Below are 55,069 nucleotides of genomic sequence, written 5' to 3' on the forward strand. Positions count from 1 at the left end.
CGGCGTACGACACGCCGTCCGATATGTTTCGCTTCATCCTCGGCCTGACCGTCGGTGGCTTCGTTGCCGTCCAGATCTTCCTCTATCCGAAGAACCCGGCCGAGATGCGCAAATGGGTTCCGATCGGCCTTGCCGTGCTGCCGCTCGCGCTGCTGTGCGCAGCCGTCATCTGGTAGGCGTTCCCCTTCGTCCGCTTCCCGTTTGCCTCCGCTCATTTGGCCTCGCTCACCCGAACGGTCGCATTGGAGGCGTCCGCCATCACGCAGTCGCGCCAGACCGGAGTCGTGCATTGTGCCGGCCAGCTGCCGCCGAGCGCCATGAACAGGCCGGCGGTGTCCGAGAGGCGCGTCGCTTGTGCCTGAACGCGGGCGACCGCGGCTGTCAGATAGACTTGCTGGGCATTGAGCACGACCACCTGATTGACCTGCCCGAGAACGAGCTGCTTCTGAATGATGTCGAGACTTGCCTTCGCGGCGAGTTCGGCCTTGACCGCAGCCTGCACGGCACGCGCATCGGCCTGTAGACTGCGCAAAGCGTCGGCGACGTTCTGCATCGCCGTGACGACGGCCTGGCGATAGAGTCCGTCCGCCTGGTCCACCGCGGCCTCTGCGGCCTTCTGCTTGTGGTAAAGCGTCAGTCCATCGAAAAGCGGCTGGGTCACACTCGCCGCGATGACATAGAAGCTGGTCCCTGGCGTGAACAACTCGGCCAGGCTGAAGCCGGTGGCTCCTGCATTTCCGGTAATCGTCACGTTGGGCAGCCGCGCCGCGATCGACACACCGACCAGGGCGTTCGTCGAGTGCAGCAGCGCCTCGGCAGCCCTGACGTCCGGACGTTGGCTTACCACCTTGCTCGGGAGGCTCACCGGCAGATTTGCGGGTAGCGTCAGCCCGTCGAGCGTAAACTTTTGCAGGATTTCGTCCGCGGAGAATTGCCCGGCAAGCGCGGTCAGGAGGTCGCGCTGAATGGCGAGCTGCTTTTCGAGCGGCGGCAGGAGCTGCTCGGACTGGGCCAGCGCGGCCTCCTGCGCCAGCACGTCGACCTGGGAGGCACTGCCCGCGTTGAACTGGTTCTTCACGATCTCCAGGATGCCGCGCTCAATCTTCACAACGCGCTGGATCGCGGCAATCTGGCCGCGAAGTGATGCTTCCTGGATCGCCGCGGTGACGACGTTGGCAGTCAGCGTGAGGTAGGCCGCCTCGAGCTGGAACAGTTGCTGCTCGGATATTGCATCGAGACTCTCGACGGCGCGAATATTCTGGCCCCAGATATCCGGCACGAAACTGACGTTCAATTGCGCGGTATGGAGCGAAAATACCGACGGGGACTGGCCACCTGGACCCGAACTCGAGGCGCCGGATATCTGCTGCTCGGAGGGCGTGTAATTTGCGCCGATCTGCGGGAAGTAAAGCCCGCGCTGGGCCAACGCGTTGTATTGCGCGATTCTGATTGATGCCTCGGCCGACTGCAGGGTGGGGTTGTGCTCGACTGAGAGCCGGATCAATTCGTTCAGGGGCTTGGATCGGAACGCCGCCCACCAACGGATCGGAATATCCGCTCCATCCACGAAACGCTGCCGCGGCACGCGCGGCCCGTCGGACTCGCTGCGCGGCGAAGCCGTCGGCTCCGGCGTGTAGCGGGTGACGTCGGGTGCCGGGGGCGGGGCGAAATTCGGGCCCACGGCGCAGCTCGCAAGCCAGAGGCTTGCGCCGCCGGTGGCGAGCCCTCGGGCGAGGCGGATCATGGCTGTTGCGCTGCGCATTCTCCTCGCCTTCCTAATGGGCCACTTCTGGCGGCGAGGGGGCCGCGTTGTCCTGTTCGGACGGCGCTCGCTCCCGCGACAGGAATATCTTGCGCAGGGCCGGCGCGACCACGAGGAGCAGCAGCGGGCCGATGAACATGCCGCCGACCACGACGGTGGCAAGCGGCCGCTGCACCTGGCTGCCGATGCCGTGCGACAGCGCCGCCGGGAACAGGCCGACGCCGGCCGACAGCGCGGTCATCAGCATCGGCCGCATGCGCTGCTCGGCGCCGTTGAACACGGCTTCGGCGATGCCGAGACCCGAGGCGCGCAACTCGCGGAAATAAGTGATGTTGAGGATACCATCCATCACCGCGACGCCGAACAGCGAGATGAAGCCGATCGCGGCCGAGATGCTGAAATCGAGATCGGCGAGATAAAGGGCGATCAGGCCGCCGCCGACCGCGAAGGGAATGCCGGCGAGCGCCAGCAGGCTGTCGCGCACCGAGTTGAACAGGCTGTAGAGCAGGACGAAGATCAGCAGCAAGGTCACCGGCAGCACGATCATGAGACGGGCCTTCGCCGCCTCGAGATTGTCGAACTCGCCGGACCAGATGATGCGGTAGCCGGTCGGAAGCTGCACCGCCTCGGCAACGCGCGCCTGCGCCTCTGCGACCGTGGAGCCGAGATCGCGGCCGCGCACGCTGAACTTGATCGGGATGTAGCGCTGGCTTTTCTCGCGGTAGATGAACAGTGCACCGGTATCGAGCGAGATGTCGGCAAGCTCGCTCAGGGGAATGTAGGCATTGGTGCCGGACGGCGTCTGGTAGGCAACCTTCAGGCTGCGGATCTCGTCGATGTTCTGGCGGAATTTGGGGTCGAGGCGCACTGCGACGCCAAAGGTGCGGTCGGCCTCCAGCACGTTGGTGGCGACGCTGCCGCCGAGCGCGGCCTGAACCACGGTGGTGACGTCGCCCGTGTTCAGCCCGTAGCGGGCCGTCTTCTCGCGATTGACCCTGATGTTGAGGTTGGGCTGGCCGACCAGATGGAAGATGCCGAGATCGGCGACGCCGTTGACGTTGCGCATCACGTCCATCACCTTGGCCGCGGTCTGTTCCAGCACGTCGAGATTGGGGCCGATGACCTTGACCGAATTGGCCCCCTTCACGCCGGACAGGGCTTCTTCGACATTGTCCTGGATGTACTGGGAGAAGTTGAAGGTGATCCCGGGCAGCTCCTCGTCGAACTCCTGCTGCAACTCCTCGGTCAGCTTCTCCTTGGTCAATCCGGGCGGCCATTCGTCGAACGGCTTGATCGGTGCGAACAGCTCGACATTGGAGAAGGGCGATGCGTCGCTGCCATTGTCGGGCCGGCCGTGCTGCGAGACGACGGTGACGATCTCGGGATGGCGCAGCAGGATCTCGCGCATCTTGCGCGTTGCCTCGGTGCCGGCGTCGAGCGAGATGGTCGGCGGCATCGCGGCGCGGATCCAGAAATTGCCTTCCTCGAGCGCGGGCAGGAACTCGCTGCCGAGCCGGCTTGCCGCAAGCCCCGAGAGGGCGAGGAAGATGACGCCCGCGGTCACCGCGAGCCTGACGCTGCCGAGCGCCCAGCGCAGTACCGGCGTGTAGACCTTGCGCAGGCCGCGCACGATGACGGTCTCGGTCTCCTCGATGTGCTCGGGCAGCAGCAGCGAGGCGAGCACGGGCGTTACCGTGAAGGTCGCGAGCAGCGCGCCTGCGAGCGCGTAGCCATAGGTGCGCGCCATCGGCCCGAAGATCTGGCCTTCGACACCCTGCATCGTGAATAGCGGCACGAAGGCCGTCACCGTAATCGCGGCGGTGAAGAACACGGCCTTGTCGACCTGCAGTGCGCTGACGAAGATCATCCTTAAGCGCTCGGTCCAGCGGACCGTGGTCGGCTGGCCGTGAGCCGGTGCGGTCGGATCGGGACCCCAAAAGCCTTCGGCCAGATTCTGGAGCACGCGGGCGCGACTCTCGGGGTTCGATTGGAAATTGCGGAAGATGTTCTCCATCATGATGACGGCGGAATCGACGATGATGCCGAAATCGACCGCGCCGAGCGACAGGAGATTGGCGTCCTCGCCCTGCAGCACCAGGATGATGATGGCGAAGAACAGCGCGAACGGAATGTTGGCGGCCACGATCATCGCGCTGCGCAGATTGCCGAGGAAAACCCACTGGATCACGAACACCAGGAGGCAGCCGAACACCAGGTTGTGCAGCACAGTGTGTGTCGTGACCCCAACCAGCGTGCTGCGGTCGTAATACGGCACGATCTTGACGCCCGGCGGCAGGGTGCCGTCGCTGTTGATCTTGGCAACCTCGTCCTGGACCTTCGGGATGATGTCGTTGGTGTGCTGGGTCCGTCCCATCACGACGATCGCGGCGGTGATGTCGTCTTCCTTGTCCTTGCCGGCGATGCCGAGCCGCGGCACGTAGCCGATCGAGACCTTGGCGACGTCCTTGATCTGGATCGGAAGCCCGTTCTGCTGGGTGAGGACGATGTTCTCGATGTCGCTGACCCGGTAGCCCTTGGTGACGTCGTCGGCGCCCCCGGAATCGATCAGGCCGATGCCGCGGATGTTGACCGACTGCTGCCCGATCGCGATCTCGCGGCCGCCGACATTGGCGTTGGAATTGCCAAGCGCGGAGACGAGCTGTGGCACAGTGATGTTGTAGGATTCCAGCTTTGCGAGGTCGGCGTCGACATTGAACTGCTTGGTGGTGCCGCCCCAGGAGTTGATTTGGACCACGCCGGGAATGGTCATCAGGCGCCGGGTGACGACGTAGTCCTGCAAGGTGCGCAAGTTGGTCAGGCCGAAATTCGGCGGGCCGACGAGCTGGTAGCGATAGATCTCACCGACCAGGCTCGACTGCTGGATGGTCGGCACCAGATTGCCGGGCAGGGTGATGTTCTGCTGGATGCTGTTGGCGGCCTGCGTCAGCGCGAAATAATAGTCGACGCCGTAGCGGAAGGTGACGCGGACGAAGGACAGGCCGTAGAACGAAGTCGAGCGGATGTTGACGACGCCGGGCGTCGGATAGAGGCCGACCTCCATCGGGATCGTGTAGTACTTCTCCATCTCCTCGGCCGACAGCCCCGGTGCCTGCGCGGTGATCTCCAGGATCACGGGCGCCGGATTGGGATAGGCCTCGATGTTCAGCTTGCTGAAGGCCGCAAGGCCTGCGGCACAGAACACGACGAGGCCGAGCACGATGATCGCGCTGCGGGTCAGGCCGAACTGGAGGATGCTCTTGATCAAGGCCGTTTACTTGTACTGAGTGGCGGGCGCGGTTGACGGATGCGAGGTTCAGCCTGTGACCGCGATCGCAAACTTGTTGCTGAGGAAGATTGCACCGGTTGAGGCCACCAGCTCTCCGGGGTTCAGTCCCTCAACGATCTGGCGCCATCCGTTCTGCTCCAGCCCGACCTTCACCGCGCGCCTCTGGAAGTGGCGGCGGTCGGTGGTGACCCACACTGTCATGGAACCGTCACCTTCGCGGACGATCGCGTCCGAGGGGACCGCGATCGACGTTTTCGGACCTTCGATCTCGATGGAAAAACTGGCGAGCATGCCGGCGCGGAGCTTGTGATCGGGATCTTCGATCACCGAGCGGACCAGTTGCCGATGCGTGCTCGGGTCGATGTTCAGCCCGAGTGTCGTCACAGAGCCCCGGAATACCTCTCCGGGGTAGGCGGGAACGCTGACCGCCACCGGTTGGCCAAGCTGATAGGCGGGGGCGTCGGTCTCGATGACATTGGCGACCATCCACATGGTGGAGAGGTCGGCAAGCGTATAGGGCGCCGGCGCATTCCCCGGCTGGACGTAGAGGCCGGGCGCGGCGGTGCGGGCCACGATCTTGCCCGAGATCGGACTTAGCACGCGCAGGATGGAGTCGACCTTGCGGTCCGCGAGGATGCGGTCGACCTCCTCGTCGGTCTTGCCGAAGATGCGCACGGCGTCGCGAGCGGCCTTGTAATTGCCTTCGGCGGTCTGCTGATCGGAGGTTGCCTGATCGACGTCCTTCTGTGCGCCACCGCCGGTCTTCAGAAGCTGCTTGACGCGATTGAGGGTCCGGGTCTGGAGCTCCAGCACGCCCGCGGCGGCCAGCAGGGTGGATTCGGCCTGGAGCAGATCGGGGCTGTCGATCGTGAACAGGGGCTGCCCTTTGCTCACGGTATCGCCGACGTTGAGGATGGTATCGACGATCTTGCCCGGGTTGGGAGTGAACGCCTGAACCAGCATGTTCTGGTTGAAGTCGATCGAGCCGACCGCGTTCTTCGTCACGCGAAAGGCGCGCGGCTCGGCCGCCAGAATCTTGAAGCCGTCGGCTTGCTTCTCGCTGACTCCGACTGTTTGCTGCGCGACATCGACGTTGCTCTTGGTGTCCGTGTCCGCGGCCTTCGCCGAGCGAATGTCCTGGGTGCGGCTGAGTAGCCAGGCGCCGGTCAAGAAGACCGCGACCGCCGCGACGGCTACTGCATAGCCCGCATGCTTGATGCGAGATGCCATCTTCGCTCCTGCCACCCCTGATTCCTTTGGATGCGTTTGCGCCTCACGTGTCAGGGTTGCTGAGCATTTGCAACCCAGCAACTCCAGCGCGCGGAACTGTGTTAGCAAGCTCGCCTTACGTCAATCTGACAGGCCCGAACCTATCGGTTCTCTCGTTGATTATGACGCTTTTCCGATGATTTGGGCGATGACCGAAACGATGGCGGCTGCGGCTGCGGCCGCTGCCTGCCGCGACTGTGTCCCAAGGTCTGCCGGGGCATGCGGCTCGCCATTCCATGCAAACAGGCCAAGGGACAGGGCAACCTCGAGCGCGAGTATCCCCGAGATACCGGCCGAAATGAATGCAATCCAGCGTGCGGCACTGCGGCTCAGAGGCGTGGATCGAAGAGACATGACATCATCTCTGGATCTGCAAAGGAGGCAAGTGCTTCGCCATCGAATTGGCTCACGATCGAATGGATTGCCGTAAAGACGGGCAGCGCGAATTTTGAAATTACTGGGTCGCGCGATGTGGGTTGGCGATTGACCGGCATGTCCGCCGATTGCATCGGCAGCGACCTAGAGTATGTTAGTAGGCCGATCTTACACCAACCTGACGGCTTCCATGTACTGCGAGTGCGTTCCTTCCGAACAATGGAAATCATTGGACTTCACCTGAGATGCGTCTTCTGATCGTCGAGGACAATGTCGAGCTGTCGCGGCTCGTTGCGAACGGCCTGACCGCGGCGGGGTATGAGAGCGACATCGTCAGCAGCGCGGCCGAAGCGCGCGAGGCGGTGCGCAACGTCAGCTATGCCGCGATGATCCTCGATCTCGGCCTGCCCGATGGCGACGGTCTTGCAGTGCTGCGCGAGCTGCGCCGCCACATGGACCCGTTGCCGGTGCTGGTGCTGACCGCGCGCGGCGGCCTGCAGGACCGGGTCAACGGCCTGCGCAGCGGCGCCGATGATTATCTCGCCAAGCCGTTCGCGCTCGAGGAGCTGGTGGCGCGGCTGGAGGCGATCCTGCGCCGCCCCGGCCAGTTGCTCGGCCGCTCGCTGCGCCTTGCCAACCTCGTCTACGACACCGAGAGCCGGCAGATATTCGTCGACGACCAGCCGCGGATCATCTCCGCGCGCGAGACCTCGGTGCTGGAGATCTTGCTGCGGCGGCAAGGGCGGGTTGTGCCTAAGAAGAACGTCGAGGATCACATCTTCGGGCTCGAGGGCGAGGTGGCGTCCAACGCCGTGGAAGTCTACGTCTCGCGGCTGCGCAAGCAGCTCGCCGAGCACGGCGCCAAAGTCGTGATCCATACCATCCGCGGCGTCGGCTATCTGATGGCCGAGGAGAAATAGCGTGCTGCGCCTGAGGCCACCGACGTTCAAATCGCTGATCTGGCGCATCGTCTTCCTGCACATCGTTGCGGTCGCGGTGGTCGCGATCTTCCTGCCGCTGGTGCTGTTCTGGCTGTTGAATTCCGAGATCGACCATTTGCATCGCGCGGCCATGCGGGCGCAGGCGGAGGTGCTCGCCGAACGCATCGCCGTGCAGCCGGACGGCAGCATCACGTTCAACCTGCCTGACAGCCTCCGCGGCCTCTATTCGGAGGCCTATGGCCGCTACCAATATGACATCAGCGATGCCGACGGCAGGGTGCTGTTCTCTTCGCACAAGAAGACCGGCGCGGCGGCTTCGGAGACCATTTCCGGTGCGGGCGTCACGCGCACCATCGACGACAAGACCGTGCGCATCCAGGTCGCCGAGGATCTCGCCCATCGCGACGTCATCATCGACGACATCGTCGCCAATTTCTTCCGCCGCGTCGGGTGGATCACGATTCCGATCCTTCTGGTCCTGCTCGCCACCGACATCATCATCTTCCGCCGCGCCATCTCGCCACTGCTGAAGGCCTCGGAGGAGGCGACCAATATCAGCCCTGCGCGCACCGATATCCGCCTGCCGACGGAGCAGATCCCGCGCGAGATCATGCCGCTGGTCACCGCCGTCAACCAGGCGCTCGACCGGCTCGAGGACGGCTTTCGCGTGCAACGGCAGTTCACCGCGGATGCCGCGCATCAGCTGCGCACGCCGCTCGCGATCCTGCGCACCCGGATCGAGACATTGGGCGACGGCGCGGCCAGGGAGGCGTTGCATGCCGACATCGAGGGCATGAGCCGGATCGTCGCGCAGCTGCTGGAGATCGCCGAGCTCGATACGCTGGTGCTCGATCCCGGCGAGACCGCGGACCTGCGTGCCGTCTGCGCCGAGGTGATCGGCTCGATCGCGCCGCTGGCGCTTGCCCAGAACAAGGACATCGCGCTGAAGGGCACCGATGCGCCGGTCCTGATCCACGGCAATTCCGAGATGCTGCAACGGGCGATCTTCAATCTTGCGGAAAACGCCATCAAGTTCACCGCGAGGGATACCGCCGTCGACGTCGAGGTCAGCGGCGATGGCGTGGTGCGGGTGCGCGACTGCGGTCCGGGCATCGCGGAAGCCGAGCGCGAGCTGATCTTCCAGCGCTTCTGGCGCGCCGACCGCCAGCGCAGCGATGGTGCGGGCCTCGGGCTGTCGATCGTGCGCGGCGTCGCGGAGGATCACGCGGCGAGCATCGCCGTCGAAAACCTCCCCGGCGGCGGCGCGCAGTTCACGCTGTGCTTCAAGCTGGCGGGTCAGAGCCCTGCACCGGTCCCTTCGTAGCACAGGGTGGGCTGAACTCTTTGTCGAGATGCCTTGACCGCGGCCGGCTTCAGGACGGGCGTTGCCGAAGAGTCGCGCACAGCGAGCTCACATTGAAAAAGGTCGGGCTTGCCGACCGGCGGCATCTTCCTCCGTCCGAGGAGGGAGAAGATCGCCGCGTCTGCGATTTGCGGCACTTAGGAGCTTACGGTAACCAGCTTCATTGTAATTGTTAGAAACTCGAGTGGCTTCCCACCGGTCTTTCCACCACCGGTGACCCGGCTCAACTCCTGCTCCGCCAACTCGATCTTGGCCTTACCGGTTGTCATGGTCGGTTGGTCCTGCAGTGAGGGTTTGGTCATGTCTCTCTCCTGAGTAGCCGATAGCCTGGCGGCGATACTCAACCGACGATCCAACCAAGTATGTGACTTTGATCACTAGCTCAGTGCTGGGACCTCCCGACGCTGTCCGGCCAGTCTGTCATGTCCCGCGCGGTCGCGTGAGCAGGGTGATATCCGTCACAGGCCCTGCGAAGCAGATGGAGCATGCTCATATCCTCATCAAGGAGTAGATCATGAGCAGCCTCAACACAGTTCAAAAGCTTTCGAAATGCGAATTGAACGACGAACTGCTAGCGAAAGCCACTGGTGGATCCCTTTCACTCAGCTACACGGAAGTAGAATTTAAGTACACCGAGCAGAAGCCGGATGGCACCGCCAAGGGTAACGTTGCCGCCAAATGGAGCCTCGCTCAAGGTGCCGTAGCGTGAGCTAAAAGATGTCAATCACCGGCATTATCGCTCTGAGATGAGCGCTGGTGTTGGCAAGCAAAGAAACAACATCATGACACGGCAGCCCAATGACAAGGACCTCGAAGCCCACGTTCCCATGGCAGAACTGAGCGAATGCGACCTTGAGAGAGCGGCCGGCGGTTCACAGTCTTCTGGAAGCGGTTCGGGCAAAATCCTGCACGGCGACCTGCAATGTCAAAAATATCTCGATAAGGCGTCCATCATTCTCTGAGGGAAGCACGGCTGTCGAGTTCTCGGCCGTGAGCATGGACGGCGGTGTTAGGCGGCCGCGGAGTGACCGGAGGCCCGCCAGTGCGTGCCCTTCTCCCACAAGGAGAGAGAGCAGTCGCGTTCGCGTCAGCTACTTCTGCGGCGGGCCGAGGTCGAGCGGGGGCAGATCGATCTGCGGCACCTCGATCTTCACCTTGTCGAGGTCGACATCGACCGGCTTGTCGAGCAGGCCCGTCACCACGGACGGGAAGACGATCACGAGCAGCACCATGATCATCTGCAATCCGATCCAGGGCACCGCACCCCAGTAGATGTCCGAGCTCTTCACCGAGCGCGGCGCGACGCCACGCAGGTAGAACAGCGCGAAGCCGAACGGCGGATGCAGGAACGAGGTCTGCATGTTCACGCAGAGCATGACGCCGAACCAGATCAGCGCGGCGTCGGGGCCGACCACCGGCGCCAGCATCTTCTGGGCGATCGGCGCGATCATCGGCAGGATGATGAAGGCGATCTCGAAGAAGTCGAGGAAGAACGCGACGAAGAAGATGAAGAGGTTGATGAAGATCAGGAAGCCCCAGACGCCGCCGGGCAGGGACGTGAGCAGGTGCTCGAGCCAGACGCCGCCGTTGCAGCCGAGGAACACGATCGAGAAGCAGGTCGAGCCGATCAGGATGAAGGTGACCATGCAGGTGATGCGCATGGTCGTCTCGTAGCCCTGCTTGATCAAATCGCGCAGGTCGGGGATGCGGGCCGCCTCGATGCAGATCCAGGCGACCGCGAGGTAGGTGATCGCATAGGCGATCTTGAAGACGATGTTCTCGCTGAACAGCATCGCGACGATCGTGCCGATGCCGGCGGTGATGACGCCGATGATCAGGATCTTGCGTCCCGTGGAGGAGAAGTCCTTGTGGTGGATGGCGGCGAGGACGATGGCGCCGACGGCGCCCATCGCGCCCGCTTCGGTCGGGGTCGCAAGGCCCAGCATCATGGTGCCGAGCACCACGAAGATCAGGACGGCGGATGGGATGATGCCGAGCAGGCACTTCTTCCACAGCGCCCATCCGGTCAGCGTGCGCGCCTCTTTCGGGACCGCCGGAACGTGGCTCGGCTTGAAGATGCCGAGCATGAAGGTGTAGCCGGCGAACAGGACGATCTGGAAGATCGAGGGACCCCAGGCGCCGAGATACATGTCACCGACGGACTTGCCGAGCTGGTCGGCGAGCACGATCAGCACCAGCGAGGGCGGCACGAGCTGCGTGATGGTGCCGGAAGCCGCCAGCACGCCGGTGATGTAGCGGATGTTGTAGCCGTAGCGGATCATCACCGGCATCGAGATCAGGGCCATGGCGATCACCTGCGCCGCCACCGTGCCGGTGATGGCGCCGAGGATGAAGCCGACGATGATGACCGAGTAGCCGAGGCCGCCGCGGATCGGGCCGAACAGCTGGCCCATGGAATCCAGCATGTCCTCGGCGAGCCCGCATCGCTCCAGCACAGCGCCCATGAAGGTGAAGAAGGGGATCGCGAGCAGCAGTTCGTTGGCGAGCACGCTGCCGAACACGCGGCCGGGAATCGCCTGAAGGAAGTTCAGGTCGAAGAAGCCGAGATGGATCGCGAGAAAGCCGAAGGAAAGGCCGAGCGCCGCCAGCGTGAACGCGACCGGGTAGCCGATCAGCATCGCCACCACCAGGCCGCCGAACATCATCGGCGGCATCATCTCCAGCGTAATGGTCATTGGGTCGGTCTCTCGTACTTGGCGTCGATCGTCACATAGCCCTGGAGAGCCGCGATACGCTTGATGACTTCAGACACACCCTGCAGCGCCAGCATGACGAAGCCTGCGGGGATCACGAACTTGATTGGCCAGCGGATCAGGCCGCCGGCATTGCCGGACATCTCGCCGACGTCATAGGCCTGCATGAAGAACGGCCAGGAGAGTTTTGCGAGCAGGAGGCAGGAGGGGATCAGGAAGAACAGCGTGCCGATCAGGTCGAGCCAGAGCTGGCCGCGCTCGGACAGCATCAGATAGAAGATCTCGACGCGGACATGCTCGTTGCGCTTGAAGGTATAGGACGCGCCGAACATCACGAGCACGGCGAACATGTACCATTGCAGTTCCAGCCAGCCGTTCGACGAGTAGCTGAAGGCGTAGCGGATCATGGCATTGGCGGCACTGACGAGGCACGCCAGCAGCACCAGCAGGTTACAGATATTGCCGATTTTTTCATTGAGGAGGTCGATGACGTTGCTCACCGCCAACAATGGTCGCATCTTACTTTTCTCCGCCGCGGCCTTCATTCATGGGGTGCATGTGCATGCATCGCACGGCCGGCGCGCTAAAGGCACGCGACCTTGACGGCTCGTCATCCGGAGCGATTGCAGCGACAGTCCTCCCCTCGTGCCTTGCCGTCTTGATCGCGCTCGCCTTCAAGGCAGCGCGCCGGCTTATGCTGCCGGACAGCCAAGGCGCAGGCACCATTTCAGCGGGCTCGCGCGCCGTCAATCGGAAAAATGGGCAAATTGACGCGTGCTCAGGGGGTTAGGTTAGAGGCGGCCCCGTAAATGTCCTAGCCGCCAGTAACGCTCATGTGCCGGCTGACGCTCGGGCGGTTGTGCCGGCGGTCGATGATGAAATCGTGCCCTTTGGGCTTGAGGCCGATCGCACGGTCGATCGCAGCCGCAAGCAGCGTATCCTCAGCGGACTCCCGCAGCGGCTTGCGCAAATCGGAGGCATCTTCATGGCCGAGGCAGGTGTGTAGCGTGCCCGTGCAGGTGATGCGCACTCGGTTGCAGGATTCGCAGAAGTTGTGGGTCATCGGCGTGATGAAGCCGAGCTTGCCGCCGGTCTCCGCGACGCTGACATAGCGCGCCGGACCGCCTGTCGTCTCGCTGAGGTCCGTCAGCGTGAATTGCTGGGCGAGCCGCGCGCGCACCAGCGACAGTGGCAGATACTGGTCGATGCGGCCCGAGCCGATCTCGCCCATCGGCATCACCTCGATCAGCGTCAGGCCCATGCCCTTGCCGTGCGCCCACCGCATCAGCGAGGGGAGCTCGTCCTCGTTGAGATTCTTCAGCGCCACGGCGTTGATCTTCACCGCGAGCCCGGCCGCGCGTGCCGCCTCGATGCCCTCTAGCACCTTGTCGATCTCGCCCCAGCGGGTGATCTCGCGAAACTTCCGCGGATCGAGCGTGTCGAGCGAGACGTTGATGCGGCGGACGCCGCAATCGGCGAGTTCCCGCGCATGCTTGGCCAGTTGCGTTCCGTTGGTGGTCAGCGTCAATTCGCGCAAGCTCCCGCTCGCGAGGTGACGTGACAGCGAGCGCACCAGCGACATCACGTTGCGGCGGACCAGGGGCTCGCCGCCGGTCAGCCGCAGCTTCTTCACGCCCTTGGCGATGAAGGCCGAGCACAGCCGGTCGAGCTCCTCCAACGTCAAGAGGTCTGCCTTGGGCAGGAAGGTCATGTCCTCAGACATGCAGTAGAAGCAGCGCAGGTCGCAGCGATCGGTGACGGAGACCCGCAAATAGGTGATGGTCCGGCCAAACGGGTCGGTCATCGGGCTCGACAGCGGGGACGGGGGACTCACAGCGGGTCCATTCATTCAACAGGCCTTGTCACGATCGCCATCACCGCGCTTTGCGCAGTGACAAATTCATTGGAAGCAATCTAAGCATCCCCGCCACTGCCGACAATCGTGCGCTGCACCGTATTAGCGCGTAGGGGCGGGGGCTGTCGGCGGCGGCGCGGCGGGAGGCGGCGCCGAGTTCGGATCGGGGAACGGAGAGTCTGCCGCGGCGGGCGCCGCTGCCGCTTTTGGCGCCTTCGGCTTCTTCGGCCGATGCGGCTTCTTCAGCGGTTTCGGCGGCACGGCCGGCTGCAGCTCGACGAATACCGGACTTGGGTCGGTTGTGACCGAGGCGGGTGTGGAGAAATCGCCGGGCGTCTTGATGACGTTCACCGGCACTGAGGCCGGCAGGTACTTGTCTAGCGTGTAGCTGACGGTGAAGGGAGCATCCGGGGCGGGAACCGACACCGAGCAGGGTGTCTTGCAGCCCGGACCGAGCGAGGTTGCGGCCTCAGCGCCTGGTGGGGTCGATTCGAGCCGGACCTGGATGGCCGGGGGCGCCGACTTGAACATGTCCCACGAAACGGAGGAGCAGCCGGCCAGGCTCGCCCCCGCAAACGCAATCGCGATCACACGACGCATGACCATCACATCCCACTGCGACGAACTGCCACCATCCCAAGCGCGACCTTAGGTTTGCCGGTCTACCCACGCAACGGGCCGGGCGTGCATGGTTAATGAATGGTTAATTCGACATTTTTCTTAGCAATATCAGGCAGTTGCCTTGACGCTCAAGCGCCCCATCAGGCTCGTCGCCGCTGCCGGCAGATCGCGCATGTGATGGATCAGGCGGTCAGGCTTGAGTTCCTCGATCGGCACATCGGTGTAGCCGAAGCTGACGCCGATCACGGGAACACCGGCGCGCCGGGCCACCCCAACGTCGGTTCCGGCATCCCCGACCATGATGCTGGCGGCGAGCTGTCCGCCGGCGCGGGCCACCGTCTCGCGCAGGATTGTCGGGTCGGGCTTCTGTACCCCGAAGGTGTCGGCGCCGCAGATGGCGGCAAATCGCGGGGAGAGGCCCAGCGCGTCCAGCAGCCGCCTGGAGAGCCATTCGAGCTTGTTGGTGCAGACCGCCAGGCGGTGGCCGCGCTCCGCGAGATGGTCGAGCGCGGCCTCCAGCCCCTCGAACGGGCGCGATTCATCGGCGATATGGTCGGCGTAATAAGCGATGAAATCCGCCGTCAACCGGTTGATGTCTTCGACACCGACGATCCGGCCTTCGGCCTCCAGGCCCCGCTCGATCAGCTTGCGCGCGCCGGCGCCGATCATGTTGCGGGCCGATTGCATCGGTACGGCCGGCAGGCCCTCGCGGTCCAGCACATGGTTCAAAGCGCTGATCAGGTCGGGCGCCGTATCCACAAGCGTGCCGTCGAGATCGAAGACGATGGTGTGAGCGGTCATGATAATGCGCTACCGGCAAGGTGGAGCTTCCGCAAGCGGAGCCGACATAAGATCAGCTTATAACCTCGCCCCGCAGGCCTGTTCTCCGGGCCAAAACGGGGCTAGATAGGCCGCCGAATGCGACTTATTTCGGCGGTCTCTCCAAATGAGACCTCGAGTGAGACTTTCAGGACACACACAAGGGCAGGCCCGAACGTGGACATGGACCAGTTGAAGCGACAGGCGGCTGCACGCGCCCTCGAGGAGGTGCGCGACGGCATGCAGCTTGGTCTCGGCACCGGTTCGACGGCCAAGCATTTCGTCGAGCTCCTCGGCGAGCGCGTGCGCGCCGGTCTCAAGGTGATCGGCGTGCCGACCTCGGAAGCCACGCGTGCCGACGCGGTCCGTTGCGGCGTGCCGCTGACCACGCTGGACGAGATCGATCATCTGGACATCACCGTCGACGGTGCTGACGAAATCGATCCCGAGCTCAACCTGATCAAGGGCGGCGGCGGTGCGCTGCTCCGCGAGAAGATCGTCGCGGCGGCCTCCGATCGGATGATCGTGATTGCCGACGACAGCAAATGGGTTGCAACGCTCGGCCGTTTCCCGCTGCCGGTAGAGGTCATTCCGTTCGGGCTTGGCGCGACACGGCGGGCGATCGAGAAGGCATTTGCGCAAACCGGCGTTTCCGGGCAAATGGCGCTCCGCAAGGCCAAGGACGGCCACGTTTTCGTCACCGATGGTGGCCACTGGATCCTCGATGCCCATCTAGGACGGATCGAGGATCCCGCTCGGCTCGCGGTCGCGTTGAGCGTGATCCCCGGCGTGGTGGAGCATGGACTGTTCATCGGCTTGGCCGGCTCTGCCGTTCTGGCGGGCGGCGAGGGAATCCGCGTGATTGAACGGCGAAAGCCGAAAGGAGACTAGGAATGAAGAGTGTTTTGAAGATGCTGCCCGTGGCCGGACTCGCCTTGGGACTGGCCGGCTTGGGATTGGCTTTTGGCGCCGTCCCGGCGGCGGCCCAGCAGGCGGCAGCGCCCAAGGCCTCGCCCGCGGCGATCGCGGCCGCCAAGGAGATCCTGACCATGAAGAACGCCAACGCGCTCTATGCCAATGCCGTTCCCGGCATGGTGGAGAAGGTCAAGGGCGCGCTGATCGGGCAGAACCTCAACTACCAGAAGGACCTCAACGAGCTGGCACCGGTGGTGGTGCAGCAGCTCACCGGCCGCGAGAAGGAGATCGGTGAAGGCATGGCACAGGCCTATGCCGCCCAGTTCACCGAGCAGGAACTCAAGGATCTCGTGACGTTCTACAAGTCTCCGCTCGGGCAGAAGCTGATTACCGCCGAGCCCCGCGCGATCGAACAGGGCATGGCCTTCACGAATTCGTGGGCGCAGAACTTCTCCGAGGTTGTCGCGAGCGCTTTCCGCGCCGAGATGAAGAAGCGCGGCAAGGACATGTGACGAGGACGAGAGACAGAGTGGTCGGAGTGGACAATGGCTGAATTCGACGTCGACCTCTTTGTCATCGGTGGTGGTTCGGGCGGCGTGCGCGCCGCTCGCATCGCGGCCGGTCATGGCGCGCGCGCGATGATCGCGGAAGAGTACCGCATGGGCGGGACTTGCGTGATCCGCGGCTGCGTGCCGAAAAAGCTGTTCGTGATCGGATCGCATGTCCGCCACGAGATCGAGGACGCCGCGGGCTTCGGCTGGACGATTCCATCAGCGAGCTTCGACTGGCCGACGCTGATCGCCAACAAGGACAAGGAGATCGCGCGGCTCGAGGCGGCCTACACCACCAATGTCGAGAAGTCGGGCGCGCGCATCGTAAAGAGCCGCGCAGTTATCGAGGATGCCCACAGCATCCGCCTGCTCGAGAACGACAAGACGATCACCGCAAGATACATCCTGATCGCCACCGGCGGCGCGCCCAACCATGGCGCGGCGATTCCCGGCATCGAGCACGTCATCTCTTCCAACGAAGCGTTTCATCTCAAGCAGTTGCCGAAGCGGATCGTGATCCAGGGCGGCGGCTATATCGCCCTGGAATTCGCCGGCATCTTTGCCGGCTACGGCTCCGACGTCACGGTGATCTATCGCGGCGACAACGTTTTGCGCGGTTTTGACGACGACGTCCGCGCCCACGTCCGCAGCGAGATGGAGAAGCAAGGGATCACCATCCTGACCGGCTGCACGGTGACCAAGGTCGATCGTCACGGTGACGAGTTCACCACCCATCTGTCGAACGGCTCGAGCGTGGCCTCCGACCAGGTGATGTTCGCGATCGGTCGCCATCCCGCTGTCGCCAATCTGGGCCTCGAGAAGGCCGGTGTCGCGATCAACCCGCAGAACGGCGGCATCGCGGTCGACGGTTTCTCGAAGAGCTCGGTGGACAGCATCTACGCCATTGGCGACGTCACCCATCGCTTCAACCTGACGCCGGTTGCGATCCGCGAGGGCCATGCCTTCGCCGACACCGTGTTCGGCAAGCGCGAGGTGCGGGTCGACCACGCCAACATCCCCACCGCCGTGTTCTCGCAGCCGGAGGTCGGCACCGTCGGCCTGACCGAGACCGAAGCGCGCGCGCAATTCAGCCACGTCGACATCTACAAGGCGACCTTCCGCCCGATCAAGGCGACGATGTCCGGCCGCGACACCCGCGTGCTGATGAAGCTCGTCGTCGACGGTACCTCCGACCGGGTGCTCGGCTGCCACATCGTCGGCGATGCCGCGGCCGAAATCATCCAGGCGGTCGCGATCGCCGTGAAGATGAAGGCGACCAAAGCCGATTTCGACGCGACCATCGCGCTGCATCCGACGGCGGCCGAAGAGCTCGTCACCATGCGCACGCCAACCGCGCGCCACGTGCGGCAGGCCGCGGAGTAGGGGCGTGCCACGCCCAGTTGGTAACTACCCGACATTCGTCCAGATTTGATCAATCAGACTGTGGCGGCACGCTCACGAGCCCGACGTCCAAGAACCTCCTGCGCTAAGCGCCGCATCAGATGGTTGCCAGGCGATGGGGATGGAACGTCAGGGCCAGATAAGCCGAGGGATGCACGAAAGGCGATGATCAACCAATTTTCGCCAACAGAGCTACCAGCTCAGGCTGGCGGCTGGTTCCAGACTTTGAAAAGATCGACTTCAAATGGTTGCGCACCGTCTCACGAGATACCCCCAGCTTCACAGATGCCTCATCCAAAGACACTCCTAGAGCCAATATTGCTGCCAGACGGCCTTCAGCCGGTGTTAGGCCGAACAGGCTTTGTAACGCGGTCGGGTCAATAGATCGATTGCCATTGACTTCCGACAGCGCCAGGATCGCTCTAGCGCCAAGGAAAGGACTTCGGGCAGCGCCATCCACTGGAAGCACGTTGACGACGATTGCTGAGCCGAGTCTCCGGCGGATCGCGATTGGACGTTGCTGGAGCGCGACAAAGTCCGATGTTAGTCGCATTTTCGCTATGAAGTCGCTGAGAGCCTCTCTGGTGGTTTCGTCTCGAGCGAAAAGCCTGCGATTTCTAATTCGAAATTCGTCATTGAATAAAGCCTCAGCGCGCGCGTTGATCTCGATCACATAGCCATAGCGGTCCAGCGCAATCGCCGGCTGGTTAATCAGTCCAAATGCATTTGTTATGCCGGTAAGCACCCGGCGGCCGACGGCCTTTGACAGAGTAGCCGTTTCCGTCAGTCGATCCGACAGCCTACCAAGCGCCGCAAGTTCTTCATTCTGGAACATGCCTTCTCGCGTTGTTCGCTGAAGGGTTAAACCCCAGAGCGCATTTCCAGCGCGGAAGCCAATCGCCGACCACCATCTAAAACCAAATCTGTTCAAGTCGGCATATAGCGGGTCGCGCAACATTTCTTGCTCTGAGGTGAAAAGATCTTGATCCGATACGATAGGGCTTCCGTTCAATAGTCTCGGCACGCCACGGAGCGCCCGAACGTCGTCGATGTGTAGATGATTATCGAAGTATGAGCGAAATATCTCACGAGTCGACTCGGTCGTCGGAATGTCGGCTGTCCTGACATCGCTCTGGAGTAGGCCGGCACCCATCGTGTGGGCAGCTCTGCAGATTTCCTGCATCAGAGACGGCCATAAGCCAGGATCTAGTGCCGCGTCGCCAAGTCGCTCGCTGATTTTAGTTAGTAGCTCGAAGTCAATACTTGGCAAGTGTCGTTCCGGATTCCAAATAAGTCATACGATGCCAGGAGAGACCAAGCTTATCGAGTGAGCAGCGCGAGACGCACTAACTCTGCGCTATGCATGGTAGCTAACTCTGAACATGCTGTTTCGCAATTGCGGGCGGGCGTCAATGCTCTTGCGGAGCCAACTCATCTCCGCCGCGGTTGGGCCGAAGAACGGAAACCTTGCCAGCACACTAGTGTCAGATGCCTTGAAATCGGCTGTCATCAACGCCAATGGCTTGGTTAGTTTAGGATACGGCCTCGGCGCCCCGACCAATGAGTAGGCCAGGATTCTCGTGTAGAAGGCGATATGCTCCTGCCGAACGGCAGCAAGAGCAATGTCGGCATCGAGCACGGTCGCAACAAGATAGGGAAGGCGCAATGTGAAATAGGGGAGTTCAGGCCATCGTGTCGAGGCGTCTCGGTCGACTACGAACCGATTTGGATCGACAACAAGAGCTCCATCGGCCAATAGTCTCGAAATGACTTCTGGAAACGCGTGCTGCGTTGGTGAAACGTCGTCGTTCGCGGTTAACACGTGGACTCGAATAGCGGATACCAATTGGCCGTCAACGGAAACGACAAAGTTGTACTTGTTGGAAATGTAGTCGAACTCGTCGATCAAGAGGCCATCGGCGCTTTCTCGAATTATGCCTTCACGCTTGTAGCAAGAATAACGAAGCCGTTGAACGGCACCCAGGGTCGACGCATCCTCCATTAATTGTACGGTGGCGAGTCGCGCAAACGAGATAAGTCTCTCAGCCAAGGTGCTTCCAGGAAGAATCATCGCCACTTCCACAGGCGCGGCCAGAACAGGCCGGTATCGTTGCGGTATGCGGCATATTCGGCGGCAAACCTTGATGCCTCAAATAGGCGCTCTTCTCTGAGTGCGGCAATCAAGTAGAAGGCGGCCAGGAACAGAACCGGGAGAAGGGCCCACCCAGTTGAAATGGCGAAAGCCCAGCCCATCCAAAACATCACGTAGGAAGCGTAGAATGGATGACGCACGTGCTTGTAAGGCCCAGTGATTATTATGCTGGCCGGCTGACACGGATCAAACGCGAGCCTAAGGTGTGCTTCTCGCGTGGTCTGAAGAGCCTCGAAGAACAAAATCGCTGCTCCAAGTTCGACGAGGATACCGAAGCCTTGCAGCCAAGCCGAATGCGGTAGCGTCCAGGTGAGACACAGGAACAACATGGCCGAAGCCAGTGACGCCGCTGACAGGAGTTTCATCCCGGAAGGCATCCGAGGTGAAGCGAAATGACCTTTTACCGCCCAGGAAAAGCTTCCAAGAATTAGGACACTCAGAGCGCTTAACAAAAGATTCAAGGTTAGGGGCATTCGACGTCAGGAGCTTTCGTTCGCGCGCCGGGAGGACTCGAAGGACTTCGATGTCTCTGGCAAGAGGTCTCAAACGAGAGTTTACGCCCACCGAATTTCCGCGGCATGACCCAAACGGGTCAGGAGAGCCGCTCTGCCCTCTCTACAGTCGTGAAATCGCGTGTGGTCGCGCGCCACGTGCGCCAGGCGGCGGAGCAGGCTCATAGCAACGCGCTCGTTTCCTCATCCTGAAGAGCGCGAAACGCGCGTCTCGAAGGATGGCCGCGGGGCTGACATCCGGGCCTTCATGGTTCGCCCGGCGATGCGTAGCATCGTCAGGAGACGCGCTTCGCGCTCCTCACCACGAGGGTCTAGTGACGTAGTATAGGCAGGGCGCCTTACACGCCGACCGTTCCGTGATCGGCGTTCTCCTGGCGCTCGCGATCGCCTAGTTCGCGCACCAACTCCCCGAGAAACGATTCCGTATAGGCGGGCAGGACCCGTTCGGCGCGGACGTAAACGCCAAGGTCCGACCACACCGGACTGCCGGCGTTGTCCAGCGGCAGGAATTTGAGCTGTCCGCTCTTCGCGAGGCGGCCGATGCCGATCTGGGTCTGGATCGCAACGCCGACGCCGCGCGCCGCCAATTCGCGCATCAGGTCGATCGAGTTGGCCTCTACGGCCGGCTCCGGCGTATTCGGAAGCTGCGCGATCAATGGCTGGAGCAAATGGTAGATCGACAGCTCCGGAAGCGCGTGGATGATCGGAAAGGCGAGACATTGCGCCAGCGTCACGTTCCGGCGCCGCGCCAGCGGATGATCGGCCGCAACGATTGCACCGAGCCGGAAGCGCTTCAGCGCGACCTGGCGCAGATCCTGGGGATGGCGCAGCGCCATCGCGATGCCGATGTCGGATTCGCCGCGGCTCAGCGCGTCCAGCACGTCGGCTGATCCCATCACCTGCGTGGCGAAGGTGACGCGGCGGGCGCGGCCGCGATGCGACGCGATCAGGTCGGGCAGCAGCGATTCCGCAAGCGACTCGATGCAGGCGATGCTCACCGAGCCGCGCCATGTGCCCGACAGCGACTGGACGTCGGAGCGGAAGCGGTCGTGGTCCTGGAGTACGGTCATGACGTGCCGGGCCAGCATCTCGCCGACCGTGGTCAGTGTCAGGCCGCGCGCTGTCCGCTCGAACAGTGGCGCGCCAATCTCCTCTTCCAGCTTGAGGACCTGCCGGCTGACCGCCGACGAGGCGACGTTGAGGGTCCGCGCAGCGGCCCGGATCGAGCCGGTCCGGCGCACGGCGTGGAAGTAATAGAGGGCGGGGGCATGAAATCGCATCGCTGGACTATAGCCGTTGCCGTTTCGGCAGCAAGACTTACGAAATTCTCTTCTTTTCGAGAGCAGTCCTTGGGCCTAGTTTCCGCCGCGGCCGCCAGGGGCGGGGGCCGAAAGGGGATAGGCGGTGGAAGGGAAGAGAGCGTGCGCGCTGGAGGCGGCGGAGCCGCACGGTTTGATCGATCGGCGCCGCGCGGCTGCCTATGTCGGCGTCGCCGCCGGCCGCTTCGAGCAACTGGTGCGCGACAATGTCGTGCCGCCGCCGGTCATGGTGGACAGAAGCCGCCGCTGGCCGATCGCGGCGCTCGATCTCGTCAAGCAATCGGTGGGCGCAGGGGCAACGGAGCCAGCGGGAGCGATCCCGGCGACAGCGCCTTGCGACGAGATGGTCGAGCCGTCGCGCGTGTTGCCCGATGAGGCCTGGCTGCAGCAGAAGGCGAGGCTGGTGCAGCGCGTTCGCAGGTCACTGCTGTCGGGTAACGAGATCCGCGCACACTGCGCGAGTTCAGGGCGCAGCGACAGCGCGAGATCAGCATGCACGGCTATTATGGAAGCTTCGAAGCGCTGATGGTGCGCGGTTACGTCCTCGAACTCGCACGCAAGCCGCCGTCGAGCCGACCGCTTGTGACCTACCGCTTGACTGAGCTCGGCGAACAGGTGCTCGCCGCGCTCAGGGACGAGTAGGGGAGCGCGCCATCGGCGTTTGGCGCGCGGGTTGGGCCGGCCTCAGAACGGATAATGCCGCGGCCCGGTCTGCACCGTGATCCAGCGCAACTCCGTGAACTCGTCGATAGCGGCCTTTCCGCCGAAGCGGCCATAGCCCGAGGCCTTGGTGCCACCGAACGGCATCTGTGGCTCGTCGTGCACGGTCGGTGCGTTGACGTGGCAGATGCCGGCCTCGATCCGCTTGGCAACGTCGAGCGCGCGTGCGATGTCGCGGCCGAACACCGCGGAGGACAACCCGTACTCCGTGTCGTTGGCGATGCGTACGGCCTCGTCGATGCCGTTGACCCGGACGACCGTGACGATGGGGCCGAAGCTTTCCTCGCCATAGATGCGCATCGCCGGCGTGACGTGATCCACGATCGTCGCGGGCATGATGGTGCCGTTGCCGCGGCCGCCAGCCGCGATCACCGCGCCTTTGGCGACAGCATCGTCGATCAGGCCGCCGACGCGGTCGCAAGCTGCGACGCTCACCAGTGAGCCCAGCACGACATTGCCCTTGCGCGGATCGCCGTAGGGCAGGCCCTTGGCCTTCGCTGCAAATTTGGCGACGAAGGCGTCGGCCACCTTGTCGTCGACGACGATGCGTTCGGTCGACATGCAGATCTGGCCCTGGTTCATGAATGCTCCGAACGCAGCTGCGTTTACCGCCGCATCAAGGTCGGCATCGTCGAGGATGACGAGCGGGGCCTTGCCCCCGAGCTCGAGCAGCGCGCGCTTCAGATGCTTGGCGCAGGCGAGCGCGATGAGACGACCGACCCGGGTCGAGCCGGTGAAGTTAACTCGCCGTACCGCCGGATGCGCGATCAGCGCTTCGACCACCGCCTGCGCGTCCTCCGGCGCATTGGTCACCACATTGACGACGCCGTCACCAAGGCCTGCCTCGGTGAGGCAGCTGCCGATCAGCCGATGCACGCCCGGGCTCATCTCCGAGGCCTTCAGCACCACCGTGTTGCCGCAGGCGAGCGGCATCGCGACGGAACGCACGCCCAGGATGACAGGTGCGTTCCACGGCGCGATCCCGAGCACGACACCGACCGGCTGACGGAACGCCATGGCGAGGTTGTCGGGTTTGTCGGTCGGGATGATCTCGCCCGAGATCTGCGTCGTCATCGCAGCCGCCTCGCGCAGCATGCCCTCGGCCAGATGTACGTTGAAGCCGGCCCAGCCGGCAGTGGCACCCGTCTCGGCGACCATCAGCTCCGTGAACTCGGTCGCGCGGCGCGCGAGGATGTCGGCCGCGACGCTGAGACGCTTGCGGCGTTCGGAGGGGCCGAGCTGCGACCAGGCCGGGAAGGCCGCCGCAGCGGCATCTGCGGCGCGCATTGCATCGTCGATCGAGGCCGCGGCTACGATGGTCGCGACCTCGTCGCTGATCGGATTACGCCGCTGGAAGGTGCGTTGGTTGGTCGCCTGTTGGTCCTTGCCGCCGATGAGAAGGTCGATTGCGTTCATGGGACGCTCCTTAGTTATTACGGGGATGGCTGTGACGCGGTGGTCGGCGCGCGCGCCTTGCCGAGATAGGCGCGCTGAATGTCGGGATTGTTCTTCATGTCGCTTGCCGAACCCGTGCCCGCGTTGCGGCCGGATTCGATCAGATAGACCCGGTCGGCGATGTCGAGACTGGCGCGCGCGTTCTGCTCCACGAGCAGCACGCTGACACCGCTGTCGCGGATCTGCGCCAGCGCGCGAAACACCTCGCGGCTGAGCAAGGGCGAGAGGCCGAGCGAGGGCTCGTCGAGCAGCAGCAGGACGGGGTTCGACATCAGTGCGCGGCCAATCGCGACCATTTGCTGCTCACCGCCGCTCATGGTCCGCACGGCCTGGGCCATACGTTCGGTCAGGCGCGGAAACAGCGCCAGCACTTTTGCAAGCCGCCCCACCTCACCGGCACGAGCGCGGGCCGGATAGGCGCCGAGTTGCAGATTCTCCGCAACCGTAAGCTCGCCGAAGACGCCTCGCCCCTCTGGCACCAGCGAGATGCCGAGCTCGACGATCTGATGGGGTGGCAGCCTTGCGAGATCTGCTTCCGCGAAGCGGATGCGCGCGCCGGACGTCGGCGTGACGAGGCCGGCGATGCTCTTCAGCAGCGTCGATTTTCCCGCGCCATTGGCGCCGAGGATGGCCACGATCTCGCCACTGGCGATGTCGAGCCTCACATCCGCCAAGGCCTGATGCTTGCCGTAGAAGTGCGAGAGGGCGGCGACCTCAAGCATCGGCGCCTCCCAGATAGGCGGTCACGACCGTGGGGTCGGACAGGACGTCGTCGGGAACGCCGCGCGCGATGACGCTGCCGGCGTTCATCACGATGCAATGGCTGCACAGCGCACGGATCGCGTCCATTACATGCTCGACCATGATGATGGTCATGCCGCGGTCGCGGAGCTTCGCGATCAGGGCTATGCCGGTCTCGAGCTCGCTCGGGTTGAGACCTGCGAGCCATTCGTCGAGCAGTACCAACTGCGGCGAGAGCGCGAGCGCGCGCGCGAGCTCAAGGCGCTTCTGGTCGATATAGGTCAGCTCGCCGGCCGGCGTGTCGTGCATCGGTGCAAGCCCGACGAGATCGAGCACCTCGCGGCTCGTCGCTTTTGCCGGCGCCGCGCTGAACAAGGCAGCCGCCGCGACGTTCTCGGCCACGGTCAAATCCGACATTACCCGCACCAGCTGGAAGGTGCGGGCAAGCCCGAGTCGGGCGATCCGGTACGGCTTCAGTCCGCCGATCATGGTGCCGCCGAACAGGATCGAGCCCGATGCCGGCACCAGCGCGCCGGACATGAGATTCAGCAGTGTCGTCTTGCCGGAGCCGTTGGGACCGATGACGCCGACGATCTGCCCGCGCGCGACCTCGAAGCTGACCTTGTCGACCGCGCGCAGGCCGCCGAACGACTTGCTGGCGTTGTCCACACGCAGCAGCGGTCCGCGCTCGTCGCGGACAGGGGCAGCGCCAGAGGCGCCGTTCTCCGGTATCGACCATGACCATGGAGCAACCAGCCCGATCACACCCTTTGGCAGCATCATGACGATGAGCACGAAGACCGCGCCGAGCACGATACTGAAATGGTTCGGCAGCGTCGCGGTGAGAACCTCGAATAGCAGCACCAGCGGGATCACGCCGAGCACAGGACCGAACAGCGAGCCGGCACCGCCGAGCAGTGCCATGATGACGACCTGGAAGGAGATCATCGGATTGAACGCAATCGACGGATCGATATAGGTCCAGCGCGGCGCCATAACCGCGCCGGTTACCGACATGAAGAGGGCGCTCAGGATGAACACCGCGAGCTTGATGCGGGTGGCGTCGATTCCGGAATGGCTGGCTGCCGTCTCATCCGCGCCGATTGCGCGCAGCGCCAGGCCATAACGCGAGCGGCCAAGCAGGAAGCCGGTCAGGAAAACGAGCGCGGTGAGGCCGAGCAGTTGCCAGTAGAGCACGTCCTGGGTCACGGCGCTGAAGAGATAGCGGCCGACGGATTTGTGGACGTTGACCTCGTACCAGATCACGAGCTGGCGGATCAGCTCGGCGAGCCCAAAGGAGAAGATCACGAAGTAGATGCCGGATAGACGTAGCGTGGACAGACCCGTGATCGCGGCGACCAGCGCACCGAGCACGGCCGCGGCCAACAGCACGACGGGCCAGGACCAGGTCTCGCCGAGGACAGCGGCCGTATAGGCGCCGATGCCGAAGAAGGCGACGGTCGCGAGCGAGATGTAGCGGGTCGGCCCAGAGAACATCGCCCAAGCCGTCGCCAGGATCGTGAAGTAGAGGACGCTGATGCCGAGCGCGAGATAATAGCCATTGGCATAGAGCGGCAATGCGGCGACGGCTGCGGCGAGCGCGAGCGCCGCACACCATCCAAGTGTCCTGGATCCAAGCGTCCTGGCGGCCTTCGCGCTCACGCGGCAGCCCTCCCGAACAGGCCTGTGGGCTTGATGAGCAGAACCGCCAGGAACAGTGCATAGGTGGCGGCGAGTGTCAGGCCGGGATCGACCAACCGCGCTACGGCGGTCTCGACGACGCCGAGCATCAGCCCGGCCACCAGCGCGCCCATCACATTGCCGACACCGCCCATGATCACGACCACCAGCGCCTTCATCGTGAAGACAACGCCCATCGAGGCGTTGAAGGTGAGGAACATGCTGACCAGCACACCGCCGATCGCGACCAGCCCGCCGCCGCAGGCAAAAGTGAAGCCCGACATGGACGGCACGTCGATGCCGACCAGCCGCGCCGCACCGGGATCGACCGCGATGGCGCGGACCGCCGTGCCGATCCGCGTGCGCGTCAGCGCCAGATAGACGGCGGTACTGATCACGGCCGCGAACAGCAGCGCGACGAGCCGGTTAACAGCGAGCGTGGTGCCGAGCACGACCACGGGGATGGAGAGATAGCTGTAGCTGTAATACTGGCCACCGAACGCGACCAGCATGATGCCCTGGATGACAAACAGCATGCCGAAGGTGGCGAGGATGCTGTCGATCTCCTGGGCGCCGCGATCCTTGCCGCGCCGCATGAGACGTTCGAGCAGGAACCGGTAAAGCAGCCAGTTCAGCGCCGCTGCGCAGGGAACGGCGAGCAGCAGCGCAACCAGCGGGCTCAATCCGAGACCGGTGTAGAGAGACAGCGCACCGAAGGCGGCCGCGATGAGCGACTCGCCATAGGAGAGGTTCATGACGCGTGCCACACCGTATTGCAGCGTCAGGCCGAGTGCGATGAGGGCATACATGCCCCCAAGCACGAGGCCCGGCAGGACGATATCGAACAACAGCATGAAGCGGTGTCCTACTGGCCGGCGGGGCGGGCTGGTCTCACGACGAGACCCGCCCGCCAGGTTGCCGTTACTGCCACTGCGGCTTTGGCACCACGGGCGTGCGTGCACCGGGCAGGGTGGTCGGCGCGAGCCCGTAGAACTCGCCGTTCTGCCACTGGCCGACGCTCCAGACCTCCTGAAGCAGGCCGTCCTTCAACTTGACCTTGCCGATGATGGTGTCGAACGTGCCCGAGCGAATTTCCGCCGCAACCGCGGCGCGATCCACCTTGCCGACCTTTTCGATCGCCTGCTGGAGCACCTGGAGGCTCGCATAGGTGATCGGGCTCGCCCAGCGATCCGGCTCCTTTCCGGTGGCCGCCTTGTGACGCGTGAGATAGTCCTTCAGTTGTGGCGAGTCCGCGTTCCAGCCGCCGATCCCCATCACGCCGTCGCTGCTTGCGGCAAACTTGCCCTTGTAAAGCGGAAAGGCGGTGCCGACGCCAACATAGAAGATCTTGGGGTTGAACTTCAGGAGCTGCGCTTGCTCGGTCAGCGCGATGGTATCGGGTGGATAGCTGAAGGCGATGAACGCATCGGGCTTGGCGGCAATCGCGTCATTCAGCAGCGGCTGGAGATCCTGCGACCCCAGCGGATAGGTCTTGTCGTAAGCGAGCGTGAAGCCGTGCTTCTTGAAGGCCTCCCGGCCGGCGGCGGCAAGCTCGATGCCGAACTGATCGGCGACGCTGACCATCGCGACATTCCCGCCGATCTTGCCTTCACTCTTCAACTTGCCCAGCAGTTCGGCAAGCGCCTCGGAGATCTGCGCGGACGTGCCGAGCCAGAAGGTCGCGTTCGACCAGCGCTTCGCGAGCTCCGGCGCCTTGTCGGTGACCGAGGTGACGGCCAGGTGAGGGTAACCGAGCCTGTTCAGGGTCGGGCCGACCGCGAGATTGAGGCCCGTTCCCCATGGCGGCAGAATGAAGTCGACCTTGTCCTGGTTGGCGAGGCGCTCGATCGCCTTCACCGCTTCCTCCGAGCTGGAGCGATCGTCGTATTCGACGACCTCGATGGGCAGTCGCTTGTCGCCAAGCTTGATGCCGCCGGCCGCGTTCACGTCCTTCACCCACAATTCGTAATTGGGCAGTGTGGTGATACTCGCGCCGCCGGCATAGGGGCCGGTCTTGGAAATTGCGTAGCCGATGCGGATCTTGTCTTGTGCCTCGGCGGCGGACGTCAAGGTCCAGAGTGCCGCGGCCATCGCGGTCAGGCTGGTGATGCGCAGCAGCGTTCGACGGTTCGTTGAGAACATGCCGAGTCTCCCTCCGTGTTTCTCCCATGCGATCGCTCGCAGGGATGAAAGTGCGTCGTTTCCTCTCCATCCCGGTCTTTCTGCTCGGCAGCTTCTTGGAGGTGCCGTGGCCGGGACTTGACCCAGCAAGCACCTTCGGCTTTTGTCCTTCAATGGACAGATCCGGCGAAAGATTGCACGTTTCTGGTCGCGCCGGCCAAGTGCGTCGAGCGGTCGCGGACGCCGAGCGTGCTCAAATTGTTGCCCCGCCCAGTGGGGCTGCTGCGATCGGCGCCGAGGTCATCGTGTCGCACTATGAGCCGCGACGCTGGGCGCTCGATTCCCGGGCGGCGCGGCCCTTTATTCATCTGCTCTGTCTGCACGGCAGTGGCGTCGCGGACATCCGTCGCGAGGGCGAGAGAATCGCATTGTCTGGCCCCGCTATCGTCTGGCTGCCGGCGGGATCGGCCAACTATCTCGACGTGGCGGCGGGCACGGCCGCGGAGTTGCTCCGTTTGAAATCGGGCGCGTGGCACCGCTACCTGCCGCCGTCGGCCGAGGCGGCCTATCTGGCTCTCGATCGCGCCGACGGGATCATGGCGCTTCCGGTCGATCCCGACCTCGTCACCACCGTGTCGCGCTCGATTGCCGCGATTGCGACCGAGATCGCGACACCGGCGCGCAGCGGCGCCGCGTCGATCATATCCGCGGAGCTGACGCTGATTGCATTGCGCTTCCGGCGTCTTTTTGCAGGCGACAGCGGTCCGGAAGAGGAAGGCAGCAGCGCGGAGATCCTGAGCCGCTTCCGCAGTCTGCTCGAAGAGCGATACCATCAGCAACTCCGGGTCGCCGACTACGCCAGCTTGCTCGGCATGACGCCGGACCGCCTGCATGCTCTGTGCAGCCGGGAGCTGAAGCGGTCACCGAGCGCCCTGATCCAGCAGCGTGTCGTCAGGGAAGCGGCGGCACGACTGGAGGCGAACACCGCGACCGTGAAACAGATAGCGTTTGCGCTCGGCTTCAAGGACACCGCCTATTTCAGCCGCTTCTTCAGCAAGCACGCCGGTGAAGCCCCCGGGGCCTGGCGGCGGCGCGCCGGCGCCCGTGGCGCGATGGGACGGTCGAAGCCGACGCTGAACTTCGCCGACTGGCCGTAATGGGGGCGGTGCGACGGTCAAGCACGCTCAAGGGTGAGATCGAGCCCGAGGCGCGCCAGCATGCGCCGGAAATCCGCAAGGTCGTAACCCTGTCGCTCCGAAACCAGCGTCCGGAAGGCACCAGAGCCGGTGGTGACGTAGGGAGCGACGGCCTCAACCACATCGTCGGCCGGATCGAGAAAGCGCAAGTTCGGCCCGGCTTTCTCGAAGTAGCGAGAAAGCCAAGGCAGATGCGTGGATGACAGCGTGGCCGTATCGGTGTCCGGATGCAACGCGTCGAGCTTGGCCTGCACCGCGGCCAGAGTTCTGTCAGCGTCGGTGAGGAACGCGCCATTCTCGACCAGCTCGACGAGATCCGAGGCGCTGACGAGGTCAACCTGGCCTAGTCCTGCGGACTCGCGCTCGACGTAAGCCCGTATTTCCGAGCTCGCGATCAATGAGGCGACGCCCAAGACGGCGATCCGCTTCGTGAGGGAGGCGCCGAGCGCACGCTGTACGGGCGGAAACACGCCGACGATAGGGCTCCGGCTCCAGGTCTTGAGATCGTCGAGGACCATGACCGATGGCGCATTGGAGGCGATCACGATCGCTGCCGGACCATGATCTTCCAGGCGTTCGATCGTGCTGCGCATGACGGAGAGCAGTTCGGCTCTGCCCTTGCCGCCGTAGGGGAAGTTGGCGCGGTCCGCGAAGTAGAGCACATCCTGACCGGGGAAACGGTCTGCGATCTTGCGCGCGATGGCGTAGCTGCCGATCCCGGCATCGAAGACCGCGATCGGTTGTTTCAGGATTGTTCTATTCACGATGCAGTACGCCGCTCCGTTGAAGGGCAGCTAGTCTGTGCAACAGCTAAGCCTTGATGTAAACCCACGCGCTGAGGCCGGAACGCAAAATGACTTCGACGCGCTTGTAGTCGGCGACCTCATACTGGTCCGCCGCTCGCAATTCATCGCCGGTGATTTCAAATACCGTGCCGTCTACTGCATCGTTCGGATCGTTTGTCGGAACGACGATAGGGTGAAATCGCTCACCACTCTTTGCGAGAACGTCCGGATCCGTTATTTCGATGAGGTCTTTTCTAAATCCCGGCATAGCATCGCGACGTCCGGCAAGCAGCCGACCAAAGGATGATAGCTGCACGCTCTCAAGCTGCAACGTGCCATAAGAAAACAAGAGTATCTTCTCGCTAGCGGCCATGCGTACCTCACATCGGTCAATATATGACATACGTCGCTCGGCGACCCGCTGCCAAGCACGTTGCTCTTCAGATCAACGATAATTTCGCTGAGTTCGGGGGCAGGCGGCTGGTCAGCGCTTACGGCAGGACACAGCGTGCGAAGTGAGCGCTGAGCTCGCCACAGTCCTTAAGAACGGCAAAGTACAGACGGTTCACTTTACGATTTCGCAAACCGTCAGGTGCTCTGCCTGGTTCGGATACGTATCTCGCGCCGATACACCGCGCCACCATGCATCAAGCGCGTGGCGGTCGTAGCGGAGCTTGACGCTCATGCCACCGGCGAACCTGATCCAGTCGGTAAAGTGGTCGTCGGAAACCGCGATCACCACGGGGATATCGGCATCGAGTGCCCGCTTGATCAGATGGGCCAGCCCCTTGCCGTCGCGCTCCCGTTTGCCGAAGCGGTTGATGACGACGAGGTCGGCGCCATGTTCCAACGCCTCGGCGATCCGCTCGGCGGCGTTCTGGAGTCGCGCGGGATCGAGCCGGCAAGCGCTCGCGGCGGGATCGAAGTCCTGCGCCAGCAAGAGTTTCTCGCCGTTGTGAAGCAGCACCGCCGAAAGGCTGGAGTCGGCGCACTGGCCTGCCTGCACCATGCCTACGACGCGGACGCCGCGGGCACTCAGATCGGCCGCGAAGCCGCGCAAGACGGTGTCGGGGTCCTGATGCGGCGCATAGACCAGGGCGGCAAGATCGCATTGTGCATCGAACATCGTCCGCCTCCGCTTGACTGAGAATGAGCCGGGGCCGCGGCGTTGCGCCGGGCCCCGGATTTTCGCGTCAGGCCGCAGGCGGCCCGTTGATGATCTGGAGCTGGGTGAATTCGGCAAGGCCCTCCTCGGCGAATTCGGTGCCGATGCCCGACTGCTTGGCGCCGCCGAACGGGATGTGCGGGGCCATGTCGAGGTGCTTGTTGATCCACACCGTACCGGACTCGAGCTGGCTTGCGACCTCGTGGGCACGCTTGATGTCGGATGACCACACCGAGGCGCCGAGCCCGTAGGTGGTGGCGTTGGCGCGGCGGATCACGTCATCCTTGTCGGAATATTTGATCAGCGGAAGCACGGGACCGAACTGCTCCTCGTCGACCAGCTTCGAGCCCTCCTGGATGTCGCGCACGATGGTCGGCTCGATGAAGTAGCCGGGGCGGTCCATCGCAGCTCCGCCTGCGACAACCTTGCCGTTCTTGTGTGCATCATCGAGGAACGCCTTGACCTTCTCGTACTGCATCTTGTTCTGCAGCGGACCGAGCTTGGTGCCCTGCTTGGAGCCGTCGTCCACGACAGTGTTTTTCGCGATCGCAACCAGCTCGTTGCAGAGCTCGTCATAGACGGATTCGTGCACGTAGAGCCGCTTGATTGCGAGGCAGACCTGGCCGGAGTTCTGGAAGGCGCCCTCGAAAATGCCCGGCGCGACCTTCTTCGGATCGACGTCGTCGAGCACGATGCCGGCATCGTTGCCGCCGAGCTCGAGAGTGATGCGCTTGAGGGTCTGGGCCGCACTCGCCATCACCTTCTGGCCGGTGGCAGAGGAGCCGGTGAACGAGATCTTGCGGATATCCGGATGCTTGGTCATTTCACCGCCGAGATCGTTGGCATCGGTGATGACGTTGAGCACGCCCCTCGGCAGTACGTCCTTGATCAGCTCGGCAAAGCGCAGCGTCGCCAGCGGTGTGGTCGGCGCGGGCTTGACGACCAGCGTGTTGCCGGCGAGCAGCGCCGACGGCAGCTTGAAGCTGAGGATCAGGAGCGGATAGTTCCAGGGGATGATCGCGCCGACGACGCCGAGCGGCCGGCGATACGCCTCGACCTTGCGGTCACCGGAATTCTCGATCACGCGCATCGGTAATTCGAGCGAGCCGAGATAGCGGAAGAACGCCGCCATGCCGAGGACTTCACCAGTGGCGTCGGTCAGCGGCTTACCCTGTTCGGAGGTCAGGATGCGCGCGAGCTCGCCGGAATTGGCCTCGATGACATCGGCCATCTTGATCACGAGCTTGCGCCGCTCCTCGATCGGCGTGGCGGCCCAGGCCGGGTAGGCGGCTTTCGCCGCGGCCACGGCCGCGTCGAGCTGGCCCTTCGAGGCGCGCGGACACTGCGCCAGCACCTCTTCGGTCGCGGGATTGAGCACGGGCATGGTCAGGTCGCCGGGCACCATCTTGCCGTCGATGAGAAGATTGTAGTCGCTCATTGGCTTTTTCGCTCCCTGTCAAAACGGGCCGTTCGGGCCTCGCTATATCCATACATATATCACGACTTCGGCCGGTGAGCCATGGCACGCGTTTCGAGCGGTTCCAAAAAAGGCGGCTGGACGCGGCGCCAGATATCGATATATCGTGAAGGATATAGCGAAGGGCCGGTGTCGGAGCGTGCAATGGAAATCAGCGTCAAGTCGCTCACGACCTGCGAGGTGGCGCCCGATGGCGGCGCGATCGCGTTGCGGTTCGAGGATGTCGCGGGCAGGCCTGCCGAGGTGCGCGTCTCGCTCAACCAGGTCGGCGCGCTTATCATGACGCTGCCCGGCCTGCTCGAAACCGCGCTGAAGGCGCGCTATGGCGACCAGAGCCTGCGCTATGCCTATCCGCTGGCGGCCTGGGTGGTCGAGCAATCGACGGATGCGACCCAGCGCATCGTCACGCTCGAGACGGAGGACGGCTTCAAGGTGCGCTTCTCGATCCCGAAAGCCGAGCAGAGCCTGCTCGGCGAGGCCCTGATCCAGCCGGCGCCTGAGATCGCGGTGCGGCCGAACTAGGGTGTATCCTCACGAAGATGCGCGCATCCCCAGGCGTTCGGCGAAGCGGATCAGGTAACCATCCGGATCCTGAACGAGAAATTCGCGCTGACCGCACTCTTGGTCACCGACCCGATACCAAGCTTCGTTCGGTTGCTCATAGAGTGGCCATTCAGCATCGCGTAGAGCGTTCAGGACAGGCTCGATACGATCGACGACGATCTGAAGATTGATGCCTCGTCCAAACGGGCGCCGCATCTCGGCCGTCTCCCAACGCCCGTTCAATTCGCAGAGCATAACTTGCAAACGTCCCCTAACGAGATATGCAAATCGAGCAGCTGGGCGGTCACAGGCGACTTCGAAACCAAGTAGCTCTCGCCAGAACGATAAGCTGTTTTGAATGTTCGAAACGCCGAGTTCGGGGACGAGATCGGCCCAGCCGTCTCGCGGCGCGCTGCCTGTGCTATCGCAGGTCGCGCGAGAGGCGGGGTCTGAAAGCAGCGGTTTGGGCATTTTGGCGTGGCCTATGTGTCATGATCCCTGCAGACAAGCTATCACGTCGGTATGCGGTGTGGCGTAGGCGCTGCCACAAGGCCGGCGTCCGCTTCAGCCGATCTCCGGATCGATCTACCACTAACAACCGACCTTATCCGCGCACCTACGACGCCCGGCAGTCGACCGCCGATCTCATCCCAATACATTGACAATTTGGTGCGGCCTCTCGGTGCTTTGATCCGAGCATGCCCCATCTCACCCGCCGCCGAGACCGAAACGCCCGACAGGAAGGCTGTCTGATCTACTGCGGCGATGTCGAGGTCGGCAGCATAAGCCTGCGTACAGGAAATCCGATCGAGAGTGATCCATGGCAACGGCGCTGCAGCTCGAGAGCTAGCTCGCGTTGAGTGGTACGTTGGTCAGCGACCAGAACTGCTTCACCACCTTCCACCGGCTACAACGGTTATTGGGTGACGGTGAAGGGCGGGCATTGTAGAATGTTTGCAAGACAGAAAGGCAACTATACCGATATTTCCGCATCATCTTGAAGCCGTCGAACACAGGAAGGCCCGTATCTGAAAGCTTGCGAGGGGCGTTATGCCCCGAGCTTGTGGTGAGTGAAGAGACAAGTAAGCCAAGGAGGGAAAGGAAATGCGGCAATCAATCGTACCATTTGCTGTTGCTTCTGGCCTTGCTGTCCTAGCAGCAGCACAAATCCTGCCGAAGGCGGCATTGCAGGCCGCCGAGATGCAAATGAAGCCTCCGGTCAATGTTGAAGACATCAAGTGGGGTCCCGCTCCTCCGACCATCCCGCCCGGTGCGCAACTCGCCGTCGTGGCTGGTGACCCAAGCAAGGAGGGGCCGTTCACGATGCGGTTAAAGATGCCAGCAAACTACAAAGTCCCGGCACATCACCATCCCACCGACGAATTCGTGACGGTGATCTCCGGTGACTTCCGTGTCGGTCTCGGCGACAAGCTCGATATGGACAAGGGCCAGTCCCTTAAGGCTGGAGCTTTTGCCGAAATGCCAGCAGGCATGAACCACTATGCCTGGACGACGGAAGATACCGTGGTACAGATCGCCGGGCCCGGGCCGTTCGCTATCACCTACGCCAATCCGGCCGATGACCCGAGCAAGCAAGCCGCAAAATAGCGGATGGCTCGAGAAGCAAAATGAAGCTCAGAGGTGGCCGGGTCGCCAAGTCCTATCTCGGCCTCCAAGAGTCGACATCCAGGGTTTAAGCACATGATCAAGCAAAATGGCCCCGATGCAATGCACGCCGGGGCCATTCGCTATGGGCCATCTCCTGCCATTACGACCGTCCTCGTGGAAAGTGTTGAGCGGGCTCAGGGATCACAACCCAATCGTGCTTGCCTTCCTCCCAAACTGACCGAACGGGAGCCGGGTATGTTGGATCGCATATCGCCCCGACAGCGATCCCAATCAAGGTGGGATGCTTTCCGGCGCGGGCATAAACGGTAGACCCGCAGGTTGGACAGAAGAAGGTCTCGAACGTGCCACCCGTTGCAGTCGGCCTCTCATAGCGAGTCGCCTTGCCTGCTATCTTGACGCTATCATTTGAATAGTAGGCTAATACGCCGAACGGCGACCCGCTTCGCCGCTGACAGTCGCTGCAATGGCAAGCGACAACCGACAAGCTCGGGCCCGGTAAATTCACGGAGAGCTGTCCGCATTGACACATGGCATCCATCGTCGACTCCGTTGCTTCCTCGCACAGTAGCGCTGGGCCCAAGGTCCGCAATGGGTCGAAATGCGAAGACCTCAGTATGAGCAAACCTGGTTCGCCAGGCCCCGTGTCCGGATTTCGACGAGGCGCCTGGGCTGGTGGTCATGGGATGGCCTCGCCATGATGAAGCAGGCACCCGGCGCCCGTGATGCCGCCGATGTGACTATTCGTGAAGCTACCAATTGTTGGGACGGCGCGACCTGAGCCTTACCTAATTGGCCGCAGCGGTCGATTGGAGAGAAGCGATGCGTTCCATTTTGGCCTTGAGCGTTTTGATTACCCTGTGTGCCTCTGCGAGCGCGGCTACGGTGCGCCACGTGCACCCGCGGCAGGCGATTGTTCGTCCCAATCAGGGCACGATCGCCTCAGACCCCGCTTCGGGTTTTGCCTACGTTCCAGCTGGCCCGCCGATTCACTACCGGGCGGCACCGTACACTGACTACGACGAACCGTATCCGGGGGCTTCCCAGGGTTACGCGCCTGGCGAACGCGAAGAATTTCTCGATAGTGTGAGACGGGGTGGCTAGACCGCCCGCTTTTCCGGCGGAGGTGGACATCTACGCATTCGTGAGTGCACGTCCTCAGTCCGAGGTCAGTCGACGGCCTCCGCCCTCGGCGGAAGCCGCCGGATCTGGAAACCGGTCTTGTTCTGCTCGAAACCGGCCGACGCGTAGAATGCCAGGGTCGAAGGCTTCGTTGAGCCCGTCATCAGCATGACCTTGTAGCAATCGGCCTGCCATGCGGCGGCGACGGCCGCGTGCAGCAGTTGCTTGCCGTAGCCACGTCCTCTGGACGCTGCATGGGTGACGACGTTCTCGATCAACCCATAGGGCTGGCCACCGCGCGTCAGGTTGGGAACGACGATCAGCGTGCAGGACGCGACGATGGCGTCTTCGGCGATCCCGATGAATATCGCGCTTCCGTGATAGCGCTGCAGCTCCTCGAGGCGACGCTTGGCGACATCGAGCGAGGGGATGCGGTCGGCCGGATCAAGATGCGGATAAAGCGCGAGGAGTTGCGGGAGATCGGCGGGAAGGGCCGAGCGGACGATGAGAGGGTTATCCATGTGCGGTCGGATCGATCATGCCTTGCGCGAGCGCTTGATGTCCGTCTTCAGCGCCATCAGCTCCTTGCGCACGGCGCGCGCGGCGTCGCGCTCGATCTTGCGGTAGCGCGCGACGAGCGCGGTGCCGAACGGGGTCAGCATCGCCCCGCCGCCGTTCTTGCCGCCGGTCTGGGGCTCGACCGCTGCATGCCCACAGATGCGGTTGATCTCGTCCACGAGATCCCAGGCGCGCTTGTAGGACATGTCCATGGCGCGCCCAGCGGCCGAGATCGAGCCGTGCTCCCTGATGTTCTCCAGGAGCTGGATCTTGCCGGGCCCGATCCGGTCCTGGGCATCCAGATCGATCCGGACGCTCAATTGGGGAAGCGATTTTGCGCCCGCGCGCGACATGACTGGCTCTCTTCGGTCTCGGTTCGCAAGATTGCCACCGGGCAGGCCGCCGAACAAGGCAAACGGGCGGGATATCCCTTATGGCGATTTTATGAACGGCACGCCGCGCTCCCGCGGCTGCTGGTCGCAGCTCGGCCGGCTTGATTTGGCCGGGGCGAACTTTATGTCTCCCTTCAACAGAATCCGGGCCCCTCTGACGAGGCCGCCGATCCCCTCGGCCAACCTCGTGATGTCGGATGACCTGTCCCGCGCGCGAATGCGTTTGGATTGGACGATCGTTGGGCCCAGCGCACCTGCTCTCATCGACCAGCCATCCTCATCGCTCCCCGTGCGCGGTCACAACCGTATGCTTGAGGAGCTATGATGCCTGACGCAGAACCTTTGAGCCCCATCCAGGGCGAGATCACCGAACCGTCCAGCCTGCAAGAGCAGGCCGCCGCCGCGCTCGTGATTGCCGGCGCGCTGGTCGCCGTCGCCGACCGCCGTGTCGCTGCAGTCGAACGCGAGGAGGTGACCCGTTTCATCCGGGAGCGCGGGCTCGCCCCGCACATCTCCGAAGCGCGGCTGGCCGCGATGTTCGACGAGCTCGCCGAGCGGCTGGAGCAGCCTGATTTCGCCAATGTCGTTATCGACACGCTGCGCCCAGTCTCGGACCTGCCGCTGGCCGCGCATCTCGTCGACATCTCCGAGCGCGTCGCCGCTGCGGACGAGGACGTCCATCCGCATGAGGTGCAGGCGATCAAGCTGCTCCGCCTGCTGACACTTGTGCTGCCACGATCCAAGCCTGTTGCAGCGCGCGGCGAAGGCCGCCTCGCATCCGGAGCGTGAGCATGAGCGCAGGCGCCGACGATCACGCGAGATCGCGCGAGCGCGCCACCGGCGAGGCCGCCGGTGGCGATCCGCGCCTTGACGCGCTCATCGGTCGCCTGCCGCCACGCGTGAGCGGCGCTATCACCTATCTGCTGCGACCTTCAAACCGCTGGGTGAGGATGCCGGCCGGCGCGCTGCTCGTCATCGGCGGGGTGCTGTCGTTCCTGCCGGTGCTCGGCATCTGGATGCTGCCGCTCGGCCTCGCACTGCTAGCCGAGGACGTGCCGGGCTTGCGCGCGCAGCGCTCGAAAGTCCTGGACTGGATCGAGCGCCGCAAGCCGCACTGGCTCGATGTCGCCTCGCGTCCGAATGATCAGACATGAGCGAGTTCATCACCCCCGAAGCGCTCACCGCGCTGATTCAGGTCGTCTTGATCGACCTCGTGCTCGCCGGTGACAATGCCGTCGTCATCGGCCTTGCCGCGGCGGGTTTGCCTGCCGGCCAGCGCCGCCGCGCCATCATCGTCGGCATCGCGGCCGCGACGGTGCTGCGCATCGTCTTCGCCGGTGTTGCGACCCAGCTTCTCCAGGTGCTTGGCCTCCTGCTGGCCGGCGGCGTGCTGCTGCTGTGGGTCTGCTGGAAGATGTGGCGTGAATTGCGCGAGCAGGCCTCCCACGCCGGCGAGCTTGCGCTCAGTCACGCCGGGGTAGGTAGCGCGGCGCAAGCACGGGCGCCGCGCAAGACGTTCCGGCAGGCGGCGCTCCAGATCGTCGCCGCCGACGTCTCGATGTCGCTCGACAACGTGCTGGCTGTCGCAGGCGCTGCACGCGAGCATCCGTTCATCCTGGCCTTCGGCCTGATGCTGTCGGTCGCGCTGATGGGCATTGCCGCCGATCTGCTCGGCCGCGTGCTCCAGAAGCAGCGCTGGATCGCCTATGTCGGTCTCGCCATCATCGTCTACGTCGCCTTTGAGATGATCTGGCGCGGCTCGCTCGAGCTCGCGCCGGTCATCGCCAGCCTCTGATCCCAGCCTTTCTGACCTCGCCTGCAATCCGGAGTGATCCATGACGTCCGAATCCCAAGCACCTTTGAGCCGCGCGGCCTCGCCCCGGCTCGGCCTGTTCCCACGGCTGATCTTCGGCTCGCGCTGGCTGCAAGTGCCACTCTATGTCGGCCTCATCGTCGCGCAGGCCGTCTACGTGCTCTTGTTCCTCAAGGAGCTCTGGCATCTGGCCGCGCACTGGTTCGACGTCAACGAGCAGCAGATCATGCTGACCGTGCTCGGGCTGATCGACGTCGTCATGATCTCCAACCTGCTCGTGATGGTGATCGTCGGCGGCTACGAGACCTTCGTCTCGCGCCTCAACCTGCGCGGCCATCCCGACGAGCCGGAATGGCTGAGCCACGTCAACGCCAGCGCGCTCAAGATCAAGCTTGCGATGGCGATCGTCGGCATCTCCTCGATCTCGCTGCTCAGGACCTTCATCGAGGCCGGCAATCTCGGCACCGCGCGCAGCAATTTCACCGAGAGCGGCGTGATGTGGCAGGTCATCATCCACCTCACCTTCATCGTCTCGGCGATCGGGATCGCCTGGGTCGATCGCCTGGGCGAAGCCGCGCATCGCAAGGCGGCCGATCACGCGAAGGCCGCCGGCCATTGAGCCGGCGTCGCCATCTCACAGATGGCGCGAGCGCGCCCGCGTCTCCGAGGGCGTCTCGCCGAAGGCCGATTTGTAGCCTTTCGCGAAATCGCCCATGTGCCAGAAGCCGTTGGCGAGCGCCACGGCCTTGACGGTGAGACCTGTGCTTCCGCTCACGAGCTGCTTGCGGGCAGCCCATAGCCGCTTCATCCGCAGATAATGATGCAGGCTCATGCCATGGACGGTCTGAGCGGCGGCCTGGAGCGTCCGCACGGAAACATTGAGGGTCGTTGCGAGATCGTCGCTGTAGAGCGGCACGCCTCCCAGCAGCATGGCCTGCTCGTCGAGCCGCCCGATCAGCCGGCGGTGCCTGTCGAACGTGCCTGGCCGCGCGCGCAACGCCGCATCGGGAACTAACGCGGCGTCGAGCGCGCCCAGCAGGCTTTCCTGGACCGGACGGTTGATGGCCTCGAATTGCGCGGTATCGTTGCAGCCCGACGCGAGGCAAAACATGTCGAGGATCGCTGCGCGCAGGCGATGCCGCGGCTCGTCGGCAAGCCGGTAGAACTCGAGCCCGGCGTTGAAATCGGCCCAACCGCGATGGCGCATGTCGGAGTTGAAGCGCAGCATCAGATAGGTGTTCGCGTGCTGCTCGATGGCGCGCATCGGGACCTTGCCGCGCACGAGGCCAATCATGGAGTTGTCGATCTCGCGGCCATTTACGACGGAGTGCGTGGCGAGCGGCACGACGAGGCCGACGCCGCGGTCGATGCCGATGTCCGCTTCCAGATGCCGCGCGAAGGAGCGCTGCATCACCATGAGGCTGTCCTGGAGCGGCAGGCTGGCGCGGAACGCCGAGAAGTGTCGCGGTTCGAGCGGAATGCTGGTTCCGCCGCCGAGCACCTCGGTGGGACGGAACTGGTCGAAATCGGTAAATCGCTCGATGATCAGGATTCGCGACGGCTTCAGCCAGCGGACGGGCATCTTCGTTTCCCAAATCAATCCTCGTCCAAGAGCCGCGGTCCTCCATGTCTCGAAGCCTCGGATGGGGGCCGGCGCGCGGATGAAGGCGATGGAACTCCCGCGCGCCGGATTGAGCAAAGCGCGTGACGTGGCAGGCGCTTCACGGATGGTTCAATGCATTCGAGCGTGCAGGGCCGAACGACTGACAGTCTTTTTGGTGTTTGAGCAGCCGCTAAGGGTAGCTGCGATTCGAGGCGTTTCCTCAAAAGGGGCGGCATTAACGTACCTTCCGGCGGTGCCGTCCCATGAACTATAGATAACCCCCTGGAACTTAAGCCGATATGGCGAATGCGCGGCGGTTTGGTATTTTGCGCGTGATGAGTCCCGGTCTCGCGTGAGGCCGAGGTCTGGGGTCTTGGGATGGCGCCATGCCCAATCGATTGGACGACCTGTCCGCGCGGGGATTTTCGAAGACACTGACGCTGGATGCAGCGAACGAACTCGCCCACGCGATGTACGGCGGCGATGCTCGCGTCGAGCGGCTCGGGCAGACGCGGCGCGTGACGATCGATTTCAAGGCGATCCATTTTGGCGCGGCGCAGCTGATGCGGGTCGATCTGGCCGGCTTGAGCGTCGAGCGCAGCACCGATGATTCCCTGCACGTCTCGATGCCCGTCAGCGGCGGCTTCCGCCGCGGCCGGGGCTACAATTTGCGGGACTATTACCCGATGCGCCAGGCCAGCATCGGCCGGCCATTCGAGCGGTCGAAGCTCGAGGTCACGGATGCCTCCGTGCTGGTGTTCTACGTGCCCAGGAACGCCGCGGTCGAACGCGCCGAGCGGCTGACCGGCCGCGCGCAGGATACGGACACGCTGCTGTCTGACTTGAGGGAAGGTCTCGACCTCGGCGCGCCGGTTGCCGCTGCATTGGCCCGGCACTTGAACGCAGCGATGGCCGAGATGACCAGCCTGAACGCCATCGGCATGGGGCGGCTTGCGGCGGCTGCGACCGAGGAGACGCTGGTCAATCTGGTGACGGCCGCGATGTTTCCGCGCGTCGCGCAGGCGCTCTCCGTGAGCCATATCGACCGCAGCCCGGCCATCGTCCGTCGCGCGCGCGACTACATCAAGGCGCATGCCGATCAGCCGATCGAGATATCGAAGCTCGCGGCCGAGCTCGGCGTCAGCCTGCGCTCGCTCCAGGAGAATTTTCAGCGCTATCTCGGCTATTCGCCGCGCGACTGGATGCTGACATGCCGGCTCGAACGCGCGCGCGAGCGGCTGCTCGTCGATGACGGGAGGGGGTCGGTGACGACGGCGGCGCTCGACGCCGGCTTCAGCGATCTCGGACATTTCGCCGGAAAGTATCGCGAAAAGTTCGGTGAGCTGCCGTCGGAGACGTTGCGGCGGGTGAGGGGCGACGCGGTCTAACGGAGACGTCTCGCCCTCGAGGGACGAGCGGGGATGCCATCAGGCTCAGCGCGCAAGATGCCGCGTGGTGTTCGGCGGTTTGCTTTGCATCGACCGCACGAGTTGTTGAGCGATCCGATGCGAACTTCTGCCACGATGGACGATTAGCGCGTATCGATCGTCGAGCCAGGAGCGCGGCACCGCATGGAACGTGACGAAGCGCGCTACACCAGCAAGGTTCCCGCAGTCACCCTCGGGTTTTGGATCATCAAGATTGCTGCGACGACGCTCGGCGAGACCGGCGGCGACACCGTGACGATGACGCTGAACTGGGGCTATCTGGCCGGCACGGGCCTGTTCCTTGCGGTACTCGTTGCGCTCGTTGCCATCCAGATCGCGGCGAGGAGTTTCCGTCCAGCGCTCTATTGGGCGACCATCGTTGCGTCGACGACCTTCGGCACCACGATGGCCGATTTCGCCGATCGCTCGCTGGGCATCGGATATGCCGGCGGATCGGCGCTGCTGCTCGCTTGTCTCGTTCTCATCCTGGCGATTTGGTACGCAAGCGAAAAGACGATCTCGGTCGACACGGTCAACACACCGAAAGTGGAGGCGTTCTACTGGGCGGCGATCACCTTCTCGCAGACCCTGGGCACGGCGCTCGGCGACTGGATCGCCGATACCGGCGACATGGGTTATGGCGGCGGAGCGCTGATTTTCCTCGCCGCGCTGGCCGTCGTTGCTGCCTTGTATCTCTGGACCAGCGTATCGCGCGTTGCGCTGTTCTGGATTGCCTTCATCCTCACGCGTCCGCTCGGCGCGACGGTCGGCGACTTCCTCGACAAGCCCCTCAATGAAGGTGGGCTGGCGCTGAGCCGTCCATTGGCATCGGCGGTGCTCGCGATCTTCATCATCGCCTGTCTGTTCGTCATCCCGCAGCGCGCCGGAACGCATCCGCGCAGCTTGCGCGACGAGCCGGCACAGGGATGAGACATGTGGCTCGAGACGTCGACGTTGCGCTAAAACGGCACCAGAACCGGCTTACCCGGTTCGCGACCTGTGCATACCGCGCGCCGGGTCAGATTCGTCCGACGATCAGCTTGAGGGAGCCGACAAAGGAGGCAAGCTTTCGATGTTGGCCGAAGCGCGAGTCCCATCGACCAGAGACCAGATCGCTGCCGAGGCCATCCTCGAAGTGCTGCACTGTATCGTCGTCGACAAAGCTCCAGGCTGAGCAGGCGAGCCGCGCGGCGGGATCAAGCAGCATCTCCGGCCGGCCGTAATAGGCTTCATTGAAGCCATCGGTGCAGTCCAGCGGAATGGGAACGGACAGGACCTCGGTATTGGCCCCGAGTGCCTGAGCGATGCCGCGCACTGGCGGATATCTCACCGACTCGACTGCGATCACCTCGGGACAATAGGCGTTGAGCCAGAAGCGATCGAGTTCGCTCGGTTCGCAGGTCATGATGATGACCGGACCGCGTGTGACCCGCCGTATCTCGCGCAGGCCCGCATTGAGATCTTTCCATTGATGCACGGAGAAGGTCGACATCGCGGCGTCAAAGGAAACGTCATCGAAGGGGAGGTTCTCGGCAACGGCGTCGATTGCCGCGGGAAGATGCGCCGGGCGCTGGTCGCGCATCGATTGTGAGGGTTCAACCGGGGTCACCGTGCGGTCCTTCGGCTCGTACGAGCCGGCACCGGCCCCGACGTTGAGAACGGTCCGCGCATCGCCAAGCGCGACCTCTATCAGACTGGCGATGCGCGGGTCAGGGCGACGAAAATTCGCATAGCCCTTGCCGATCGCGCCGTAATTGGCGTCGCCGGCACTGCCGTCCCGATGGCGCGGCGCTTCGTTTGGCATGAAGGCTCCTATGGCGCAGCTGTGCGCAGCGATGCGTCACGGTGCCCGATCTGGCGAAGCCAGTCGGAGAACACGCGATCAGCCTCGCGCGCAAGTCCGCTTGAGAGTTCTGCGGTCCGTGCCCGAAGCTGCGGCACCGAAATTTTCGTCGCCGTAAGCTCGACAGCGTGGCCGACATACCATTCCTCGAGTTGCCGCGGATCGGCCTCGAGGTGGAATTGCAGCGCCAGCGCATGGCCGTCGCAGGAAAATGCCTGGTTTTCGTAGTTCTCGTTGGCGGCAAGCCGCGTCGCCGAAACCGGGAGATCGAACGTGTCGCCATGCCAGTGCAGGACCGGCGTGGTGCCGGCAAGCGGTCTCAGGCAGGAGGCGAGGCCTGCCTCGGTCAGCGAGACCGGTCCCCAGCCGATCTCCTTGACGTGACCAGGATAGACGCGGGCGCCTAGTGCCTTCGCCATGAGTTGCGCACCGAGGCAGATGCCGAGTGTCGGCAGATCCCGGCCGAGGCGGTGCTCGATGAGCGCGATCTCCCGCGCGATAAACGGATAGCTCTCGGTCTCATAGACGCCGATCGGGCCGCCGAGAGCGATTAGGAGATCGGCATCCCTGATCGAGGAATGGCTGAGATCGTCGACCGGCGCGTCGCAGAAGGAGACGTTCCAGCCCTCGCGCTCCATGATCGGCGCGAGCAGGCCGAGATCCTCGAAGGCGACGTGACGGAGCGCGACGGCAGATCGGCGGCGTTGAAACATTCAGCAAGTCCTGTTGCGCGGAGCTCGGCCAGTATCCGATATATTCCGACTGATATAACGCGTTCCGGACCTCGTCCAGTCGGTTCGGGTCAATGCGGCGTGCGCATCATCGCACGGCATGCATCTCCAGAAAGGCCTTCACGCCGGTGACGTCGCCAGTATCGGTCGGCTGGTAGCCCGGGAGGGCGGCGACCGCGGCACGAAAATCGGCGCCCCGGATGATTTCGAGGATGCGCTGCATCGGCCCGGTATCCAGGAATGCGCGTTTGCAGACGAAGAAATAGTCCTCGGTCACGATCCGGATGAAATCGAGGCCGAAATGCCGGGCGGCGGCTTCGACGCCGAAGCTCACGTCCGCCATACCGCTCGCGACATAGGCGGCGACCGCGGCGTGAGTGAATTCGATCTGCTGTGCGCCGTTGATGCGGCTCTCGTCAATACCGTGTGCAGCGAGCAACTGGTCGAACAACAGGCGCGTGCCGGAATCATGGTCGCGGTTGACGAAGCGCACCCTGGGAGCGGTCAAATCCTGGATCGATCCGATGCCTAGCGGATTGCCGCGCGCGACCATCAGCCCCATCTCGCGCGTGACGAAATTGATGATGCGGTCCTCACGGGGATCGAGCCATTCGCGCGCCGCCTTAATGCCCTGCGCCCGCAAGGCGCCGTGCGGCAGGTGGAGGCCCGAGAGGTCGCAGGCGCCCTGCGCCAGCGAGACCAGCGAATGTTGGTTGCTGACATAGCGCAGGTCGACGCCGATGCCGGGCTCGCGGTCGAGGAATTCGCGAAGCTTCGCTACTGCAAAGCCGTGGCTGGCGTGAACGCGGATTACCGAGGGGCGCTGCTCGAGGAACGGCTTGATCTCGCTTGCAAGCTCCTGCGCGAGGTTATCGAGCTGCGGTCCGAGCCGCGCTTGCATGCGCTCGCCGGCCCATACCAACCGTTCGCCGAACGGCGTGAGCTTGGTGCCCTTGCCGCGCCGGGTCTCGACGAGAGGCGTGCCGAAGAACTCTGACCATTGCTCGATCAGATTCCAGACGTGCCGGTAGGAGAGATGCGCATCGTTGGCCGCGCTCGTTATCTTTCCGGTCTTCCTGATCTCGTTGAGGACACCGAGCATGATCACGGCGGTGCGCGGGCTTCCTTCGCGGCGAAACCGCCAGACGGCCTCGATCTCGATCTGAAGCATCGGCATTCCTTATGAAGTGCGCTTCATATGAGGCGCGTCTACTTGCACACGATATCATATTTACTGCGGCCAATACGCGCCTAGTCTGGCATACCAGAACAGGAGGAAATATGATATCTGTTGCATATGACTTTGCGCACTCGGCGGCCAGCGAGTTCATGTCCCGGCCACAGCATCTATTGATCGACGGCCGCCGCATCCCCGCCAGCTCCGGGCGCACCTTCAAGTCTCTCAACCCTGCGACCGGGCAGGTCATTGCTACCATCGCCGAGGGCAACGAGGCCGACGTCGAGCATGCGGTGGCGGCTGCGCGGCGCGCGTTCGAAGGTCCGTGGCGCACGATGCGCGCCTCCGAGCGTGGCCATATCCTGTTGCGTTGGGCAGACCTGCTGAAGCAGCACGCCGACGAGATCGTCGAGCTCGAGTCGATCGATGTCGGCAAGCCGATCGCGGCAACGCTGCGCCAGGATTTTCCGGCCGCCGTCGACACGCTGATCTACTATGCCGGCTGGGCCGACAAGATCGCCGGCGACGTGGTCCCCGTACGTGATGACGCCTTGACCTATACGGTGCGCGAGCCGGTCGGCGTCGTCGCGGCGATTGTCCCGTGGAATTTCCCGCTGATGATCGGCATGTGGAAGCTCGCGCCCGCGCTTGCCTGTGGCTGTACGGTGGTGATGAAGCCGGCCGAGCTGACTTCGCTGTCGGCACTGCGCATTGCCGAGCTCGCCCTCGAAGCCGGCCTGCCGGCGGGCGTCTTCAACGTCGTCACCGGTCCGGGCCGCGTCGTCGGTGATGCGCTGGTCAATCATCCCGATGTCGACAAGGTCACCTTCACCGGCTCGCCGGGGGTGGGGCGCGGAATCATGAAAGGCGCGGCCAGCAACTTCAAGCGCGTCTCCCTCGAACTCGGCGGCAAGTCGGCCAACGTCATCTTCGACGACGCTGATCTCGAAGCCGCATCGAAGGCGGCCGCTTCCGGCATCTTCTTCAACGCGGGCCAGGTTTGCTCGGCTGGCTCCCGCGTGCTGGTGCAGGAGGGCGCTTATGACGAGGTGGTGGATCGGCTCGCGGACGCGCGCGAAATCGCTGCGTGTGGGCGATCCCCTCGATCGCAAGACGACGCTCGGCCCCGTGATCTCCGAAAAGCAGATGACGTCGATCCTCGACTATGTCGATATCGGACAGAAGGAGGGCGCAACACTCGTCACAGGCGGCGAGCGGGTCGGTGACTGCGGCTATTTCATCAGCCCCGCCGTGTTCGCAAATGTCGAGCACGAGATGCGGATCTCGCAAGAGGAGATCTTCGGTCCCGTGGTCAGCGTCATCAAGTTCAAGGACGAGGCCGACGCGCTGCGGATCGCCAACGGCACTGCTTACAGCCTTGCCGCCGGCGTCTGGAGCCGCGACATCGGCAAGCTCCAGCGTTTTGCCAGGAAGGCGAGGGCAGGCACCGTCTGGATGAACACGTATGGCTACACCGACGCGCGCCTGCCCTGGGGCGGCGAGCGCGACTCCGGCCTCGGCCGTGAGCACGGCACTGCCGCGCTCGACAATTTTACCGAGCCCAAGGCCGTCTGGATGAACCTCGCTGTCTGACGGAGACGGATTGCGTGCCGGCGGCCGGAGCATCCCGTAAGGAAGCTCAGGCCGCCCGGGCCGGTGGGCCTGCGGCTTCGAGTTCGGCGACCTCTTCGTCGGTGAAGACACGACTACGGGTCAAAAATCTCACGCCCTCGGGCGCTTCGACCGAAAATCCGGATCCGCGTCCGGGAACGACGTCGATGATGAGCTGGGTATGTTGCCAGTACTCGAACTGCGCGGCGCCAATGTAGAAGTCACATCCGGCGATATTGCCGAGCAGCACGTCCTGCGGTCCGACCCGGAAATCGCCGACCGGATAGCACATCGGTGCCGAGCCATCGCAGCATCCGCCGGATTGATGAAACATCAGCGCGCCGTGCTGGCCCTTGAGGCGTTCGATGATCTCGACGGCCTTTGGCGTGATCTCAACCCGGTTGACCATGGTGTGCATCCCATGAAAAGGGGCGCAGGTGCGGTTGGGCCGCACCTGCGCCATCAGGCGGCGAACGATCAGAAGAAGCCGAGCGCCTTGGTCGAGTAGCTGACCAGGACATTCTTGGTCTGTTGGTAGTGATCCAGCATCATCTTGTGGGTCTCGCGCCCGATGCCGGACTGCTTGTAGCCGCCGAATGCCGCATGCGCGGGATAGGCGTGGTAGCAATTGGTCCAGACACGGCCGGCCTGGATCGCGCGGCCAAACCGGTAGGCGCGGTTGCCGTTGCGGGTCCAGACACCGGCGCCGAGCCCGTACAGGGTGTCGTTGGCGATTGCGAGTGCGTCTTCCTCGTTCTTGAACGTCGTGACGGATACGACCGGCCCAAAAATCTCTTCCTGGAAGACACGCATCTTGTTGTTGCCGGCGAAGATGGTCGGCTCGACGTAGTAGCCTTCGGCGAGCTCGCCTTCCAGCTTGGCCCGATTGCCGCCAGTCAGCACTTTTGCGCCTTCCTGCTTGCCGATGTCGAGATAGGAGAGAATCTTCTCGAGCTGGTCGTTCGAGGCTTGCGCGCCAATCATGGTGCTGGGGTCGAGCGGATGGCCCTGCTTGATCTTTTGGGTGCGCGCGACCGCTTTTTCCATGAACTTGTCGTAGATCGATTCCTGCACCAGCACGCGGCTCGGACAAGTGCAGACCTCGCCCTGATTGAGCGCGAACATGGCAAAGCCTTCCAGTGCCTTGTCCAGGAAGTCGTCATCGGTCTCGGCGACGTCGGCGAAGAAGATGTTCGGCGACTTGCCGCCGAGCTCCAGCGTTACAGGGATGAGGTTGTCGGAGGCGTACTGCATGATCATGCGCCCCGTCGTCGTCTCGCCCGTGAAGGCAATCTTGGCGATCCGTTTGTTCTGCGCGAGCGGCTTGCCGGCCTCGATGCCGAAACCGTTGACGACGTTGACAACGCCGGGCGGCAGGATGTCCGCGATCAGCTCCATTACGGCGAGGATGCCGAGCGGCGTCTGTTCGGCCGGTTTGAGTACCACGCAATTGCCCGCGGCCAGCGCCGGCGCCAGCTTCCAGGTCGCCATCAGGATCGGGAAGTTCCAGGGAATGATCTGGCCGACGACGCCGAGCGGCTCGTGGTAATGATAGGCGACTGTGTCGTGGTCGATCTCGGAGATGCCGCCTTCCTGGGCACGTACCACGCTGGCGAAATAGCGCCAGTGGTCGACGACGAGCGGCATGTCGGCATGGGTCGTCTCACGGATCGGCTTGCCGTTGTCGAGCGTCTCGACGAGGGCGAGCAAGTCAAGATTGGATTCGAGCTTGTCGGCGATCTTGTTCAGGAGTCGGGATCGCTCTTGTACCGACGTCTTGCCCCAAGCGTCCTTGGCCTTGTGCGCAGCGTCGAGCGCAAGCTCGATGTCAGCGGCGGTGGAGCGGGGCACCGCACAGAGCTTCTTGCCGGTGATGGGGCTCGGGTTGTCGAAATACTTGCCTTCGACCGGGGCCACCCATTTGCCGCCGATGAAATTGTCATAGCGTTCGCGGATAAGGAGTTGTTTCGAGATTTGGTCGAGCGCTTGCTGGAACATGCATTTCCTCCGTGGGATTGACGAATTTTTGTACTTGTCGTCTGCGGTCCCGCGCCTGGTTGACCGTGTGCGCCGATCGCGGCGGGGCAGCACGGCGCAACAGGTTGGCTAGGAGCGCAGCAGGCTCCAGCAGCGAGTGGGGATTCAGCTATCCCGGCGAAACCATCAGGAAGTCTGCGCTCAACACAGACATTCGTCAACGTTATATCCGTACGTATATCTCGGAAGATTAGGACCTAAGTAGTAGGCGATCTCGCCGGAGCGCGGCCATTTCGTCGCTGTGGCTGTCGTTCTTTTTGTTCCTCCCTGTCCGCCTTGCTGCTCGCGATATATGGCAGTAAATATAGCGAGAGGCCGATGGCCGAAATGAAAGAGGATCTGACCATGTCCCGTCACGTTGTGCCGGCGGTTGAGGAGAATCGCAGCGTGGAAGCTCCGCGCAGGTGCTTGAGTTGCAACGGGATCATCGCCGGCCTCGCCGAGCAGGATCTCGGCAACGGCCTCAACATCAAGCTGGGTCTCGTATCCGACGAGTGCGCTCTCATTTGCAACGGGTGCACCGCAAAATTGATCGAGATGCAGCCAGCGAGTGGAACGCCCGTCACGCGGCTCAGGTAGTGTCGGTTGCACGTAGCGAATGCGTGATCCCGATGAGCTTGGCCAAGAGCGACACCGGATACACGAAATCCATCTTGTTGAACCAAAAGGCTCGTACGGCGGATTTTACGAACGATTGCTGTAGAGCATAGGCCCAAGTTTCATGAGACGACCACTCTCCATCATCTCCGCATTTCTCCTTGTGATCAGCGCTTCGGCTGTCCGCGCCGAGCCCGCACGTGTCTACGCGGCGGGAAGCCTGACGGTGTCGGTGAAACAGGCGATCAAGGCGGCCGGCCTGGACGCCTCGCAAGTCGCCGAACCCGTCTTCGGTCCGGCCGGCGGCTTGCGCGAGCGCATTGAGAAAGGCGAGGCAGCGGACCTTTATCTCTCGGCCAACACGGAGCATCCCCGTACGCTCGCTGTGCAGCGGCCGCAGACGCTGGTGATCCCGTTCGCACGCAATAATCTCTGCCTGTTCAGCCGGGAAGCGATCGGTCTGACCGAGGCGAATGCGCTGGAGACGATGCTGGATCCCAAGATACGTCTGGCGACGTCGACGCCTGTCGTTGACCCCGGCGGGGACTATGCTTTCGCGGTGTTCAAGCGTGCGGAGAAAATCCGAGCCGGCGCCGAAGCTGCGCTCAGCCAGAAGGCGCTGAGGCTGGTCGGCGGCCCTGCCGCAATCAAACCGATCGAAGGTCAAACGGCAGCTGCCAGCGTCTTTCTCGCCGACAAGGCGGACGTGCTGCTCGTCTATTGCAGCGGCCAGCAGCAGACCTTGCGCGAGGTTCCGGGATTGAAGGTGTCGCGGTTGCCGCCCGAGATCGACGTCGTTGCGACCTATGGGCTCGCCTTGCTCACGGACAACCCGGCCGCTGCGCGACTTGCGCTGTTCCTGTTGTCGGACAAGGGGCAGGACATTCTTGCCGAAAACGGCCTTGTGAAGATCGCCCCTTCCGAGCGGTGACGCCGCGAGGTTAACGCTGCCGATTCCGGCGATAACGCATTCGTTCAAATTGTCTGCTATTTGCTGACCCGCGGCCAACCCTGCCCACAAATGTCGCGCCGTCTTAAACCCGGCCTTTGGAACCCTCGCGCATGCTCCCCCGAAAGGGTGGGGCACCAACATGTCTGTTCTCAAGGAGATCGTCGCCGCGATTGCGGGAGTCTATGTGCTCCTGTTCGCCTGCGACGCATTGTTCGGCATCAACGAGACGCGTTTCGACGACGCTTATTATAGCCGCGACTTCTACGCGCCGCGGCCGAAAGAGTTTAGCTTCGCAAGCGATACGCCCCCCGCGGTCCGCGTCAGCGACGCCTTCGCGCAGTTCTCGCCGGGTGAAGCAAGGCCGACCAAACGCTACTCGTGGCTGACGACCATCATCCGCTAAGCGAGTGCGCCGGAGGGAGTGAGCCGAATCGCGTGTGGATTGCCACACCTGCTTCTTCGGCCGCACCTCGAACCGATTGACTCCGACTTTAACAAACCCCTAACATCGTCACTGACGGTTCTCCTTTCGGAGATCAAAAGGGAACGTGGTGCTGGATCTCCCCAACGCCACGGCTGCCCCCGCAACTGTAAGCGGTGAATCTTTCGTCACATGCCACTGGGAAATCTCGGTCCCGAGAAGGCGACGTAGAGGTAACGACCCGCGAGCCACCGCGCGCGACCGCCTCGATCGAGACCGGGTCGTTCAACACCTTCAACCAGACCGTGGGCCTCAGCGGCTCGCAGGACAATTTCAACTACGCGTTCAATGTCGCCCATTTTCATGCGGGTGACGTTCCCGTGACGCCGCTCCAGCTGCTGCCGCCGGGTCAGAAGGCGAACGGCAACAACTACGACAACATGAGCTATTCGACCAAGCTCGGGCTAGACATCAACGACAGCTGGTCGGTGAACTCGGTCGTCCGCTATACCGAGGCGACGTTGCTGTTCACCGGCGATAGCGGCTTTCCGAGCACGCCGAACGCCACCCAGAGCACGCATGGGGTACGGCAGCTCTTCAATCGCGACGAAGCCGTCTGGTCGTTGTTCGATGGCCGTATCAAGAACTATTTCGCCGTCAATTATGCCAATAACCGCAGCTCCGACATTGGTCCCGGCGATCCGCTGTGGACCGTCACGACGGGCGAACGCATCAAATACGACTGGCATGCCGTCGCCGAGATCGCGCGTGGCAACAACCTGATCGTCGGCGCCGAGCAGCAGACCGATCGCATCGATGCGACCGGCTTCTCCGCCCAGAATGGCAACAAGGCCGGCTTCGTCGAGTTGCAGTCGCAATTTGCCGACCGGGTCTTCGTCGTTGCCAACATGCGCAACGACTTCAACGACCAGTTCGGCGAGCATGCGACCTATCGCATCGCGCCAGCCGTGATCATTCCGGTGACCGAGACGAAGCTGAAGGGGAGCTATGGAACCGGCTTCAAGGCGCCGACGCTCAGCGAGCTCTACCAGAATTTCCCGGATTTCTTCTTCTTCGGCAATCCCAATTTGAAACCAGAGCAGAGCCAAGGCTATGACGCGGGTTTCGAGCAGCCGCTGTTTGGCGATCGCGTGCGGTTCGGCTCGACCTATTTCCACAACGGCATCACCAACCTCATCACGAGCAATGACACCTTCACGTCCTATACGAACGTGGGACTCGCGACGACGGAAGGCACCGAGAATTTCGTCACCGCGAAGATCACGGATCGCGTGAGCGTGCGCGCCGACCACACCTTCACCCGCACCGTCGATGCGAGCACGGGATTGCAGCTCCTTCGCAGGCCAAAGGAGAAGTGGAGCGCAACCGCGATCTGGCTGCCGATCGACCCCCTCACGCTGTCGGTAACCGTGCTTCATGTCAGCGATTGGCTCGATATCACGCGGGACACGGGGGCGCAGATCGTGGCGCCCGGCTACACCATCGTGAATCTGCGGGGCGACTATGCGATCAGCGATCAAGTCAAGGTGTTTGCGCGGGTCGATAATCTCTTCAACCGGCACTACCAGAACCCGACCGGCTTTCTGGCACCCGGTCTCGGTGTGTTCGGCGGCATACGCATTGCAAGTTACGACGTCAGATAGCAGGGACAGTGGACGAGAACGTTCCGATGACGATGGCTTTCGATATCATGAACGTCTTGGCAAGACAGCTTGGCAACGTCGAGACCGGCTGGAGCGTAGGAACGTTCGGGGCGATTGCCGAGTTCACGCGCGACGCCGGCGAACCCGCCGATCTGCAACAGACCAGTGAGGGGATCGGCGTCGTCACGGACAAGGGCGGAGTGCGGATCGTGCCTCGTCCAAATCTGCGTCTGATTGCATCGGAGTCGCCGACGACCGAAAGCTGGAGCCATCGTGTGGCGGTTTGCCTGCCGCGGGAATCCTGCGCCATGGGTGAGCGCACGACGCTGACGGAAATTGGTCCGGATGAGGATGCGCTGCGCAGCCGGGATCGCGGGGACGTCCTGTTCGATCTTGCCTTGGCTGCTTGCAGATCGATGCCTGCATCCGGGTCGGCGATCCCGACGTGATCGCGGCGCTGCGGAGCCGTGCCGGGACGCCAGTGTTCGCGCCCGGGAACGACGTCATGCGGATTATCCTGGCGGCCAATCCGCACCGCGTGTTCGTCAGCCGGATCGGGCGGGCCGAAGTATTTCAGCCGATCCCGCCGCCGAGCGGGAGAAGCCCGGACGGCCCGCACACCCATGTCCTGCCGAAGTTGTTGGCGCATGGCCGCACCCATTCGGCCACCGAGCCGTTGCCCGATGGCTGGGTTCCCTGCACCCATCTTTATCCGGCGCATGCGCTCCGCGACCAGCTCGGCCGCAAGCATGCGTTCCGGGCGGACCATCACTTGGCTTTCCAAGCCTTGCTCGAACGCCATGGCGTGCCAGAGCTTGTGGCGCTCAAGCGCGAGGTCAACGAGGCCGTCGCGGCCGGACGGGGCCCGGACACGCCGGCGCTCAGACGCGATCGTTTCGCCCGCTCCACGATCCGGGTCGCCCTGCGGCAATTGTCGGCAGCCGGGCCGCCATCGCAGATACTCGTCGAATGGCTTGCGGCCTACGACCGGCTCGATCCGACAGACCCCGAAGATCCGATGGAAGCCCTTCACTGACCCGATAAATCGATTAGAATCCCCAGCAAGGAGATCACCGATGGCCCTCAACGTCCTGCCGCCTCACACCGACCGTGTCCGTCTTGATCCGGTCGAGCCGCGCTATGCCGCGATCTTTTGTTTCGCGCTGCTGACCGTGTCATGCGCACTTGCAAGCTTCGCGCTCGCCTGCGCCACGCCGTTTGCGGCGTTTGCAGTCGTTGCTGCGGCCGTGCTGCCGCTGCGTCCGGCGCTGCTCGTCGTCACCGGGGCCTGGCTCGTCAATCAGACGATCGGCTTCAGCGTGCACCACTATCCCGTCGACGCCGGCACGATCGCCTGGGGCTTTGTGATCGGCGCGGCCGCGCTGACCGCGACCGCAGCATCCGCTACCGTGATCCGTTCGCTGCCGCCAAATCGCGCGCCGCTGGCGTTGGCCGCGGCCCTGATCGGCGCCTACGGTGCCTATGAGCTCGTGCTGTTCGCCGCGACGCCGTTCCTGGGCGGGGCAGGGGCTTTCACGACCGCCATCGTGGCCCGCATCGGCGCTTCCAACGCGCTCTGGCTGGTCGGTCTCGTTGCCGCCTGCGAAATCGTCCGCCTGCTCGATCCGTTCGGGCGGGGACGGGCGATGTCGGCTTGAACGACGATGTCCATTGGCGCGCCGACATCACATCCGTGATCTTTTCGGTCAGGGACCACGGCGCCATTTGCGCCGTGCACCGGGGCGCGTTTCGGACCC

General features: G+C 63.4%; 54 protein-coding genes, 3 pseudogenes and 1 riboswitch (1 of these 58 cut by a window edge). Of the genes and pseudogenes, 25 read left to right on the plus strand and 32 right to left on the minus strand.

Annotated features, from left to right (window positions below; genetic code table 11):
• Positions 1–211 precede the first annotated feature (211 nt).
• From Q3C01_RS01300 to Q3C01_RS01310, 3 genes are read right to left on the minus strand one after another with little or no spacing between them, the layout of a single operon-like run.
• On the minus strand, positions 212–1,762 hold the full coding sequence (locus Q3C01_RS01300; RefSeq protein WP_458143218.1) for an efflux transporter outer membrane subunit: 1,551 nt from the start codon (positions 1,760–1,762) through the stop codon (positions 212–214).
• A 13-nt stretch (positions 1,763–1,775) separates the two neighbouring features.
• Positions 1,776–5,027: an efflux RND transporter permease subunit gene (locus Q3C01_RS01305; protein ID WP_458143220.1), complete on the minus strand. Its 3,252-nt coding sequence runs from the start codon at positions 5,025–5,027 to the stop codon at positions 1,776–1,778.
• A gap of 48 nt (positions 5,028–5,075) precedes the next feature.
• Complete coding sequence (locus Q3C01_RS01310; RefSeq protein WP_458143221.1) at positions 5,076–6,278, minus strand: efflux RND transporter periplasmic adaptor subunit; 1,203 nt, start codon at positions 6,276–6,278, stop codon at positions 5,076–5,078.
• A 659-nt stretch (positions 6,279–6,937) separates the two neighbouring features.
• On the opposite strand from Q3C01_RS01310, the gene Q3C01_RS01315 reads away from it, so the two are divergent.
• Both Q3C01_RS01315 and Q3C01_RS01320 read left to right on the plus strand, forming a co-directional pair.
• Positions 6,938–7,612: a response regulator transcription factor gene (locus Q3C01_RS01315; protein WP_458143222.1), complete on the plus strand. Its 675-nt coding sequence runs from the start codon at positions 6,938–6,940 to the stop codon at positions 7,610–7,612.
• Between the two features lies 1 nt (position 7,613).
• Positions 7,614–8,957, plus strand: coding sequence for a sensor histidine kinase (locus Q3C01_RS01320; protein WP_458143224.1), 1,344 nt, complete (start codon positions 7,614–7,616; stop codon positions 8,955–8,957).
• A 176-nt stretch (positions 8,958–9,133) separates the two neighbouring features.
• Here the strand turns inward: Q3C01_RS01320 and Q3C01_RS01325 are convergent, their stop codons facing one another.
• Positions 9,134–9,298 carry a hypothetical protein gene (locus Q3C01_RS01325; protein ID WP_458143226.1) on the minus strand — a complete coding sequence of 55 codons (165 nt, stop codon included), beginning with the start codon at positions 9,296–9,298 and terminating at the stop codon, positions 9,134–9,136.
• Positions 9,299–9,510: 212 nt separating this feature from the next.
• Here Q3C01_RS01325 and Q3C01_RS01330 point away from each other — a divergent pair, with 212 nt between their 5' ends.
• Both Q3C01_RS01330 and Q3C01_RS01335 read left to right on the plus strand, forming a co-directional pair.
• Positions 9,511–9,705 carry an Hcp family type VI secretion system effector gene (locus Q3C01_RS01330; RefSeq protein WP_458143227.1) on the plus strand — a complete coding sequence of 65 codons (195 nt, stop codon included), beginning with the start codon at positions 9,511–9,513 and terminating at the stop codon, positions 9,703–9,705.
• Positions 9,706–9,778: 73 nt separating this feature from the next.
• A complete protein-coding gene (locus Q3C01_RS01335) occupies positions 9,779–9,958 on the plus strand; it encodes a hypothetical protein (protein ID WP_458143228.1) in 180 nt (59 codons plus the stop codon).
• Between the two features lie 129 nt (positions 9,959–10,087).
• Here the strand turns inward: Q3C01_RS01335 and Q3C01_RS01340 are convergent, their stop codons facing one another.
• The 5 genes from Q3C01_RS01340 to gph form a co-directional block, all read right to left on the minus strand.
• Positions 10,088–11,692, minus strand: coding sequence for a TRAP transporter large permease (locus Q3C01_RS01340; protein WP_458143230.1), 1,605 nt, complete (start codon positions 11,690–11,692; stop codon positions 10,088–10,090).
• Positions 11,689–12,228 (minus strand): TRAP transporter small permease subunit, encoded by a 540-nt coding sequence (locus tag Q3C01_RS01345; protein ID WP_458143232.1) that lies wholly within the window; start codon positions 12,226–12,228, stop codon positions 11,689–11,691. Before Q3C01_RS01345 ends, Q3C01_RS01340 begins: the two co-directional genes overlap by 4 nt.
• A gap of 296 nt (positions 12,229–12,524) precedes the next feature.
• Complete coding sequence (gene moaA / locus Q3C01_RS01350; protein WP_458143234.1) at positions 12,525–13,559, minus strand: GTP 3',8-cyclase MoaA; 1,035 nt, start codon at positions 13,557–13,559, stop codon at positions 12,525–12,527.
• Positions 13,560–13,667: 108 nt separating this feature from the next.
• Positions 13,668–14,165: a hypothetical protein gene (locus Q3C01_RS01355; protein ID WP_458143236.1), complete on the minus strand. Its 498-nt coding sequence runs from the start codon at positions 14,163–14,165 to the stop codon at positions 13,668–13,670.
• 129 nt (positions 14,166–14,294) lie between these two features.
• Entirely contained in the window at positions 14,295–14,987 is a 693-nt protein-coding gene (gph, locus tag Q3C01_RS01360) for a phosphoglycolate phosphatase (RefSeq protein WP_458143237.1), read from the minus strand.
• A 195-nt stretch (positions 14,988–15,182) separates the two neighbouring features.
• Between gph and rpiA the strand changes: the two genes are divergently transcribed.
• Genes rpiA through gor form a run of 3 tightly spaced genes read left to right on the plus strand, consistent with a single transcriptional unit; the run spans position 15,183 to position 17,854 of the window.
• Positions 15,183–15,896, plus strand: coding sequence for a ribose-5-phosphate isomerase RpiA (gene rpiA, locus Q3C01_RS01365; RefSeq protein WP_458143239.1), 714 nt, complete (start codon positions 15,183–15,185; stop codon positions 15,894–15,896).
• Between the two features lie 2 nt (positions 15,897–15,898).
• Positions 15,899–16,432, plus strand: a complete 534-nt coding sequence (locus Q3C01_RS01370; RefSeq protein ID WP_458143241.1) for a DUF2059 domain-containing protein — start codon at positions 15,899–15,901, stop codon at positions 16,430–16,432.
• 33 nt (positions 16,433–16,465) lie between these two features.
• Positions 16,466–17,854, plus strand: a complete 1,389-nt coding sequence (gor, locus tag Q3C01_RS01375) for a glutathione-disulfide reductase (protein WP_458143243.1) — start codon at positions 16,466–16,468, stop codon at positions 17,852–17,854.
• A 187-nt stretch (positions 17,855–18,041) separates the two neighbouring features.
• On the opposite strand, the gene Q3C01_RS01380 is transcribed toward gor, so the two are convergent.
• The 4 genes from Q3C01_RS01380 to Q3C01_RS01395 all read right to left on the minus strand — a co-directional run bounded on the left by Q3C01_RS01380 (position 18,042) and on the right by Q3C01_RS01395 (position 21,816).
• Entirely contained in the window at positions 18,042–19,142 is a 1,101-nt protein-coding gene (locus Q3C01_RS01380) for a helix-turn-helix transcriptional regulator (RefSeq protein WP_458143244.1), read from the minus strand.
• 87 nt (positions 19,143–19,229) lie between these two features.
• On the minus strand, positions 19,230–19,943 hold the full coding sequence (locus Q3C01_RS01385) for an N-acyl amino acid synthase FeeM domain-containing protein (RefSeq protein WP_458143245.1): 714 nt from the start codon (positions 19,941–19,943) through the stop codon (positions 19,230–19,232).
• Complete coding sequence (locus Q3C01_RS01390) at positions 19,940–20,389, minus strand: methyltransferase family protein (protein WP_458143247.1); 450 nt, start codon at positions 20,387–20,389, stop codon at positions 19,940–19,942. The genes Q3C01_RS01385 and Q3C01_RS01390 overlap by 4 nt, the downstream gene beginning before the upstream one ends.
• A 485-nt stretch (positions 20,390–20,874) precedes the next feature.
• Positions 20,875–21,816: a LysR family transcriptional regulator gene (locus Q3C01_RS01395; protein ID WP_458143248.1), complete on the minus strand. Its 942-nt coding sequence runs from the start codon at positions 21,814–21,816 to the stop codon at positions 20,875–20,877.
• A 148-nt stretch (positions 21,817–21,964) separates the two neighbouring features.
• On the opposite strand from Q3C01_RS01395, the pseudogene Q3C01_RS01400 reads away from it, so the two are divergent.
• Positions 21,965–22,497 (plus strand): annotated as a pseudogene (locus Q3C01_RS01400) (hypothetical protein).
• Between the two features lie 42 nt (positions 22,498–22,539).
• Here the strand turns inward: Q3C01_RS01400 and Q3C01_RS01405 are convergent.
• The 5 genes from Q3C01_RS01405 to Q3C01_RS01425 form a co-directional block, all read right to left on the minus strand.
• Entirely contained in the window at positions 22,540–23,991 is a 1,452-nt protein-coding gene (locus Q3C01_RS01405) for an aldehyde dehydrogenase (RefSeq protein ID WP_458143249.1), read from the minus strand.
• Between the two features lie 17 nt (positions 23,992–24,008).
• Entirely contained in the window at positions 24,009–24,752 is a 744-nt protein-coding gene (locus Q3C01_RS01410) for an ABC transporter ATP-binding protein (RefSeq protein ID WP_458143251.1), read from the minus strand.
• The gene (locus Q3C01_RS01415; RefSeq protein WP_458143252.1) at positions 24,745–26,433 is read right to left on the minus strand and encodes a branched-chain amino acid ABC transporter ATP-binding protein/permease; all 1,689 of its coding nucleotides are present in this window, start codon (positions 26,431–26,433) and stop codon (positions 24,745–24,747) included. Before Q3C01_RS01415 ends, Q3C01_RS01410 begins: the two co-directional genes overlap by 8 nt.
• Positions 26,430–27,305: a branched-chain amino acid ABC transporter permease gene (locus tag Q3C01_RS01420; protein WP_458143254.1), complete on the minus strand. Its 876-nt coding sequence runs from the start codon at positions 27,303–27,305 to the stop codon at positions 26,430–26,432. Before Q3C01_RS01420 ends, Q3C01_RS01415 begins: the two co-directional genes overlap by 4 nt.
• A 67-nt stretch (positions 27,306–27,372) precedes the next feature.
• A complete protein-coding gene (locus Q3C01_RS01425; RefSeq protein WP_458143255.1) occupies positions 27,373–28,593 on the minus strand; it encodes an amino acid ABC transporter substrate-binding protein in 1,221 nt (406 codons plus the stop codon).
• 26 nt (positions 28,594–28,619) lie between these two features.
• On the opposite strand from Q3C01_RS01425, the gene Q3C01_RS01430 reads away from it, so the two are divergent.
• Positions 28,620–29,729 (plus strand): helix-turn-helix domain-containing protein, encoded by a 1,110-nt coding sequence (locus tag Q3C01_RS01430; protein WP_458143256.1) that lies wholly within the window; start codon positions 28,620–28,622, stop codon positions 29,727–29,729.
• A gap of 17 nt (positions 29,730–29,746) precedes the next feature.
• Here Q3C01_RS01430 and Q3C01_RS01435 read toward each other — a convergent pair whose 3' ends face one another.
• The 4 genes from Q3C01_RS01435 to Q3C01_RS01450 form a co-directional block, all read right to left on the minus strand.
• On the minus strand, positions 29,747–30,532 hold the full coding sequence (locus tag Q3C01_RS01435; RefSeq protein ID WP_458143257.1) for a glutamate racemase: 786 nt from the start codon (positions 30,530–30,532) through the stop codon (positions 29,747–29,749).
• 46 nt (positions 30,533–30,578) lie between these two features.
• Positions 30,579–30,926, minus strand: a complete 348-nt coding sequence (locus Q3C01_RS01440) for a gamma-glutamylcyclotransferase family protein (RefSeq protein ID WP_458143258.1) — start codon at positions 30,924–30,926, stop codon at positions 30,579–30,581.
• Positions 30,927–31,118: 192 nt separating this feature from the next.
• Positions 31,119–31,679 (minus strand): DUF2478 domain-containing protein, encoded by a 561-nt coding sequence (locus Q3C01_RS01445; RefSeq protein WP_458143260.1) that lies wholly within the window; start codon positions 31,677–31,679, stop codon positions 31,119–31,121.
• Positions 31,680–31,746: 67 nt separating this feature from the next.
• Positions 31,747–33,156 carry an aldehyde dehydrogenase family protein gene (locus tag Q3C01_RS01450; RefSeq protein WP_458143262.1) on the minus strand — a complete coding sequence of 470 codons (1,410 nt, stop codon included), beginning with the start codon at positions 33,154–33,156 and terminating at the stop codon, positions 31,747–31,749.
• Positions 33,157–33,339: 183 nt separating this feature from the next.
• Between Q3C01_RS01450 and Q3C01_RS01455 the strand changes: the two genes are divergently transcribed.
• Positions 33,340–33,717, plus strand: a complete 378-nt coding sequence (locus Q3C01_RS01455; RefSeq protein ID WP_458143263.1) for a hypothetical protein — start codon at positions 33,340–33,342, stop codon at positions 33,715–33,717.
• A 9-nt stretch (positions 33,718–33,726) separates the two neighbouring features.
• On the opposite strand, the gene Q3C01_RS01460 is transcribed toward Q3C01_RS01455, so the two are convergent.
• Positions 33,727–34,209, minus strand: a complete 483-nt coding sequence (locus Q3C01_RS01460) for a bleomycin resistance protein (protein WP_458143264.1) — start codon at positions 34,207–34,209, stop codon at positions 33,727–33,729.
• 633 nt (positions 34,210–34,842) lie between these two features.
• On the opposite strand from Q3C01_RS01460, the gene Q3C01_RS01465 reads away from it, so the two are divergent.
• Complete coding sequence (locus tag Q3C01_RS01465) at positions 34,843–35,346, plus strand: cupin domain-containing protein (RefSeq protein WP_458143265.1); 504 nt, start codon at positions 34,843–34,845, stop codon at positions 35,344–35,346.
• A gap of 160 nt (positions 35,347–35,506) precedes the next feature.
• On the opposite strand, the gene Q3C01_RS01470 is transcribed toward Q3C01_RS01465, so the two are convergent.
• The 3 genes from Q3C01_RS01470 to Q3C01_RS01480 all read right to left on the minus strand — a co-directional run bounded on the left by Q3C01_RS01470 (position 35,507) and on the right by Q3C01_RS01480 (position 37,397).
• Positions 35,507–35,905, minus strand: coding sequence for a GFA family protein (locus Q3C01_RS01470; protein ID WP_458143266.1), 399 nt, complete (start codon positions 35,903–35,905; stop codon positions 35,507–35,509).
• Positions 35,906–36,533: 628 nt separating this feature from the next.
• Complete coding sequence (locus tag Q3C01_RS01475; RefSeq protein ID WP_458143268.1) at positions 36,534–37,007, minus strand: GNAT family N-acetyltransferase; 474 nt, start codon at positions 37,005–37,007, stop codon at positions 36,534–36,536.
• Positions 37,008–37,022: 15 nt separating this feature from the next.
• Positions 37,023–37,397, minus strand: a complete 375-nt coding sequence (locus Q3C01_RS01480) for a winged helix-turn-helix domain-containing protein (protein WP_458143269.1) — start codon at positions 37,395–37,397, stop codon at positions 37,023–37,025.
• Between the two features lie 363 nt (positions 37,398–37,760).
• Here Q3C01_RS01480 and Q3C01_RS01485 point away from each other — a divergent pair, with 363 nt between their 5' ends.
• The 4 genes from Q3C01_RS01485 to Q3C01_RS01500 are packed head-to-tail and all read left to right on the plus strand — an operon-like array spanning position 37,761 to position 39,868.
• Positions 37,761–38,225 (plus strand): TerB family tellurite resistance protein, encoded by a 465-nt coding sequence (locus Q3C01_RS01485; protein ID WP_458143271.1) that lies wholly within the window; start codon positions 37,761–37,763, stop codon positions 38,223–38,225.
• A 2-nt stretch (positions 38,226–38,227) separates the two neighbouring features.
• On the plus strand, positions 38,228–38,590 hold the full coding sequence (locus Q3C01_RS01490; protein WP_458143272.1) for a hypothetical protein: 363 nt from the start codon (positions 38,228–38,230) through the stop codon (positions 38,588–38,590).
• Positions 38,587–39,231: a YjbE family putative metal transport protein gene (locus Q3C01_RS01495; RefSeq protein ID WP_458143273.1), complete on the plus strand. Its 645-nt coding sequence runs from the start codon at positions 38,587–38,589 to the stop codon at positions 39,229–39,231. The genes Q3C01_RS01490 and Q3C01_RS01495 overlap by 4 nt, the downstream gene beginning before the upstream one ends.
• A 40-nt stretch (positions 39,232–39,271) precedes the next feature.
• Entirely contained in the window at positions 39,272–39,868 is a 597-nt protein-coding gene (locus tag Q3C01_RS01500; RefSeq protein ID WP_458143274.1) for a TIGR00645 family protein, read from the plus strand.
• A 15-nt stretch (positions 39,869–39,883) separates the two neighbouring features.
• On the opposite strand, the gene Q3C01_RS01505 is transcribed toward Q3C01_RS01500, so the two are convergent.
• Positions 39,884–40,831: an AraC family transcriptional regulator gene (locus Q3C01_RS01505; RefSeq protein WP_458143275.1), complete on the minus strand. Its 948-nt coding sequence runs from the start codon at positions 40,829–40,831 to the stop codon at positions 39,884–39,886.
• 407 nt (positions 40,832–41,238) lie between these two features.
• Here Q3C01_RS01505 and Q3C01_RS01510 point away from each other — a divergent pair, with 407 nt between their 5' ends.
• Both Q3C01_RS01510 and Q3C01_RS01515 read left to right on the plus strand, forming a co-directional pair.
• Positions 41,239–42,240 carry a helix-turn-helix domain-containing protein gene (locus Q3C01_RS01510; RefSeq protein ID WP_458143276.1) on the plus strand — a complete coding sequence of 334 codons (1,002 nt, stop codon included), beginning with the start codon at positions 41,239–41,241 and terminating at the stop codon, positions 42,238–42,240.
• 183 nt (positions 42,241–42,423) lie between these two features.
• The gene (locus Q3C01_RS01515) at positions 42,424–43,209 is read left to right on the plus strand and encodes a COG4705 family protein (RefSeq protein ID WP_458143278.1); all 786 of its coding nucleotides are present in this window, start codon (positions 42,424–42,426) and stop codon (positions 43,207–43,209) included.
• 88 nt (positions 43,210–43,297) lie between these two features.
• On the opposite strand, the gene Q3C01_RS01520 is transcribed toward Q3C01_RS01515, so the two are convergent.
• From Q3C01_RS01520 to Q3C01_RS01530, 3 genes are all read right to left on the minus strand, one after another.
• A complete protein-coding gene (locus Q3C01_RS01520; RefSeq protein WP_458143280.1) occupies positions 43,298–44,083 on the minus strand; it encodes a class I SAM-dependent methyltransferase in 786 nt (261 codons plus the stop codon).
• Positions 44,084–44,091: 8 nt separating this feature from the next.
• Complete coding sequence (locus Q3C01_RS01525; protein WP_458143281.1) at positions 44,092–44,835, minus strand: glutamine amidotransferase; 744 nt, start codon at positions 44,833–44,835, stop codon at positions 44,092–44,094.
• 106 nt (positions 44,836–44,941) lie between these two features.
• A complete protein-coding gene (locus Q3C01_RS01530; protein ID WP_458143282.1) occupies positions 44,942–46,024 on the minus strand; it encodes a substrate-binding domain-containing protein in 1,083 nt (360 codons plus the stop codon).
• Between the two features lie 113 nt (positions 46,025–46,137).
• On the opposite strand from Q3C01_RS01530, the pseudogene Q3C01_RS01535 reads away from it, so the two are divergent.
• Positions 46,138–47,623, plus strand: a pseudogene (locus Q3C01_RS01535) (aldehyde dehydrogenase family protein).
• Between the two features lie 46 nt (positions 47,624–47,669).
• On the opposite strand, the gene Q3C01_RS01540 reads toward Q3C01_RS01535, so the two are convergent.
• Positions 47,670–48,050 carry a DUF779 domain-containing protein gene (locus tag Q3C01_RS01540; protein WP_458143565.1) on the minus strand — a complete coding sequence of 127 codons (381 nt, stop codon included), beginning with the start codon at positions 48,048–48,050 and terminating at the stop codon, positions 47,670–47,672.
• 68 nt (positions 48,051–48,118) lie between these two features.
• Entirely contained in the window at positions 48,119–49,639 is a 1,521-nt protein-coding gene (adh, locus tag Q3C01_RS01545; RefSeq protein WP_458143283.1) for an aldehyde dehydrogenase, read from the minus strand.
• A 384-nt stretch (positions 49,640–50,023) separates the two neighbouring features.
• Between adh and Q3C01_RS01550 the strand changes: the two genes are divergently transcribed.
• The 7 genes and pseudogenes from Q3C01_RS01550 to Q3C01_RS01580 form a co-directional block, all read left to right on the plus strand.
• On the plus strand, positions 50,024–50,257 hold the full coding sequence (locus tag Q3C01_RS01550) for a hypothetical protein (RefSeq protein WP_458143285.1): 234 nt from the start codon (positions 50,024–50,026) through the stop codon (positions 50,255–50,257).
• Positions 50,258–50,399: 142 nt separating this feature from the next.
• Entirely contained in the window at positions 50,400–51,206 is an 807-nt protein-coding gene (locus Q3C01_RS01555) for a substrate-binding domain-containing protein (RefSeq protein ID WP_458143287.1), read from the plus strand.
• Positions 51,207–51,366: 160 nt separating this feature from the next.
• Positions 51,367–51,630: a hypothetical protein gene (locus Q3C01_RS01560; protein ID WP_458143289.1), complete on the plus strand. Its 264-nt coding sequence runs from the start codon at positions 51,367–51,369 to the stop codon at positions 51,628–51,630.
• Between the two features lie 97 nt (positions 51,631–51,727).
• Positions 51,728–51,931: riboswitch (cobalamin riboswitch) on the plus strand.
• Positions 51,918–53,312, plus strand: a complete 1,395-nt coding sequence (locus tag Q3C01_RS01565) for a TonB-dependent receptor plug domain-containing protein (RefSeq protein ID WP_458143566.1) — start codon at positions 51,918–51,920, stop codon at positions 53,310–53,312. (Overlaps the previous riboswitch by 14 nt.)
• Positions 53,313–53,359: 47 nt before the next feature.
• Positions 53,360–54,348, plus strand: a pseudogene (locus tag Q3C01_RS01570) (DUF6925 family protein).
• Positions 54,349–54,388: 40 nt separating this feature from the next.
• Positions 54,389–54,970: a hypothetical protein gene (locus tag Q3C01_RS01575; protein WP_458143290.1), complete on the plus strand. Its 582-nt coding sequence runs from the start codon at positions 54,389–54,391 to the stop codon at positions 54,968–54,970.
• Positions 54,967–55,069 carry the 5' portion of a hypothetical protein gene (locus Q3C01_RS01580; protein ID WP_458143292.1) on the plus strand. 194 nt of this gene lie beyond the right edge of the window, so only the first 103 of its 297 coding nucleotides appear in the window; it begins with the start codon at positions 54,967–54,969; its stop codon lies off the right edge, out of view. Before Q3C01_RS01575 ends, Q3C01_RS01580 begins: the two co-directional genes overlap by 4 nt.

Source organism: Bradyrhizobium sp. UFLA05-109, assembly GCF_054185165.1.

Bases quoted from the DNA above. Each gene is read 5' to 3' on its own strand.
- Q3C01_RS01300 (WP_458143218.1), bottom strand. From the start codon at position 1,762: ATGCGCAGCGCAACAGCCATGATCCGCCTCGCCCGAGGGCTCGCCACC.
- Q3C01_RS01310 (WP_458143221.1), bottom strand. From the start codon at position 6,278: ATGGCATCTCGCATCAAGCATGCGGGCTATGCAGTAGCCGTCGCGGCG.
- Q3C01_RS01315 (WP_458143222.1), top strand. From the start codon at position 6,938: ATGCGTCTTCTGATCGTCGAGGACAATGTCGAGCTGTCGCGGCTCGTT.
- Q3C01_RS01325 (WP_458143226.1), bottom strand. From the start codon at position 9,298: ATGACCAAACCCTCACTGCAGGACCAACCGACCATGACAACCGGTAAG.
- Q3C01_RS01330 (WP_458143227.1), top strand. From the start codon at position 9,511: ATGAGCAGCCTCAACACAGTTCAAAAGCTTTCGAAATGCGAATTGAAC.
- Q3C01_RS01335 (WP_458143228.1), top strand. From the start codon at position 9,779: ATGACACGGCAGCCCAATGACAAGGACCTCGAAGCCCACGTTCCCATG.
- Q3C01_RS01340 (WP_458143230.1), bottom strand. From the start codon at position 11,692: ATGACCATTACGCTGGAGATGATGCCGCCGATGATGTTCGGCGGCCTG.
- Q3C01_RS01345 (WP_458143232.1), bottom strand. From the start codon at position 12,228: ATGCGACCATTGTTGGCGGTGAGCAACGTCATCGACCTCCTCAATGAA.
- moaA (WP_458143234.1), bottom strand. From the start codon at position 13,559: ATGAATGGACCCGCTGTGAGTCCCCCGTCCCCGCTGTCGAGCCCGATG.
- Q3C01_RS01355 (WP_458143236.1), bottom strand. From the start codon at position 14,165: ATGCGTCGTGTGATCGCGATTGCGTTTGCGGGGGCGAGCCTGGCCGGC.
- gph (WP_458143237.1), bottom strand. From the start codon at position 14,987: ATGACCGCTCACACCATCGTCTTCGATCTCGACGGCACGCTTGTGGAT.
- Q3C01_RS01370 (WP_458143241.1), top strand. From the start codon at position 15,899: ATGAAGAGTGTTTTGAAGATGCTGCCCGTGGCCGGACTCGCCTTGGGA.
- gor (WP_458143243.1), top strand. From the start codon at position 16,466: ATGGCTGAATTCGACGTCGACCTCTTTGTCATCGGTGGTGGTTCGGGC.
- Q3C01_RS01385 (WP_458143245.1), bottom strand. From the start codon at position 19,943: ATGATTCTTCCTGGAAGCACCTTGGCTGAGAGACTTATCTCGTTTGCG.
- Q3C01_RS01390 (WP_458143247.1), bottom strand. From the start codon at position 20,389: ATGAAACTCCTGTCAGCGGCGTCACTGGCTTCGGCCATGTTGTTCCTG.
- Q3C01_RS01395 (WP_458143248.1), bottom strand. From the start codon at position 21,816: ATGCGATTTCATGCCCCCGCCCTCTATTACTTCCACGCCGTGCGCCGG.
- Q3C01_RS01405 (WP_458143249.1), bottom strand. From the start codon at position 23,991: ATGAACGCAATCGACCTTCTCATCGGCGGCAAGGACCAACAGGCGACC.
- Q3C01_RS01410 (WP_458143251.1), bottom strand. From the start codon at position 24,752: ATGCTTGAGGTCGCCGCCCTCTCGCACTTCTACGGCAAGCATCAGGCC.
- Q3C01_RS01420 (WP_458143254.1), bottom strand. From the start codon at position 27,305: ATGCTGTTGTTCGATATCGTCCTGCCGGGCCTCGTGCTTGGGGGCATG.
- Q3C01_RS01425 (WP_458143255.1), bottom strand. From the start codon at position 28,593: ATGTTCTCAACGAACCGTCGAACGCTGCTGCGCATCACCAGCCTGACC.
- Q3C01_RS01430 (WP_458143256.1), top strand. From the start codon at position 28,620: ATGCGATCGCTCGCAGGGATGAAAGTGCGTCGTTTCCTCTCCATCCCG.
- Q3C01_RS01440 (WP_458143258.1), bottom strand. From the start codon at position 30,926: ATGGCCGCTAGCGAGAAGATACTCTTGTTTTCTTATGGCACGTTGCAG.
- Q3C01_RS01445 (WP_458143260.1), bottom strand. From the start codon at position 31,679: ATGTTCGATGCACAATGCGATCTTGCCGCCCTGGTCTATGCGCCGCAT.
- Q3C01_RS01450 (WP_458143262.1), bottom strand. From the start codon at position 33,156: ATGAGCGACTACAATCTTCTCATCGACGGCAAGATGGTGCCCGGCGAC.
- Q3C01_RS01455 (WP_458143263.1), top strand. From the start codon at position 33,340: ATGGAAATCAGCGTCAAGTCGCTCACGACCTGCGAGGTGGCGCCCGAT.
- Q3C01_RS01460 (WP_458143264.1), bottom strand. From the start codon at position 34,209: ATGCCCAAACCGCTGCTTTCAGACCCCGCCTCTCGCGCGACCTGCGAT.
- Q3C01_RS01465 (WP_458143265.1), top strand. From the start codon at position 34,843: ATGCGGCAATCAATCGTACCATTTGCTGTTGCTTCTGGCCTTGCTGTC.
- Q3C01_RS01470 (WP_458143266.1), bottom strand. From the start codon at position 35,905: ATGGATGCCATGTGTCAATGCGGACAGCTCTCCGTGAATTTACCGGGC.
- Q3C01_RS01475 (WP_458143268.1), bottom strand. From the start codon at position 37,007: ATGGATAACCCTCTCATCGTCCGCTCGGCCCTTCCCGCCGATCTCCCG.
- Q3C01_RS01480 (WP_458143269.1), bottom strand. From the start codon at position 37,397: ATGTCGCGCGCGGGCGCAAAATCGCTTCCCCAATTGAGCGTCCGGATC.
- Q3C01_RS01485 (WP_458143271.1), top strand. From the start codon at position 37,761: ATGCCTGACGCAGAACCTTTGAGCCCCATCCAGGGCGAGATCACCGAA.
- Q3C01_RS01490 (WP_458143272.1), top strand. From the start codon at position 38,228: ATGAGCGCAGGCGCCGACGATCACGCGAGATCGCGCGAGCGCGCCACC.
- Q3C01_RS01495 (WP_458143273.1), top strand. From the start codon at position 38,587: ATGAGCGAGTTCATCACCCCCGAAGCGCTCACCGCGCTGATTCAGGTC.
- Q3C01_RS01500 (WP_458143274.1), top strand. From the start codon at position 39,272: ATGACGTCCGAATCCCAAGCACCTTTGAGCCGCGCGGCCTCGCCCCGG.
- Q3C01_RS01505 (WP_458143275.1), bottom strand. From the start codon at position 40,831: ATGCCCGTCCGCTGGCTGAAGCCGTCGCGAATCCTGATCATCGAGCGA.
- Q3C01_RS01510 (WP_458143276.1), top strand. From the start codon at position 41,239: ATGCCCAATCGATTGGACGACCTGTCCGCGCGGGGATTTTCGAAGACA.
- Q3C01_RS01515 (WP_458143278.1), top strand. From the start codon at position 42,424: ATGGAACGTGACGAAGCGCGCTACACCAGCAAGGTTCCCGCAGTCACC.
- Q3C01_RS01520 (WP_458143280.1), bottom strand. From the start codon at position 44,083: ATGCCAAACGAAGCGCCGCGCCATCGGGACGGCAGTGCCGGCGACGCC.
- Q3C01_RS01525 (WP_458143281.1), bottom strand. From the start codon at position 44,835: ATGTTTCAACGCCGCCGATCTGCCGTCGCGCTCCGTCACGTCGCCTTC.
- Q3C01_RS01530 (WP_458143282.1), bottom strand. From the start codon at position 46,024: ATGCTTCAGATCGAGATCGAGGCCGTCTGGCGGTTTCGCCGCGAAGGA.
- Q3C01_RS01540 (WP_458143565.1), bottom strand. From the start codon at position 48,050: ATGGTCAACCGGGTTGAGATCACGCCAAAGGCCGTCGAGATCATCGAA.
- adh (WP_458143283.1), bottom strand. From the start codon at position 49,639: ATGTTCCAGCAAGCGCTCGACCAAATCTCGAAACAACTCCTTATCCGC.
- Q3C01_RS01550 (WP_458143285.1), top strand. From the start codon at position 50,024: ATGTCCCGTCACGTTGTGCCGGCGGTTGAGGAGAATCGCAGCGTGGAA.
- Q3C01_RS01555 (WP_458143287.1), top strand. From the start codon at position 50,400: ATGAGACGACCACTCTCCATCATCTCCGCATTTCTCCTTGTGATCAGC.
- Q3C01_RS01560 (WP_458143289.1), top strand. From the start codon at position 51,367: ATGTCTGTTCTCAAGGAGATCGTCGCCGCGATTGCGGGAGTCTATGTG.
- Q3C01_RS01575 (WP_458143290.1), top strand. From the start codon at position 54,389: ATGGCCCTCAACGTCCTGCCGCCTCACACCGACCGTGTCCGTCTTGAT.